55 protein-coding genes (1 of these 55 cut by a window edge) are annotated in these 55,433 nt (G+C 71.2%); 17 read left to right on the top strand and 38 right to left on the bottom strand.

Going from position 1 to position 55,433, the window contains the following annotated elements; translation table 11 throughout:
- The 5 genes from AB0C21_RS27335 to AB0C21_RS27315 form a co-directional block, all read left to right on the top strand.
- Window positions 1-1,001, top strand: partial view of a sodium:solute symporter family protein gene (locus AB0C21_RS27335; RefSeq protein WP_500207959.1) — the 3' portion only. 544 nt of this gene lie to the left of the window's left edge; 1,001 of the gene's 1,545 nt are visible here — the last part of the coding sequence; its start codon lies beyond the left edge, outside the window; the stop codon is at window positions 999-1,001.
- A complete protein-coding gene (locus tag AB0C21_RS27330; protein ID WP_500207957.1) occupies window positions 998-1,642 on the top strand; it encodes an RNA polymerase sigma factor in 645 nt (214 codons plus the stop codon). The genes AB0C21_RS27335 and AB0C21_RS27330 overlap by 4 nt, the downstream gene beginning before the upstream one ends.
- Window positions 1,639-1,923, top strand: coding sequence for a hypothetical protein (locus tag AB0C21_RS27325; RefSeq protein WP_500207956.1), 285 nt, complete (start codon window positions 1,639-1,641; stop codon window positions 1,921-1,923). Before AB0C21_RS27330 ends, AB0C21_RS27325 begins: the two co-directional genes overlap by 4 nt.
- 67 nt (window positions 1,924-1,990) lie before the next feature.
- Window positions 1,991-3,643, top strand: a complete 1,653-nt coding sequence (locus tag AB0C21_RS27320; RefSeq protein ID WP_500207955.1) for a LuxR C-terminal-related transcriptional regulator — start codon at window positions 1,991-1,993, stop codon at window positions 3,641-3,643.
- A gap of 81 nt (window positions 3,644-3,724) precedes the next feature.
- Window positions 3,725-4,963 (top strand): flavin-containing monooxygenase, encoded by a 1,239-nt coding sequence (locus AB0C21_RS27315; RefSeq protein ID WP_500207954.1) that lies wholly within the window; start codon window positions 3,725-3,727, stop codon window positions 4,961-4,963.
- Window positions 4,964-4,998: 35 nt separating this feature from the next.
- Here the strand turns inward: AB0C21_RS27315 and AB0C21_RS27310 are convergent, their stop codons facing one another.
- A complete protein-coding gene (locus AB0C21_RS27310) occupies window positions 4,999-5,208 on the bottom strand; it encodes a hypothetical protein (protein WP_500207953.1) in 210 nt (69 codons plus the stop codon).
- A 175-nt stretch (window positions 5,209-5,383) separates the two neighbouring features.
- On the bottom strand, window positions 5,384-5,818 hold the full coding sequence (locus tag AB0C21_RS27305; protein WP_500207951.1) for a DUF6196 family protein: 435 nt from the start codon (window positions 5,816-5,818) through the stop codon (window positions 5,384-5,386).
- A 19-nt stretch (window positions 5,819-5,837) separates the two neighbouring features.
- On the opposite strand from AB0C21_RS27305, the gene AB0C21_RS27300 reads away from it, so the two are divergent.
- Window positions 5,838-6,533, top strand: coding sequence for a hypothetical protein (locus AB0C21_RS27300; protein WP_500207950.1), 696 nt, complete (start codon window positions 5,838-5,840; stop codon window positions 6,531-6,533).
- Window positions 6,503-6,871 carry a hypothetical protein gene (locus AB0C21_RS27295; RefSeq protein WP_500207948.1) on the top strand — a complete coding sequence of 123 codons (369 nt, stop codon included), beginning with the start codon at window positions 6,503-6,505 and terminating at the stop codon, window positions 6,869-6,871. The genes AB0C21_RS27300 and AB0C21_RS27295 overlap by 31 nt, the downstream gene beginning before the upstream one ends.
- A gap of 204 nt (window positions 6,872-7,075) precedes the next feature.
- Here AB0C21_RS27295 and AB0C21_RS27290 read toward each other — a convergent pair whose 3' ends face one another.
- Window positions 7,076-8,095, bottom strand: coding sequence for an aminotransferase class V-fold PLP-dependent enzyme (locus tag AB0C21_RS27290; protein WP_500207946.1), 1,020 nt, complete (start codon window positions 8,093-8,095; stop codon window positions 7,076-7,078).
- A gap of 228 nt (window positions 8,096-8,323) precedes the next feature.
- Here AB0C21_RS27290 and AB0C21_RS27285 point away from each other — a divergent pair, with 228 nt between their 5' ends.
- Together AB0C21_RS27285 and AB0C21_RS27280 are read left to right on the top strand one after the other, a co-directional pair.
- Window positions 8,324-10,789 carry a hypothetical protein gene (locus AB0C21_RS27285; protein WP_500207945.1) on the top strand — a complete coding sequence of 822 codons (2,466 nt, stop codon included), beginning with the start codon at window positions 8,324-8,326 and terminating at the stop codon, window positions 10,787-10,789.
- Entirely contained in the window at window positions 10,786-11,769 is a 984-nt protein-coding gene (locus AB0C21_RS27280; protein WP_500207944.1) for a phosphotransferase family protein, read from the top strand. The genes AB0C21_RS27285 and AB0C21_RS27280 overlap by 4 nt, the downstream gene beginning before the upstream one ends.
- Window positions 11,770-11,907: 138 nt before the next feature.
- Here the strand turns inward: AB0C21_RS27280 and AB0C21_RS27275 are convergent, their stop codons facing one another.
- Window positions 11,908-12,351, bottom strand: coding sequence for a group II truncated hemoglobin (locus tag AB0C21_RS27275; RefSeq protein WP_500207942.1), 444 nt, complete (start codon window positions 12,349-12,351; stop codon window positions 11,908-11,910).
- Between the two features lie 44 nt (window positions 12,352-12,395).
- The gene (locus tag AB0C21_RS27270; RefSeq protein WP_500207940.1) at window positions 12,396-12,875 is read right to left on the bottom strand and encodes a hypothetical protein; all 480 of its coding nucleotides are present in this window, start codon (window positions 12,873-12,875) and stop codon (window positions 12,396-12,398) included.
- 715 nt (window positions 12,876-13,590) lie between these two features.
- Between AB0C21_RS27270 and AB0C21_RS27265 the strand changes: the two genes are divergently transcribed.
- Both AB0C21_RS27265 and AB0C21_RS27260 read left to right on the top strand, forming a co-directional pair.
- Complete coding sequence (locus AB0C21_RS27265) at window positions 13,591-14,190, top strand: hypothetical protein (protein ID WP_500207939.1); 600 nt, start codon at window positions 13,591-13,593, stop codon at window positions 14,188-14,190.
- A gap of 13 nt (window positions 14,191-14,203) precedes the next feature.
- Window positions 14,204-15,259, top strand: coding sequence for a hypothetical protein (locus AB0C21_RS27260; RefSeq protein WP_500207937.1), 1,056 nt, complete (start codon window positions 14,204-14,206; stop codon window positions 15,257-15,259).
- A 112-nt stretch (window positions 15,260-15,371) separates the two neighbouring features.
- Here the strand turns inward: AB0C21_RS27260 and AB0C21_RS27255 are convergent, their stop codons facing one another.
- Window positions 15,372-16,013 carry a TetR/AcrR family transcriptional regulator gene (locus AB0C21_RS27255; RefSeq protein ID WP_500207936.1) on the bottom strand — a complete coding sequence of 214 codons (642 nt, stop codon included), beginning with the start codon at window positions 16,011-16,013 and terminating at the stop codon, window positions 15,372-15,374.
- A 164-nt stretch (window positions 16,014-16,177) separates the two neighbouring features.
- Between AB0C21_RS27255 and AB0C21_RS27250 the strand changes: the two genes are divergently transcribed.
- A complete protein-coding gene (locus AB0C21_RS27250; RefSeq protein ID WP_500207934.1) occupies window positions 16,178-17,143 on the top strand; it encodes a zinc-binding dehydrogenase in 966 nt (321 codons plus the stop codon).
- 53 nt (window positions 17,144-17,196) lie between these two features.
- Here AB0C21_RS27250 and AB0C21_RS27245 read toward each other — a convergent pair whose 3' ends face one another.
- On the bottom strand, window positions 17,197-17,622 hold the full coding sequence (locus AB0C21_RS27245) for an ATP-binding protein (RefSeq protein ID WP_500207933.1): 426 nt from the start codon (window positions 17,620-17,622) through the stop codon (window positions 17,197-17,199).
- A gap of 101 nt (window positions 17,623-17,723) precedes the next feature.
- Here AB0C21_RS27245 and AB0C21_RS27240 point away from each other — a divergent pair, with 101 nt between their 5' ends.
- Window positions 17,724-18,539: a DUF5753 domain-containing protein gene (locus AB0C21_RS27240; protein WP_500207932.1), complete on the top strand. Its 816-nt coding sequence runs from the start codon at window positions 17,724-17,726 to the stop codon at window positions 18,537-18,539.
- Entirely contained in the window at window positions 18,536-18,730 is a 195-nt protein-coding gene (locus tag AB0C21_RS27235) for a DUF397 domain-containing protein (RefSeq protein ID WP_500207930.1), read from the top strand. Before AB0C21_RS27240 ends, AB0C21_RS27235 begins: the two co-directional genes overlap by 4 nt.
- Before the next feature lie 108 nt (window positions 18,731-18,838).
- On the opposite strand, the gene AB0C21_RS27230 is transcribed toward AB0C21_RS27235, so the two are convergent.
- On the bottom strand, window positions 18,839-19,045 hold the full coding sequence (locus AB0C21_RS27230; protein ID WP_500207969.1) for a suppressor of fused domain protein: 207 nt from the start codon (window positions 19,043-19,045) through the stop codon (window positions 18,839-18,841).
- 150 nt (window positions 19,046-19,195) lie between these two features.
- Here AB0C21_RS27230 and AB0C21_RS27225 point away from each other — a divergent pair, with 150 nt between their 5' ends.
- Window positions 19,196-19,513 carry a YciI family protein gene (locus AB0C21_RS27225; RefSeq protein WP_500207928.1) on the top strand — a complete coding sequence of 106 codons (318 nt, stop codon included), beginning with the start codon at window positions 19,196-19,198 and terminating at the stop codon, window positions 19,511-19,513.
- A gap of 111 nt (window positions 19,514-19,624) precedes the next feature.
- Here AB0C21_RS27225 and AB0C21_RS27220 read toward each other — a convergent pair whose 3' ends face one another.
- The 5 genes from AB0C21_RS27220 to AB0C21_RS27200 all read right to left on the bottom strand — a co-directional run bounded on the left by AB0C21_RS27220 (window position 19,625) and on the right by AB0C21_RS27200 (window position 23,896).
- A complete protein-coding gene (locus tag AB0C21_RS27220; RefSeq protein WP_500207927.1) occupies window positions 19,625-19,990 on the bottom strand; it encodes an Mth938-like domain-containing protein in 366 nt (121 codons plus the stop codon).
- A gap of 154 nt (window positions 19,991-20,144) precedes the next feature.
- Window positions 20,145-21,155, bottom strand: coding sequence for a DUF1259 domain-containing protein (locus tag AB0C21_RS27215; RefSeq protein WP_500207926.1), 1,011 nt, complete (start codon window positions 21,153-21,155; stop codon window positions 20,145-20,147).
- A gap of 264 nt (window positions 21,156-21,419) precedes the next feature.
- Window positions 21,420-22,040, bottom strand: a complete 621-nt coding sequence (locus AB0C21_RS27210; protein ID WP_500207924.1) for a GNAT family N-acetyltransferase — start codon at window positions 22,038-22,040, stop codon at window positions 21,420-21,422.
- Window positions 22,041-22,061: 21 nt separating this feature from the next.
- On the bottom strand, window positions 22,062-22,718 hold the full coding sequence (locus AB0C21_RS27205; RefSeq protein ID WP_500207923.1) for a response regulator: 657 nt from the start codon (window positions 22,716-22,718) through the stop codon (window positions 22,062-22,064).
- Complete coding sequence (locus tag AB0C21_RS27200) at window positions 22,715-23,896, bottom strand: sensor histidine kinase (RefSeq protein ID WP_500207921.1); 1,182 nt, start codon at window positions 23,894-23,896, stop codon at window positions 22,715-22,717. The genes AB0C21_RS27205 and AB0C21_RS27200 overlap by 4 nt, the downstream gene beginning before the upstream one ends.
- Before the next feature lie 138 nt (window positions 23,897-24,034).
- On the opposite strand from AB0C21_RS27200, the gene AB0C21_RS27195 reads away from it, so the two are divergent.
- Entirely contained in the window at window positions 24,035-25,258 is a 1,224-nt protein-coding gene (locus AB0C21_RS27195) for an alpha/beta hydrolase fold domain-containing protein (RefSeq protein ID WP_500207920.1), read from the top strand.
- Between the two features lie 40 nt (window positions 25,259-25,298).
- Here AB0C21_RS27195 and AB0C21_RS27190 read toward each other — a convergent pair whose 3' ends face one another.
- The 16 genes from AB0C21_RS27190 to AB0C21_RS27115 form a co-directional block, all read right to left on the bottom strand.
- Entirely contained in the window at window positions 25,299-26,645 is a 1,347-nt protein-coding gene (locus AB0C21_RS27190; RefSeq protein ID WP_500207919.1) for a class I adenylate-forming enzyme family protein, read from the bottom strand.
- Window positions 26,642-28,321, bottom strand: a complete 1,680-nt coding sequence (locus AB0C21_RS27185) for a thiamine pyrophosphate-binding protein (RefSeq protein WP_500207917.1) — start codon at window positions 28,319-28,321, stop codon at window positions 26,642-26,644. Before AB0C21_RS27185 ends, AB0C21_RS27190 begins: the two co-directional genes overlap by 4 nt.
- Before the next feature lie 116 nt (window positions 28,322-28,437).
- A complete protein-coding gene (locus tag AB0C21_RS27180) occupies window positions 28,438-29,334 on the bottom strand; it encodes an ACP S-malonyltransferase (protein ID WP_500207916.1) in 897 nt (298 codons plus the stop codon).
- Window positions 29,335-29,360: 26 nt separating this feature from the next.
- Window positions 29,361-30,329: an ACP S-malonyltransferase gene (locus AB0C21_RS27175; RefSeq protein WP_500207915.1), complete on the bottom strand. Its 969-nt coding sequence runs from the start codon at window positions 30,327-30,329 to the stop codon at window positions 29,361-29,363.
- Between the two features lie 48 nt (window positions 30,330-30,377).
- The gene (locus AB0C21_RS27170) at window positions 30,378-31,148 is read right to left on the bottom strand and encodes an SDR family NAD(P)-dependent oxidoreductase (protein ID WP_500207913.1); all 771 of its coding nucleotides are present in this window, start codon (window positions 31,146-31,148) and stop codon (window positions 30,378-30,380) included.
- Between the two features lie 5 nt (window positions 31,149-31,153).
- The gene (locus tag AB0C21_RS27165; RefSeq protein WP_500207912.1) at window positions 31,154-31,789 is read right to left on the bottom strand and encodes a GNAT family N-acetyltransferase; all 636 of its coding nucleotides are present in this window, start codon (window positions 31,787-31,789) and stop codon (window positions 31,154-31,156) included.
- Window positions 31,789-32,034: a phosphopantetheine-binding protein gene (locus tag AB0C21_RS27160; RefSeq protein ID WP_500207910.1), complete on the bottom strand. Its 246-nt coding sequence runs from the start codon at window positions 32,032-32,034 to the stop codon at window positions 31,789-31,791. The genes AB0C21_RS27165 and AB0C21_RS27160 overlap by 1 nt, the downstream gene beginning before the upstream one ends.
- 50 nt (window positions 32,035-32,084) lie before the next feature.
- Window positions 32,085-33,098, bottom strand: a complete 1,014-nt coding sequence (locus tag AB0C21_RS27155) for a 3-oxoacyl-ACP synthase III family protein (RefSeq protein ID WP_500207908.1) — start codon at window positions 33,096-33,098, stop codon at window positions 32,085-32,087.
- The gene (locus AB0C21_RS27150) at window positions 33,095-34,429 is read right to left on the bottom strand and encodes an MFS transporter (RefSeq protein ID WP_500207906.1); all 1,335 of its coding nucleotides are present in this window, start codon (window positions 34,427-34,429) and stop codon (window positions 33,095-33,097) included. The genes AB0C21_RS27155 and AB0C21_RS27150 overlap by 4 nt, the downstream gene beginning before the upstream one ends.
- A 10-nt stretch (window positions 34,430-34,439) precedes the next feature.
- Window positions 34,440-35,702 (bottom strand): aldehyde dehydrogenase family protein, encoded by a 1,263-nt coding sequence (locus AB0C21_RS27145; RefSeq protein WP_500207905.1) that lies wholly within the window; start codon window positions 35,700-35,702, stop codon window positions 34,440-34,442.
- Window positions 35,702-36,958 (bottom strand): hypothetical protein, encoded by a 1,257-nt coding sequence (locus tag AB0C21_RS27140; protein ID WP_500207904.1) that lies wholly within the window; start codon window positions 36,956-36,958, stop codon window positions 35,702-35,704. The genes AB0C21_RS27145 and AB0C21_RS27140 overlap by 1 nt, the downstream gene beginning before the upstream one ends.
- Complete coding sequence (locus AB0C21_RS27135; RefSeq protein WP_500207902.1) at window positions 36,955-37,920, bottom strand: JmjC domain-containing protein; 966 nt, start codon at window positions 37,918-37,920, stop codon at window positions 36,955-36,957. The genes AB0C21_RS27140 and AB0C21_RS27135 overlap by 4 nt, the downstream gene beginning before the upstream one ends.
- 5 nt (window positions 37,921-37,925) lie before the next feature.
- Complete coding sequence (locus AB0C21_RS27130) at window positions 37,926-39,119, bottom strand: hypothetical protein (RefSeq protein ID WP_500207900.1); 1,194 nt, start codon at window positions 39,117-39,119, stop codon at window positions 37,926-37,928.
- Window positions 39,116-40,123, bottom strand: coding sequence for a hypothetical protein (locus tag AB0C21_RS27125; RefSeq protein ID WP_500207899.1), 1,008 nt, complete (start codon window positions 40,121-40,123; stop codon window positions 39,116-39,118). The genes AB0C21_RS27130 and AB0C21_RS27125 overlap by 4 nt, the downstream gene beginning before the upstream one ends.
- Window positions 40,116-41,477, bottom strand: coding sequence for a radical SAM protein (locus tag AB0C21_RS27120; RefSeq protein ID WP_500207897.1), 1,362 nt, complete (start codon window positions 41,475-41,477; stop codon window positions 40,116-40,118). Before AB0C21_RS27120 ends, AB0C21_RS27125 begins: the two co-directional genes overlap by 8 nt.
- A gap of 757 nt (window positions 41,478-42,234) precedes the next feature.
- The gene (locus AB0C21_RS27115; protein WP_500207895.1) at window positions 42,235-43,014 is read right to left on the bottom strand and encodes a DUF6193 family natural product biosynthesis protein; all 780 of its coding nucleotides are present in this window, start codon (window positions 43,012-43,014) and stop codon (window positions 42,235-42,237) included.
- A gap of 146 nt (window positions 43,015-43,160) precedes the next feature.
- Here AB0C21_RS27115 and AB0C21_RS27110 point away from each other — a divergent pair, with 146 nt between their 5' ends.
- Window positions 43,161-43,934: an arginase family protein gene (locus AB0C21_RS27110; protein WP_500207893.1), complete on the top strand. Its 774-nt coding sequence runs from the start codon at window positions 43,161-43,163 to the stop codon at window positions 43,932-43,934.
- A 44-nt stretch (window positions 43,935-43,978) separates the two neighbouring features.
- Here AB0C21_RS27110 and AB0C21_RS27105 read toward each other — a convergent pair whose 3' ends face one another.
- From AB0C21_RS27105 to AB0C21_RS27065, 9 genes are all read right to left on the bottom strand, one after another.
- Window positions 43,979-45,223: a glycosyltransferase gene (locus AB0C21_RS27105; protein ID WP_500207891.1), complete on the bottom strand. Its 1,245-nt coding sequence runs from the start codon at window positions 45,221-45,223 to the stop codon at window positions 43,979-43,981.
- A 353-nt stretch (window positions 45,224-45,576) separates the two neighbouring features.
- The gene (locus tag AB0C21_RS27100; RefSeq protein WP_500207889.1) at window positions 45,577-45,771 is read right to left on the bottom strand and encodes a DUF397 domain-containing protein; all 195 of its coding nucleotides are present in this window, start codon (window positions 45,769-45,771) and stop codon (window positions 45,577-45,579) included.
- 2 nt (window positions 45,772-45,773) lie between these two features.
- Window positions 45,774-46,649 (bottom strand): helix-turn-helix domain-containing protein, encoded by an 876-nt coding sequence (locus AB0C21_RS27095; protein WP_500207888.1) that lies wholly within the window; start codon window positions 46,647-46,649, stop codon window positions 45,774-45,776.
- A gap of 399 nt (window positions 46,650-47,048) precedes the next feature.
- The gene (locus AB0C21_RS27090) at window positions 47,049-47,552 is read right to left on the bottom strand and encodes a hypothetical protein (protein WP_500207886.1); all 504 of its coding nucleotides are present in this window, start codon (window positions 47,550-47,552) and stop codon (window positions 47,049-47,051) included.
- Between the two features lie 5 nt (window positions 47,553-47,557).
- On the bottom strand, window positions 47,558-47,998 hold the full coding sequence (locus tag AB0C21_RS27085; RefSeq protein WP_500207885.1) for a hypothetical protein: 441 nt from the start codon (window positions 47,996-47,998) through the stop codon (window positions 47,558-47,560).
- The gene (locus tag AB0C21_RS27080; RefSeq protein ID WP_500207884.1) at window positions 47,985-49,904 is read right to left on the bottom strand and encodes a hypothetical protein; all 1,920 of its coding nucleotides are present in this window, start codon (window positions 49,902-49,904) and stop codon (window positions 47,985-47,987) included. Before AB0C21_RS27080 ends, AB0C21_RS27085 begins: the two co-directional genes overlap by 14 nt.
- Window positions 49,905-50,246: 342 nt before the next feature.
- A complete protein-coding gene (locus AB0C21_RS27075) occupies window positions 50,247-52,022 on the bottom strand; it encodes a DUF3987 domain-containing protein (RefSeq protein ID WP_500207882.1) in 1,776 nt (591 codons plus the stop codon).
- 4 nt (window positions 52,023-52,026) lie between these two features.
- Entirely contained in the window at window positions 52,027-54,468 is a 2,442-nt protein-coding gene (locus AB0C21_RS27070) for a P-loop NTPase family protein (RefSeq protein WP_500207880.1), read from the bottom strand.
- A 156-nt stretch (window positions 54,469-54,624) separates the two neighbouring features.
- The gene (locus AB0C21_RS27065) at window positions 54,625-55,293 is read right to left on the bottom strand and encodes a DUF4352 domain-containing protein (RefSeq protein WP_500207879.1); all 669 of its coding nucleotides are present in this window, start codon (window positions 55,291-55,293) and stop codon (window positions 54,625-54,627) included.
- Between the last annotated feature and the right edge of the window lie 140 nt (window positions 55,294-55,433).

Genomic DNA, 55,433 nt, shown 5'->3' with positions numbered 1-55,433 from the left:
ACGGGCTGCGCGCCCCCGCGGTCATCTCACTGGTCAAGGGAACGGCGATCATCGGCTCGGTGGTGGCCGTGGTCGTGCTGGTCATGGGCCGCCTCGGCGGGCCCGGGCCGATGTTCACCGGTGCCGAGCACCGGCTGTCGGCCGGCGGGAACGCCGAGGCCTCGCTGGTCCTGGACCCGCAGATGTACTCCAGCTACGCCACCCTCGCGCTCGGGTCGGCGATGGCGCTGCTGATGTACCCGCACGTGCTGACCGCGGCGTTCGCGGCCACCGGACCGGACGTACTGCGCCGCACGTCGATCGCGCTTCCCGCCTGGACGGCGGTGCTCGGCCTGTTCGCGGTGCTGGGTGTCGCGGCCCTGGCCACCGGCATCGCCGCACCGCCCGGCAACGCCGAGATCGCGGTGCCGCTGCTGGTCGAGGAGGTGACGCCAGCGGTGCTGACCGGGCTGGTCTTCGGCGCCCTGGCCGTCGGCGTGCTCGTTCCGGCGGCGGTGATGTCGATCGCGGTGGCGACCCTGTTCGTCCGCAACATCTACGTCGAGTTCTTCCATCCGACGGCCACGCCCAAGCACCAGCGGCGGATCGCGCAGACGGTCTCGGTCGCGGCCAAGGCCGGAGCCGTGGTGTTCGTCCTCGGGCTGCGCGACCAGGACGCCATCAACCTCCAACTGCTGGGCGGTGTGTGGATCCTGCAGACGTTGCCGGCGGTGGCCGTCGGCCTGTACACCCGGCGGCTGCACCATGTGGCGCTGCTCGGCGGGTGGGCGGTCGGCATGGCCGCGGGGACCCACATGGTGGTCAGCGCCGGATTCACCTCGGTCATCCACGTGGGGCTGGGCGGGTGGCAGGCGCAGGCGTACGCCGCGGTCGTCGGCCTCGGGCTCAACCTGCTGACCGCCGCGGTGCTGACACCGCTGCTCGACTGGATGGGCGTGCCGCGCGGCCCGGACCTGACATCGTCGGCCGACTCCCGGCCCGAACTGGAGACGACTGCATGAGTGTTCTGCGATCTGGCGTCCCGGTGCCCGCACCGCAACTTTCTCCGGACGTCGCCGCGCTCGCCCCTTCCCGCGGCGCGGCGCCCCCGGTGTCGCCCCCGGTGCCACCCGCGCAGGCGCCCGCCACGGGGCAGGCCGAGACCGACGGGCGCGCCATGGACCGCGAGGCCGTGCTGACCAGCCTTTTCGACCTGCACTATCCCGGGCTCCTGCGGCTGGCGGTGCTGCTCGGTGCCGACGACGCGGAGGACATCGTCTCCGAGGCGTTCTGCCAGTTGCACCGCCGATGGAACAGGTTGCGCACCCCCGACGCCGCGCTGCCCTACCTCCGGTCGGTGGTCTGCAACCTGACCCGCATGCGGCTGCGTCACCTCCAGGTCGTCCGCAAGCACATCGACCGGGGCATGGACGCGGTGCAGTCGGCCGAGAGCGCCGCCCTGCTGCACGAAGACCAGCGGGCGCTCGTCACGGCGCTGCAGCGCCTGTCGGCGCGGCAGCGCGAGGCGCTGGTCCTGCGATACTGGCTGGGGCTGAGTGAAAGCGATATCGCCACCTCGATGGGCATCTCGCAGGGTGCCGTCAAAACGCACGCCGCCCGCGGCATGGCCACTCTGACCAAGCTCATGCAGGAGCGACGATGAGAAGCGGTCCCGCCCCTACAGGAGATCAGTTGCGCGCCGCCCTCGACGCGCTCACCGACGGCGTCCACCCGGCGCCGGACGCCTATCAGCGGGTCCGGCGCGAGTGGCGGCGCCGGGAACGCCGGCGCCGCCGGATCGTCGCCACTCTCATGGCCGTCCTGTTCGTCTGCGCCGACGCTGTGGGCCTGTGGGCGCTCAACCAGGCAGATGACCGGCCCCACGTCATCTTCAACGATTCAGTGCCGTCCCAACACCGGACTCCGGCGATCGACCCGCCGTGAGCGAACCCGCCTACGCCCCCGGAGGGAGGCGTAGGCGGCGGGCGGCCCATGTGGTGAGGTGGGAGGTGTGACCACCGGAGACGCCCTTGAGCTGGGCCGGAGTTCGTTCGCCGGCGGGCGGTGGGCGGAGGCGTGCGCCCACCTGTCCGCGGCGGACCAGGAGGCGGGCCTCGAACCCGCGGACCTCGAACGGTTCGCCACGGCCGCCTACCTGATCGGCAGGGACGCCGACAGCGCCGCGCTCTGGGAGCGGGCGCACCGGTCGCTCGCCGGGCGCGGGGAGACCGCACGGGCCGCGCGGTGCGCGTTCTGGCTGGCGTTCCAGCTGCTGAGCGGCGGTGACGCCGCCCTCGTCGGCGGCTGGCTCGCGCGGGCAGAGCGGCTGCTGGACGATGGCGGCCACGACGGCGCCGAACGCGGCTACCTGATGGTGGCCGCGGCCCAGCAGCGGGTCGTGGAGGGGGACGAGGAAGGCGGCGGGGCCCTGGCGGCGCGGGCCGCCGACACCGGTGAGCGGTGCGCCGAGCCCGACCTCGTGATCCTCGCCCGGCAGGTCCGGGGACGGGCCCTCATCCGCCAGGGGAGGGCCGCCGAGGGGGTGGCGCTGCTCGACGAGGTGATGGTCGCCGTCACGGCCGGGGAGGCGTCGCCGATCGTCGCGGGGAACGTCTACTGCAGCGTGATCGAGGCGTGCGAGGAGACCCTGGACGTCCGCCGCGCGACGGAGTGGACGAGGGCGCTGACCCGCTGGTGTGAGTCCCAGCCCGACCTTGAGCCGTTCCGCGGCCAGTGCCTGGTGCACCGGGCGGAGATCATGCAGCTGCACGGCGCCTGGCCGGACGCGGTCGAGGAGCTGCGGCGCGCGTGCGAGGTCTTCGGGCGCAGGACCGGCGACCCGGCGGTCGGCGCCGCCTACTACCGGCGGGCGGAGCTGGACCGGCTGCGCGGCAGGCACGCGGAGGCCGAGGAGCTCTACCGGACGGCGAGCAGATGGGGCCGTGAACCGCAGCCGGGCTTCGCGCTGCTCCGGCTCGCCCAGGGGCGGACGGACGCGGCGTCCGCGGCGATCCGCCGGGCCGCGGGCGAGCGGCCCGACCCCGGGTCGAGGGCCGGGGTCCTCGCCGCGTGCGTGGAGATCATGCTCGCCGTGGGCGACGTCCCGGCCGCCCGGTGCGCCGCCGACGAGCTGGCGGGCATCGCCGCCGAGCTCGGCGCGCCGCTGCTGCGCGCGACGGCGGGCCAGGCGCGGGGTGCGGTCGCGCTCGCGGAGGGCGACGCCCGGGCGGCCCTCGCGGAGCTGCGCCGGGCGTGGACCGGCTGGCGCGAGCTCGACGTGCCGTACGAGTCCGCGCGGGTCCGGGTGCTGATCGGCCTGGCCTGCCGGGCGCTCGGGGACGAGGACGGCGCCGGGATGGAACTGGACGCCGCCCGCTGGATCTTCCGGCAGCTCGGCGCCGCGCCGGACACGGCCCGGGTGGAGGCGCTGTCGGGCCGTCGCGCGGCGGGGGTGCTGACCGCCCGCGAGACCGAGGTCCTCGCGCTCGTGGCGACGGGGCGCACGAACCGCGCGATCGCCGCCGACCTGTTCCTCAGCGAGAAGACGGTGGCCCGCCACGTCAGCAACATCCTCGGCAAGCTCGGCCTGTCCTCCCGGGCGGCCGCCACGGCGTACGCGTACGAGCACGACCTACACAGATCTGCCCACGAGCGCCCAGGCTGATTTGCACCCTCCTCCCGAAGCGCCGGACGGCCGCCCGTGCCTAGCGTCGTCAGTAGAGGCCCGGTCTTGGGAGGAGCCGTCATGGAAGAGACAGACACACTCGTCATCGGCGCGGGTCAGGCGGGGCTGGCCACCAGCCACTGGCTGACGAAGGCCGGCGTCGAGCACCTGGTGGTCGACCGGCGCGACCGGCTCGGTGGCGGCTGGAACGACCGCTGGGACAGCCTGACCCTCGTCGCGCCGAACTTCACCGTCCTGCTGCCCGGCATGCCCTACAGCGGCCCCGATCCGGACGGGTTCATGCCGCGCGCCGAGGTCGTGGAGCATCTGACCGAGTACGCCGCCGTGATCGACGCGCCCGTCCGCCTGGGCGTCGAGGTCGTGCGGCTGGAGCCCGCGGACGGTGGTTTCACCGCGCATACGGGCTCAGGCGCGATCTTTGCGCGCAACGTCGTGCTCGCGACCGGCCCGTACCAGCGCCCGAAGACCCCGCCTGCCGCCAGGGGGCTCGCGCCCCGCGTCAGGCAACTGCACTCCGCCGACTACCGGCGTCCCGGACAGCTGCCGGACGGCGGGGTCCTCGTGGTCGGGACGGGCCAGTCCGGCACGCAGATCGCGGAGGAACTGCACGATGCCGGACGGGAGGTCCACCTGGCCGTCTCGGACTGCTTCGCCGTGCCCCGCCGCTACCGGGGCCGCGACTCCGTCTACTGGCTGCTCCAGGCGTTCCTGCACGGCGCGGAGGTCGGGGTGCCGTTCCCGACCGTGGCGGACCTGCCGTCCCCCGCGGCCCGGTTCGCCTGCGACCCGCACCTGTCGGGCAAGGACGGCGGCCACGACATCGACCTGCGGGAGTTCGCGCGCCGCGGGATGCGCCTGTACGGGCGGCTGGAGTCGGCCGACGGCGCCACCGTGCGGTTCAGCGACGACCTCGACAGGCGGCTGTCCCGCGCGGAGACGAGGTTCGAGGAGGAGTTCCGTCCCCTCTTCGACGCCTACATCGCCGCCGCCGGGATCGACGCGCCGCCCGACGACCGTCCGCCGGCCGACACGTTCGTCCCGGACACCGCGACGGAACTCGACCTCGACGCCGCCGGGATCGGCACCGTGCTGTGGGCGACCGGCTTCCGCCTCGACTTCTCCTGGGTGGACGTGCCCGTCTTCGACGAGTGGGGCTACCCCCGCCACACCAGGGGCGTCACCGAGCATCCCGGCCTGTACGCCGTCGGGCTGCCGTGGCTGCACTCCGAACCGTCCTCGGTGTTCGCCGGGGTCGGCGCCGACGCCGCCCACATCGTCGACCACATCGCCGCCCGCTGAGGGACCGCCCGGTTCCGGGCGGCCTCCGGACGGGCTCAGCGCAGGGCGCGGAAGAAGGCGCGCACGTCCCCGGTCAGCAGGTCGGGCCGCCAGCCCCCGTGCATGTCCTCGTAGTACATGTTCGCGGCCGAGCCGATGGTGTCGGTGAGCGCGTACGCGAGGGTCTGCGGACGGGGGGGCGGGCTGCCCATCGCGGCGTTATCCGTCGCCACCACCGCGTAGCCGTGCTGGAGCCACAGCGACACTCCCGATGTCTCCGAGTCGTTGCGATCTTGGTTGGGCGAACTCGCGCTTTCGTCCTGTCGGGCGCTGCTGTGCCCGGATGATCCGCCTTTCAGCGGGGCTTCTGCTTTCTCGACAGTGCGCCTACGAGGGGCCTCGGAGCGACGGTCGAGGCCCTCGCGGCCGTGTGCGCTCGGCTCAGCCGGTACGCAGCGCCTGGATGGCCGCGGTCGCGTCGTCCAGCAGGTCGATGGGGCAGCCCCAGTAGTCGTAGATGCCGCCGCGGTCGCGGTTGCTGCCGCAGATGACGAAGACCCCGGTGCCCAGCCCGGTCTTCAGGCGGGTGGCCAGCCAGCCCACGAAGCCGCTGTTGTCCAGGTCGGCCGGGAAGTGGAAGGAGAAGATCCCGAACCGTTCGACATCCCGGTGCTCTCGGGCGAGCGGGACCAGCCGGCTCCAGCTCTCGCTGTCCCGGACCACCGCCAGCGTGTCGCCGTCGAGCACCGGTGGCCGGTCGGCGGGGGACTCCTCGAAGCACCAGACACCGTCGTGCACCACGAGCTCGGCCATGGCGATCACATGGCGTAGACGTTCCTCGGTCTGCTGCGGCGTCTCGACGCTGACACTGACCACGACGAGGTTCTCCTGGTCCTTGCGGAAGAAACGGCCCCGGGGAGCCGGGGCGTCGTCCCATGCCGGGCATGGTGCCCCGGCACGTGACGATCACCCCAACACCGACGCGCCCCCGTTGATTTCTGCCGGAGACTCGCCGGAGGAGCAGGAAGCGCTCGTCACCCGCCGGCGGGCCGCCATGCCACCCGCCCACACCACGGCGGACCCGTCCGGTGCGGGCGCTCCGGTCGGTGAGCCGCTCGCCGACCCGGATCCGATCGGCGAGCGGCTCGCCGAGGCGCTCAAGGACTACCGGCTCGCTCTGGACGCCTACGACCGGGCGAAGACCGCCGCCTCCGAACCGGACGCGCTGTCCGCGCTCAAGGAGGGCCGGGCCGCGCTGATCCGCCTGGATGCGCGGCGGAACGGACGTCCGGTGCCTATCGACGCTCTGGAGCCGCGGGCCCTGGCACGGCGCCCGCACCGCGCCGAGGCCTCGACCGGGGAGCGCTTCGCGGCGACCGGCCGGGGCAACGGACCATCGAAGTCCTCGTCGACCGGCCGGAGCCCGGACGGCCGGCGATCGTCGACGTCGTCTTTTCCGGCGGCGGCAATTTCCAGGTCAGCGGTCACGTCCGCACCGAGGCCCGGATCGAGACGCTCAACGAACCTCGGGTGTTCTGGGTCGGCGACTACCGAGGACGGGTGTTCCTGCCCATCGATTGCACTCACCTGAAGGTGCGGGTCCGGAACAGCGATTCCGGCAGCACGTGGACCGCCCGGTTCCTCTCCATCGACCATGCCGCCGTCATGGAGCGGGAACTCCAAGGGGACTGTGATGAGGTCGTGACGTACAAGGGACCGCCTGGAAAGGTGACGGTTCAGGTGAGGACCGAGAGCAGTTGGGAGCTGAAAACCGTCGACGAAGGGAGCGGCGACCTGGCGTTCTGCGATCACGACCCGGGGGCGTCCGGTCTGGGCGACAGCATGATCACAACGGAACTGCGGCCCGGAGATCTGCTCGTCATGCGTATGGACGAGCCGGGCTTCTGGTCCCTTCACGCGGGCGACTAGGCGGAAGGCGCGGAACGGTCATCGCGACCGCCGAGATCCGCCGCGTCACCGGGCGGGGTACGGGCGGTCGTCCCGCTGGTCCGCGAGCACCTGGAGCACCTGCGGGAGACGGGCCACCTTGCCCCGGCGACCCGGAGCAGCCCGCGGCGGCGATGGACGGCCGGGAAACGGCGGGCCGGGTAGGACGCCTGCGGGACCCGAGGTTCAGGTCAACGCCGCGATGGCCGCGTCGACGTCGGCTTCCGTCGTGTAGAGGTGGAAGGCCAGGCGGGCCGCGCCCTTGCGGACGGACGCTCGGATGCCGGCCGCCGCGAGCCGCTCGGCCGCGCCCGGCCGGGCGACGCTGACGATCGCGCTGTCGCCGGGCGGCATGCCGAGCCCGCTCCGGAACCGGTTGGCCATCCGCACGTCATGCTCGTGGATCCGGCCGATGCCGATCTCAAGGAGCAGCTCCAGCGTGGGGGCGGCCGCGACGTACGAGAACCAGGGGGCGGCGATGTCGAACCGCCGGGCGTCCTTGGCCAGCCGCAGCGGCGGCCCGTACGAGGCGTCGCCCTCTCCGGCGTACCAGTTGGCGGCGAGCGGCCTGATGCGGTCGCGCACGGCGGGGCTGACGTAGCAGAAGGCGGTACCGCGCGGGCACATGAGCCACTTGTACGCCGAGACGGCCAGGACGTCGAAGGGCGTCGCGTCCACCGGGAGCCAGCCGACCGCCTGGGTGGCGTCGGCGACGACGAGCGCGCCGTGCGCCCGCGCCGCCGCGACGACCTCCTCGGCGGCGGCGACCTCGCCCGTCGCGGACTGGACCAGGCTGAAGGCGACCGCGTCCGTACGCTCGTCGATCGCGCCGGGCAGTTCGGCGGGCGGCACCGTATGCACGTCGAGATCCTGCACGAGCCAGGGGAAGAGGTTGGACGTCTGCTCGATGTCGGGGACGACGACGCGCGACCCGGGCGGCAGCGAGGCGGCGACCGGGGCCAGCACCTGCGACGCGGACGCGCCCACGGCCACGTCCTCGGCCGCGACGCCGACCAGCCGCGCGAACGCGCTGCGGGCGCGGCCAGTGGACCGGTCCCACTTGTCCCAGCCGTTGGCCCCGCGACGCCACTCGGCCAGCGCGCCCTGCAGTGCCTCGAAAGCCGGCTCCGGCGGTATGCCGTAACTCGCGGTGTTCAGCCATCCAGGCTCCGGATCCCACAACCGCACCGCTTCGCCCAAATCCACCCTCACGACCCTAGACGCCCACCCACCACGCTCATCGGTCCGGGCGGCGGGTCGGTCGCGACAGTGGCGCGTGCGGAAGGCTGATCACGTCCCGGCACTGTGGCGGGAAGGCAGGGGCGCAACTGGCTGGAGAGGGACCGGCGGGCCCCGTTAGGGTCAGAGCGGAACTTGTTGCCGTCCACGGCTCAGCCGCCGAGAACAACCATCAGGACTCCCCGGGAGACGTTCATGCCCCTCGAACCTCGGTTCCGGCGGGTGGCCGCTCTGCACCGGCCGTTCGTGGACAGGGAGTCGGTGATGGCCGCGTTCGCCGAGGCATTGGGAGCCCGACGCGACGCACCGTGCGTCTTCAACGTGGTCGGGGTGGGCGGCATCGGCAAGTCGCGCCTCCTCCAGGAACTCAAGCAGCGCAGCGCCGAGACGCACCGGACCGCCACGCTCGACCTCCAGGTCCCCGCGATGCGCCAGCAGGAGGACGCCCTCGCCGTCCTGCGCGTCGAGCTCGGCCGCCAGGGTGTGCGGTTCGACCGCTTCGACATCGCCTACGCCGTCCTCTGGCAGCGGCTCCACCCGCACCTGCGGCTCTCGCCCAAGGAACTTCCGTTCGTGGACGAGAGCGAAGCCCTCTCCCAGATCCTCGACGGCGCGGCCGGCGTCCCGGTGTTCGGCACCGGCGTGGGCCTGCTGCGCCTGCTCGGCAAGGCCACGAGCGGGATGCGGCAGCGGCACCGCGTCAAGACCGACGACACCCTCAGCCAGCTCGACGACCTCACCAACGCCGAACTCGCCGACGCCGTCACCTACCTGTTCGCCGAAGACCTGCGGGACGGCGCCGGCCGTCCTTACCTCATCTTCGTCGACGCCTACGAGGCGCTCGTCCCCGCCCCGGCGCGATCGGGGCACGCCATGGCCCAGGACGTCTGGCTCCGCGACCTGATCGCCCAGCTCGACAGGGGAGTGGTCGTCGTGGCCAGCCGCGAACCCCTCGCCTGGGCGGCGCACGACCCCGGCTGGACCGAGGTGATCCGCCACCAGCGCGTGGACGGCCTGCCGATGGAGGCCCGGCTGGAACTCCTCACGGACGGCGGCATCACCGACCACACCGCACGCCAGGCGATCGCGACCGCCAGCCAGGGCCTTCCCTTCTACCTCCACCTGGCCGTGGACACCCGCACGACGGCCCGGCAGGCGGCAGTGGTCTCTTCCGAGGAGATCCTGCAGCGCTTCCTGGCCCACGTCGCGCCAGACGAGATCCGCACCCTGGAACTGCTGAGCGTCGCCCGGATCTTCGACTACGGGATCTTCCAGGCCGTGGCGGACGCGTTCGACCTGCCCCGGCACCGGATGGCGTGGGAGTCGCTGACCGCCTACTCGTTCGTCTATCCGGCCGGCGCCCACGGCCGCCGCCTCCACCAGCTCATGCGCGCCGCGCTGCGCGACCGGCTGTCCCCGGGCACCGTCCGCGACGTCAACGCCCTGCTCCGCGAACTCTGGGACGCCCGCGCCGGCGGCGGCCACGCGGCCGAAGACGGCGTCGCCACCCGGGCCCGCGCCATCCGCGAGGCCGCGTACTGCGGCCTGCGCGCGGGCGTCCTCGACGGCGCGGACATCCTTGCCTACGCCGACAAGGCCATGACGCACGGCGGAAAACAAGGCCTCGACGGTGTGGCCCAAGACCTCCGCGCCTACCTCGACGCATCTCCCGCCGACCCGGACCTCGCCCAGACGGCCCAATGCCTGGAAGCCGAGTCGGCCGTCCTCCTCGGAGACGCGGCGACCGCCACACGGCTCACCCCGGCCATCGACTGGTCGCTGGAAGGCACACCCGGCGCTCGCCTCGCTCTCGCGGGCGCCCACGGCCGCCGCATCGCCGGAGCGACCGGCGAGGCGCAGCTCCTCTTCCGCCGGGTGTGGGACGACCACTCCGGACCCGTCCGGCTGCGGGCGGGTTTCTGCATGGCCGACCTGGACATGTGCCAGGGGCGGTTCGGGGACGCGCTGTCCATCACGCAGCAGATCCTCACCGACGCCCCCGATGACGACCTGGTGCTGCGCGGCGATGCTGTCCGACTCCAGCACCTCGGCTACCGGTTCGGGTTCGACCTCGAGGCGTCCGCCAGATCCTTGGAGACGGCCGCCGCCCTCTACGAGCGGGCGGGCGCCATCGTCGGCCAGGCCGACATCAAGACCAACCGTGCGGAACTGCTCGCCTGGACTGACCCGGCCGACGCCGTCCCGGCCGCCGCCGATGCCATCGAGACGCAGAAGGAACTCGGCGCGCACCACGAGATCGGCAAGGCGTTCACCGCCCTGGCCATCGCGCAGTGCCGGCTCGGGCAGTACGCTCCGGCGGCGGCGTCGTTCCAGGCCGCCACCGAGGCCCTGGAGCGCGCCCGCTACCGCTCCGGCCGTGCCCGCGCGGAACTGTTTCGCGCCTTCCTGCACGCTCGGACTGGCGACACCGCCGCCGCCGAGGCGTCCGCCCGCTGGGCCATCGCCGAACTGGTCGCCGCGGAGGTCTATCCCACCCTCCTCATGGTCGCCGGCCACCTCCTGGACGCCATCGGCGCGTCCGACGAGCACACCGCGGCAGTGGCGGACCGGGCCCGCGCCCAGATCAGCCCGCCGAACCTGCTGCCATTCCTGGACGACCGGGCGCACGCGCTGGTGACGGCGATGCTGGAGGACGCGTGAACTGGCACGAGTTGTACGAGCGGGCACGGGCGCACGGCGACGCGGCGGCCGGGTACTACAACGACAACATCCGCGTCGACACCCCGGACGGCCCGGTCATCGTGCGGATCCCGATTCACGGCGCCGACATGATGGACCTGCGTCCCTGGCGCGAGGACCGCGTCCTCGCCGCCATCGCCCCGCACGTCCGCGACGTCCCGCGGCTCCTGCACACCTCCGCCGATCCGCCGTTCCAGGTGCACGAGTTCATCGCAGGCGACGTCCTCAACGACGTGGCACCGCGCGGAGTCCCCGTCCCGCCGCACGTCCTGGACGACGTCGTGCGACTGTTCATGCAGCTCACCGCCGTTCCCAAGCTCCCCGACGTCCCCGCCTCCTGGCCGAACGACTCGGACACGGTCGCCTTCGCGTGCCTGCTGTCCGACCTCACGCAGCGCGTGTACGACACGTTCAGCGCCGAGTACGCCGACCTCTTCACCGCGTTGGCGATCCCCGCCGACCCCCTGGCGCCGGTGGGCGACCTGTGGCGCGGGCTCACCCCGCGCCCCTTCACCTGCGTCCACGCCGACGTCCACCGCCGCAACATGATCGTCACCGGCGGCACGACCATGTTCCTGGACTGGGAGCTCGCGCTGTGGGGCGACCCCGTCTACGACCTGGCCGTCCACATCCACAAGATGGGCTACCTGCCAAAGGAGCAGGAGGCGCTCGTCACCCGCTGGCAGGCGGCCATGCCGTCCGCCCACACCACTGGCTGGCGGCAGGACCTCGACGCGTACCTAGCCCACGAACGCATCAAGTCGGCGATCGTCGACTCCGTCCGCTACTCCCAGCTCTTCGCGAAGGGCGGCCCCTACCCCTACCCGGAGCCCGAGCTCGTGGCCTCCCTGACGGCCAAACTCAACGCGGCCCGCCCCTACTGGCACCTCCCCGACCTCCTTGACACCGGGACCGTGGAAACCGCCCTCCGCCCCCACTGAGCTTCCTCCCTCTGGCGCCCGGTTCACAGCGGTGTCCGCCACTGCGCGGACGCGTCGTGCGCGGCGGCGCCGCGGACGGGCAGCACTCATCCGACCTTTCGTTCCGATGCCGGGCGTCCCGTGCACGGGGCCGGGAGGTCAAGGGGTGGGCCAGTCCCAGTGGGGGACCTCGCGGAGCGGGTGCAGTTCGTCGTCGGTCTTGGCGTTGGAGTTCTGCTTGGCGACTTCGGAGCCGAACTCCACGTGCTCGCGCAGCGCCTGGCGGAACGGGGGGTCGGAGGGCAGGCCGGCGGCATCGGCCGCCGCCATGTACAACTCGACGAACCTGAGGCGCTGCTCCTCGGTGATCTTCAGGTTGCGGTGGACGTCGATGAGGTGCGCGAAGCCGCCCATGTCGCGGGTGAAGGTGTCGGGACCGCCGAAGGTCTCGGCGGTGAAGGCGGTCAGATGGTCGACGTGGGTCGGGCGGCCCTCGCCGAACAGCGGCTGGAGCAGGTCGTCGGCCAGCACACTGGCATAGAAGAGGTCGATGAAGCGGCGGAGGCCCTCGTGGCCGCCCGCGTGCTCGTACAGACTCTCCATGATTACACCATTACCTGGTTGACAGTGGTCGAGTCTCGTTTATTTCAGGCCGCCGCCGGGGCTGTCGAGGGCCCATGCCGGTTGTGGTCACCCGCGCGGCTATCGCCGCGGAGGTCTACCCCGCCCTCCTCAAGATCCGGGACGCGGCCGGGTGGTACTTCGCGTCGTTCGTGGTCGAGACCGCGGCCGGCCTTGGTGGCCCGCCAGTCCGTGTCCGCGAAGGTGACGTAGCCGCCGCTGTCGGTGGCGAAGACCGATTTGCCGTCTTTCTTGGCGGGGGGCGGCGGTGCTTCCTTTTGTGGCGCCGGCCGGTAATGGCAGGGGATGGCTCGTCCGCTGACCAGGTAGGTGCCGACGGAGGTCCCGGATCCGACGCGTCGGCCGTTCTGGTCGAACGTGCCGGAGGTGGACAGCGTCCAGATCATGAACTGGCCGCGCTTGAAGTGGCCCGGGTTGATCGTCATCTTCCATCCGCCGCCCGGCTGCGGGAGGTCGCTCGGCACGGTGTAGAGGCCGTCCGGCATGGTGTACACGTTGGCCGGGAGGTCGACCTGCCTGGCGTAGTGCTGCGGGCACACCTTGCCCTCCGGGATGGAGTACACGGCCGCCGGCACCCCCCAGCGAACGCAGATCGTGGGAGAGCGCGTCGGCGTCGCGTGTGTCCAGGGTCTTCTCGGTCACCTTGATCGTGACCAGGCCGGACGGAGCCCGGGTGATCGCGTAGGCGGGCTGTGCGTTCCCCGTCCAGGCCGGCAGCCCGCCGGCGGCCGCGCACGCCGTGCACGCGGCCCCCGCGAGGCCCCACACCGACCGCCGCCGCACCAGCCCCGGTCGGCGCGTCGGCCGGACCGTCGACGCGCGGGCACCCTGCTCCCTCTTGGCGACGACCGCCGCGGTCAGCTCGATCAGACGTCGCTCCTGATAGCCCGCAAGGGGCGTGTCGTCAGTGGAGATGCCGCTTCGCGATTTGCCCCTCTTCGGTGTGGAGGCAGGGAAATCGGGTGAATCATTATGGCCGACTATAGTCCGTGATTAGCGCGCAAAGTGCTTTTAAAAACTTGCAGGTGAGTTTGGCTAATCTATCCGAGTATGTCACGGAAAGAGAACGGTGATCTAGGTAAACGCCCGGCGATAGAAAATCTCCTCAAGATTGCGTACTCGCCATAACGTCGGGGTAGGGGATCGCATGGTAAATGCGGCAGGCGCCGCGACATGCCGCCCGACGACAGGAGGTACGTCGTGATCTTCGGGACCGAGATCACCAAGGACATGGTCGAGGCCGATCCCGTCTGGCCCAAGGGCAAGAAGGCGACGGACGCGGATCTCAGCGACTTCACCATGAAGCTGCACAGCAAGTACGAAGCGGACGCCGTCAAGTCCGTCAACGGCATGAAAGAGGAGTACGGCAACGGCATCTCGACGCTCGTCACCATCTACAACGCCACAGGGCGGACCGTGAAGTACCAGAAGGCCCATGACTGGAGCGGTCACATGTGGAAGTACAGTGCCGACGACGAGATCCTCAACGGGCAGTGGTCGGTGTTCCTTCATGTTCACACCAGTGGCGCGGCGAGGGGATCGGTTGCCGCGGTCGTCTACCGCGTTGAAGACCAGGATTGTGACATGTTCCTGGGTTGGGACAGCCCCTTCACAGGAGACCCGAGCGTCTATGTAGAGGCGCGGGAGAAGGACCACTGGCCCGGCGAGGGGAGTTGGAGCCACATGGAATGGCTGCTCGAAAAGGCCGGCTCCACAGACAGTAGTAACGGAGCAGGGCACCACATCACCGCATCCACCGGCGACAACAGTTCGCCCGTCGCACGGTTCCTGCTCGCGTAGCGAAGGCCACGTCATGCTGACAAGGGATGTGCCGACATCGGCCGATGTGGACAAACTCGTCCACGACGTGTACACGCGCGAGTACCACGCCATCATCAATACCCACTGGCCGTCGGGGGTAGATGAGAGAGCCGTGCTCAAAGCCGCGCAGGACTGCCGTGACCTGGCCCAGCAGCTGCTGGCGCAGGAGCAGCAGGACCACTCCCGCATGGCCGTCATGTCCGCCGAGAAGCGGAGGGTGGCCCAGGAATACTGGGGGTACGTGAGAACGTCGCTGTGGAGTTCCAGCACCGCGATCCGCAACATGCGGGTGCGCCGAGAATACATCGGCAGCCTCCAGCAGCAGGCGGCGAAGTTCCGCAAACTGCTGGACGCGGCCCAGAAGGCGGACGAGCAGGAGGAGCTCGCGCGCTTGGCCAGAACCGTGCAGAAAATGGAGCTCGAAGTCTATTACGCACGGCTCAATACGTCCACGGAGTCGTTCTCGCGACTTCTCCATGCGAAAGACATGACGTTCGACAGACTGCTCGAGAAGTTCGCCCGAAAGAGTTTTGGTGCGAACTTCGCCGGCCTGGCGGACGAGCAGAAGGCCGCGGTGTACGCCTCGATCATCGACGCCTCCGGCAGAAGCGGAAAGGTGGGCGACCTCCTGACGAAGGCCCGGGGCGTCGCCGGAATGGCCACCATCCTGTTCATGCTCGCGACAGCGGCCTGGGACATCGCCGAAGCCGACCATCCCGTCGAGGAAGCGATCAAGGACATGTGGGTCGGCGGGTCGGCGCTGGCCGCGGGATTCACCGCGGAAACCCTCGCAGGAGCGGTTACCACCGCGCTGGCCGCCGACCTCACGGAAACCGCGGCCGCGCTGATCGGGTTCATCGGCGGCTTCCTCGGCGGTGCCCTCGCCGGCATGGCCGCCGCGGCCGCCGCGGGGACCCTCTTCGACCTCATCCTCGACGCATTCAGGCTCAAGATTCCGGACGTTCTGAAAACCAGGATGTCAGTCCCGCTCATAGTCCCGATGAGGTCACCTCTATCCGCCTACATGGCCGCCAAGCTCACTCCATAGAGCCGCCGTAGGCCGACCGGGCCCACTCCTCACCCTCGTGACCACGTTCTTAAGGGCAGGGCGCTTGAGAATCGATGAGGCTGTCAGGGTGACGAGCCTCCTGGCGATGGGGTCAGGGGGTGGGCTCGTGCGCGAGTTGGAGGCGTGGGGCCGGGGGTAGTGGCGTGGGTGCTTCCGGTGTCGGGACGGCCTGGAAGGCCTCTATCACGTAGGCGGCGAAACGGCGGGACGCCTGGAGCCGGGCTTCGTGCGGTGTGTCTTGGAGGCCCCGGTGGGCCATGAGCATGAGGATCAGGTCGTCGACGACGAAGCCGGACCGCAGGCGGCCGGTCTCCTGGGCACGGCGGGCCAGTTCGGCGACCGCCCGCAGGACGCGCTGCCGGTCGGCGGTGAAGTCCCTGGCCTCGGGGAATGCCGCCATGAAGACATCGGCGAAACCCCGGCTGAGGGCGTGGAGTTCGCAGATCTGCTCGATCAGGCTCTGGAATCCGTGCCATGGGTCCGGGTCCGCCAAGGCGTCGCCGACGATGGCGTGGCAGGCTCGCCGCTGCTCGGCGAAGGCCTCCACGATCAGGGCCCGCTTGGTGGGGAAGTGGCGGTACAGCGTGGCCGGGCCGACATCCGCCTGCCGGGCGACCTCGCGCATGGGGGCACCGAGGCCTTCCTCGCCGAACACCGCGCGGGCGGCGGCCAGGATGCGGGCTCGGTTGTCGCGGGCGTCGGAGCGCGCGGTGTGAGGCAAACGGCCGGTCATCGCCTCTCACTTTAGCCAAACGGACGGGGGCGTCCGTTACGTTCCGATGGCGGTGGCGCCGGCCCGTCCCAGCAGGTGGCGGGTGAGGCTTCGGCATGGTGGCCGGTTCGCCATCCACGGCCGTCGCGGCCGTGCCCGTCCACGTACCGCCCCGAGGAGCCAGGATGAAAGCCGTCGTGATCAAGAAGTTCGGCGACCCCGAGGGGCTGGCGGTCGTCGACCTGCCCGCGCCCGATCCTGCCCCGGGGCAGGTGCGGATCGCCACGGAGGCCATCGGGGTGGGCGGCGTGGACGCCGTGATCCGCCGGGGGACGCTCGCCGCCCACGGATTCCGGGAAGGCCACCTCCTCGGCAGCGAGGTCGCGGGACGCGTCACCGCGGTAGGGGAGGGCGTGGACGCTTCGTGGACGGGGCGGCGCGTGTGGGCGTTCACCGGCCTGGCGGGTGGATACGCCGAGCAGGCCGTCGCCGCCGTCGAGGACGTCCTGCCGCTGCCCGACGGCCTGGCCGGCGCCGACGCGGTGACCCTCGGCGGCTCCGGTGTAGTGGCCCATTTCGCCCTGGACCGGGCCCGCTTCGCGCCTGGCGAGGCGCTGCTCGTGCGCGGCGCGGCGGGAAGCATCGGGATCACGGCGGTCCAGCTCGCGGCCAGGATCGGTGCGGGCGCGGTGGCGGTCACCACCTCATCGGCGGAGCGCGGCACGCGCCTGCGGGACCTCGGCGCCACCCATGCCCTCGACCGTTCCGGTGAGGGTGGCGGCCCCGGCGCCCCGTCGGGCTTCGACGTGGTGATCGATGTCGTGGGCGGCCCCCGGCTTCCCGACTTCCTGGACAGGTTGCACCCCAACGGGCGGTTCGTGGCCGTCGGAGTGGTCGGCGGACAGCCGCCGGAGGATTTCGGCATGCGGCTGATCGACGCCTTTCGCAGGTCGCTGTCGTTCGCCACGTTCAGCTCCGATACCGTGCCCGGTCCCGAAAGGCAGGCAGTGCGGTCGTCCCAGTTCGCCGAGGCAGCGCACGGGGACCTGCGCACGGTCATCCATGAGGTGCTGCCCCTGGACCAGGCGGCGCAGGCCCACCAGAAGATGGACGCGGGCGAGGTGTTCGGCAGAATCGTGCTGGTCCCCTGAGAGGCCAGCCCGCACTTCGGCCAGAACGGCTCAGGCCGCGCAGTCCATCACGCTCATGGTTTGAGGCGGGCCCAGACCCATTTGCCGCCTGTGGGGTCGGGGGAGTAGCCGCACTCGGCGGCCAGGGCCGCGACGATCGGAAGGCCTCGGCCGCCGTTGTCGTCCCAGTGCTCTTCGGAGACGTCCAGCGTTTCGAGCGCCACCTCCGCCAGTGGACGGACTTGCGGCCGGGCCGGGCTGGCGTCCCACACGGCGATGAGGACGCCGGCGACATCGCGGCTGCACTGGTACCGGATCTCCTCGCCGGGCGTGGCCGCCACGGCGTTGGTGATCAATTCCGACGCGATCAAAAGCGCATCGTCCGAAATATGTGCGCAGCCCCATTTGCGAAGTCGCGCCATCGTCAACGTGCGCGCCAGCCCCGGCGCGGCCTTCGAAGCCAGCATGGAGAGCAGCAGGCAGTCCGGCGTTGTCGGCATCGCCCTGCCCTTTCTATGTGTTTCCGGTTTTCCGTGCCCAGGATCGGGCGTGCGAGCTAACCTCGCGTGTATCTGGGAAAACCGGAAACACTGGAGGGAGTATGGCCAACCATCGGGATCCACTCGACCCAAAGATCTCTCTCTGGCACTTTCTGGCGTACGCACTGCGCTTCGAGCGAGAAAAGCATGATCACTCGTTGGCCCAGTGCGGGCAGATCATCGGGGCCGCGAGATCGACTGTTTCCAACATGGAGGCGGGACGCCTCAAACTGCACGACGATCAGGCGAGGGTGCTGGACAAAAAGTACAACACCCCTAGGCTCTTCGAAATGCTGATTTGGTTCGCTCGTACGGCGCATGAGCCGGATTGGTTCCGGCAGTACGCCCAGTATGAGTCGCAAGCCAACTTGATCAGGATCTACCAGGGGCAGGTCATCCCCGTCCCGTTCCAGACCGAGGACTACGCTCGGGCGTTCGTGCTAGCCGGTGGTGCTTCCGATGTCGAGACCGTCGTGGCCGCGCGCATGGCCCGCCAGAAGGCGTTGCTGAGTGGCACGGCAGGGCCTCTGCTGCTCGTGTTGCTGGACGAAGGCGTCCTCTACCGCCCAGTCGGCGGAGCCGAGGTGATGAGGGCCCAACTCCACCGCCTGCTGGAGTTCGGCGAGCGCCCCAACGTGATCATGCGCGTCATCCCGAGGTCCGCCGGAGCCTATATAGGGCTTGACGGGCCGTTCCAGATCATGAGTCTGGAAGCTCGGGACATCGCCTACATCGGGGCTTTTCGTGGAGGCCGGTTGGTGGAGGTGCCCTCCGAAGTTAGGCAGTTGAGCATGGACTTCGAGCGGATCGGAGCGAAAGCCCTCCATGAGGATGCCTCCCGGGCTCTGATCCGCAAGGTGATGGAGGAGCGCACGTGACCAGCGCGTGGCGGAAGAGCTCGTTCAGCGGGGGAGCAACAGACGAAGCGTGCGTTGAGGTGGCCGAGTTGCTCGATGGCGTCGGGATCCGGGATTCCAAGGATCCCGATGGGGGACGGCTGATCGTGAGCGGTGATGCGTTCGGGAGTCTGCTTCAGCGGATCAAGGAAGGGGCCCTCGACCGGGCCTGACGGGCATGCGGGCCGGTCCTGGCGGGGGCTCCGGGACCGGCCGGCTCGGCGGGAACCGCGCGGTGTCCCGTATGGAAGATGCAGGACGGCCGCTGCGCGGCGGGGGCGTTAGCGCGTCGGGTCGGTGACCAGCATGGGGGAGTGTGCGGCCAGTTCGCTGAGCACTGCGGCCGTCGTGCTGGCCTTCATGCGTTCCATCTCCTCGACGGTGATCCCGACGACGGCCAGGAACTGCGCCGAGCCGAAGGGGGAGTCGATGGGCGGCAGTTCAGGGTCGGCGGTGAAGGCGACCGCGCGGAAACGTGGCGCGGCCAGCGTAGATCAACTGCCTGCACACGCGCGGGGAGATTCGTCAAGCATGTGGTGGTGCGCGGCAAGTGCGAGGGCGCATCCGGCCCTGCCCCGGAAGTCGGGCGGCGGGTGCCATGATGTACCGGTTCGCCCAGGGGAGCCGAGGGGATTGGCATGGTGCACCTGCTGTTCCTGCAGTACACGGGGTCGGAGCAGGCGGCGGAGCCGTTCGTCGCCGACCACGTCCTCTTCTTGGAGCGCCATCACCGGGAAGGGACGTTCCTGTTGTCCGGGCAGACGGTGCCCTCGACGGAGGGCGGCGCCATCGTGGCCCGCGGCGTCGATCGTGCGGCGGTCGAGCGGATTGTGGCAGAGGACCCCTTCGTCGTGGCGGGGGTCGCGAAGTACACGGTCGTGACGATCGACCCGGGACGGGTCCACCCGGCGCTGGCGGACGTACTGGGAGTCGATGCCTCCCGGGTTCGTGGCTGACGCTGCGACTTCTGAACACCCCCGAAGTGATCAACCCGTCGGCCGGGGGCTCTCACCTGCGGCACCACGAGTGTGTTCGACTTGTCCCTGAGGGTCTCCGCCATGCGCCGATCAGCATGTCGAGTGGAAGAGGCCGCCGACGGCCGTCGTCCTGGCGAGTTCGTTGTAGAGGTCCACGGCTGCCGTCGTCTCTTCCATATGCACCTTGACGCCTGCTTCCTCCAGCAACCTCAGGGTTTCCGGCATGGTCAGCAGCCGTCGTTCCATTCCACGGCTGAGCACGACCACCGTGCATCCGTGGTCGAGGAGTTCTTGGACGTCGGCGGGCTGGATCCCCGGATCGTGGCGCGTCCCGTGCTCGGACCAGTCCCAGGCACGGCCGCCGCCGGGATAGAGCTTGAAGTCCTTGCCCGGTTCGAGGCCCTCGACCTCCATGCGGCCCCATGAGACATGTGTGATCTGGGGTGATGTCGCCATCGCAGCTTCCTCTCCGGCGCGGGCTGTTCTCCGGCTTCGGAACCACTATGGCGGGAGCATCGGGCGTTCTGCCCGAACCCGGCACGCGCCCAGCGGTGAGGCGGCCGGCGGGTTCTGCCGCCGGCCGCCTCGGAGCGGATCCCTCACCCTGTCGTCAGGCGCGCTTGGCGGCCGTGTGGTCGAGCCCTTCGCGGATCTGCTTCGCGAGGACGACGGGGTCGCCGACGCGGAACATGTGCGAGAAGTACAGCTGCGGGATCTCGGCGGTCTCCTGGTTGTAGAGGCAGCCCACCTGCCAGTGCTTGCGACGCATGACCGAGATGACCGGCTGCGTCTCCGACGACGTCATCGAGAAGTCCGGGATCACCGCCGCCTTGCCCTTCCGGAGCGGCTGGAACTGGACGCTGGTGGACACCCCGAGGTCCGGGTCGACGAGCACGCCGCCGAGCCTGATCCGGTCGGTGCGCGGCACGGTCACCGTGACGATCCCGTTCTCCCCGACCGTGACGTCCCCGCCGAGGACCTTCGCCAGCTTCCGGACGGGAAGCGGGGTCTTGGGGTGCGGCGGCGAGTGCTGCGGCAGCGGCGTGGACGTCTTGGCGATGACGGCGCGCGCGGCGCCGGCCAGCCGGATCGGGTTCCCGACCGCGCGGAAGTGCAGGAACCACACCATCGGCCGCAGGTCGTACAGGTGCTGGTGCTGCGCCTGGAACGTGATCCCGTGGGCGATGAAGGCGTCGATGACCGGTTGGATCTCCCGGGGCCGCAGGGCCAGGTCGCCGTTGAGGATCGCCTTTCCATGCCCGAGTGACTGGAAGAACAGCTCGTGCTGGATCTGGAAGCCGTCCTTGAACTTCACCCGGGGCTGGCCCCCGCTGACGTGGAGGTCCTTGCGGTCGATGTCGACCTCGAGGACCCCGCTCTTGCTGACGTGGCCATCGGCCTGCAATATCTTCTCGATCGCCTTGACCGGCAGCCGGTCCTTCTTGGGCCTGGCCTGCGGCGCCTCGGCCCGTGGGCCCGCCGTGTCCGCGCCCGGCGCCGGGGCGGCGCCCGCGGTCCCCGTCATTCCGGACGCGACCAGGCCCGCGGCAAGTGCGACGCTTCCGCAGAACCGGCCGAGCGTCCCCCGCCGCGTCGTTTCCGGTGAACTATTGATGATCATGAGTTTTCCCCCCGTTCGTTCCAAGCTCTGCCCTTGCCGGGGCAAGCGCGAACGCGAGGAATGATCATGGAAAGTGCGGATCCGTGGAATGGCGGCGGGCGAGACCTGTGGAGGAGGGCGTCCCGTGGTCAACTCCCGCACCTGAAGGGACGTAGCACCCATACAAGAACATGTCGCCTTATTGCGCGCCCCGTTCGAGACCACTCCGCCTCAGCGCTGCACGACGTGGGCGCTTTCGCGAAGGCGGCGCGATGGCCCGGGTCTTCAGGCCTGCTCGGGCGGGTTCGGTTCGAGGTCCAGGATCATGTCCATGGACGCCTGGCCGTCGGGACCGGTGAACGTGCCGACTCGGTGGAAGCCGTTCTTCTCGTAGTAGCGGATCGCGCGGGGGTTGTCGGTCAGGACGCCGCCCCACAGGATGATCCTGCGCTTGCCGAGCCGCCGCGCCACCTCGCGGACCAGCGGGAAGACCCGCGTCGCCAGCCCCTTGCCCTGATGGTCGTCGGCCAGGGTGGGGCCGAACCGGCAGTCGGTCGTCTCGTCCAGGCGGATCCCGGCCCGGCGGTAGCGCTCGACGTCGCCCGGCGGCAGCGCGAGGCTGAATTCCAGCAGCCCGACGATCCTGGCGGACGGCCCTTCCTCCAGCACCAGGCGGAGCTTGTCGTAACGCGCGATGGCCGCGCACAGCTCCTGGGCGGCCGCCAGGTCGTAGCCGTCGAACGTGCTGAACCTGCGGGACTCGGGGGACAGCCCGGCGAGGAAGTCGGCCAGCCCTTGGGCATCGCCGGGGGCCAGAGGACGGAAGACGAGACGCGCACCGTCGCGCGACTCCAGACGATGCGTCAGCGTGCCGGGGTCCTCGGCGATCCGCGCCAGTGTGAGCACAGGGCCATGGTCCCAAAGTCGTCAGGAGGGTTCCTCGGCGAGGCGGGCGGTGAGGCCGACCTCCTGGGCGACGACGGCCGCCTGGACGCGGCTGCGGAGGCCGAGCTTGGTGAAGATGCGGCTGACGTGGGTCTTGGCGGTGGTGTCGGCGATGTCGAGGCGGCTCGCGATCTCCGCGTTGGTGAAGCCGTGGCCGAGGTAGCCGAGGACCTCCTGCTCGCGCGGCGTCAGCGCGTCCACCTCGATCTTGTCGGGCACCGACCGGTGGGCGAACGCGCTGATCAGCTTGCGGGTCACCTCGGGCGCGACGACGCCGTCCCCGCGCTCGACGAGCTGGACCGACTCGACGAGCCGTTCGGCGGCGACGTCCTTCAGCAGGAAGCCGACCGCGCCCGCGCGGAACGCTCCGAAGACGTACTCGTCGATGTCGAAGGTCGTCAGCACCAGCACGTTGGTGAGCGCGGCGATCTGGCGGGTGGCGCTGATGCCGTCCAGGCCCGGCATGCGCACGTCCATCAGCACGACGTCCGGCTTGAGCTCCTTGGTCATCTCGACGGCCTGGTGGCCGTCGGACGCCTGGCCGACGACCTTGATGTCGGCCTTGGCGTTGTCCAGGATGAGCGCGAGCCCGGTGCGCACGGCGGCCTGATCGTCGGCGACCACCACTCGGATCGTCATGCGAGGTTCTCCTTCTCCAGGGCTCCGCCCAGGTCCATGCAGCTGACCGGCAGCGCGGCCCGCACCCGCCAGCGCTGGCGGACGGGGCCGATCTCGATGTGCCCGCCGAGCAGGGAGACCCGTTCCCGCATGCACGTGAGCCCGGTTCCGGTGCCGAGCGCCGACGAGGAGGGCGAACCGCCGCGCAGGGGGCTCTCCACGGCGATGCGCAGCTCGCGCCTCCCGTACTCGACGACGACCTCGGTGCGGCCGCGGCCGCCGTGCTTGAGGGCGTTGGCCAGGCTCTCCTGGACGATCCGGTACGCGGCGTGTTCGACCGGGCGGGCGAGCTCGCGCCGGGCGCCGCGGGTGCGCAGGATGACCGCGAACCCGGCCTTCTGCATGTTCTCGACGAGCTCGGCGACCTCGGCGAGCCCGGGGTCGGCGACGGGGGAGGCGGTGTTGTCGCGCAGCACGACGATGAGCCGCCGCATCTCGGTGAGCCCGCGCTGGCTGCTGGCGCGGATCTCGTTCAGCGACTCGCGCACCGCGCCGTTGTTGACGTCAAGCAGCGACAGCCCGGCCGAGGAGTGGATGGCCACCGCGCTGAGGTGGTTGGAGATCGTGTCGTGCAGCTCGCGGGCGACTCTGGCACGTTCCCATGAGAGAGCGCGTTCGCGCTCCAGGTGCGCGACCTGGGCGATCCGCTCGGCCCGCAGGCGCTGCAGCTCGGCCTGGTCGCGGTGCTCGCGCACCGTCATCCCGGTGACCACCGGCACCCCCAGCAGCAGCCCGGCGTACACGACGGCGACGACGCCGCTGCTCGGCGAGCCCGTGGCCAGCGGCGTGACCAGGGCCGCCAGGACGCAGACCGTCGCCGCGCCGCGCAGCATCCAGCCGGACATGCGCTTGGAGCCGTGCACGCCGACCGCGTACAGGACGTCGGTGACGATGACGATGGTGGCGAGGGAGGGGCCGAGCGCCGCATCGATCGCCAGTGCGCTCACGCCCAGCGCCAGCCCCCGGCCCGGCGCGCGCCGGCAGAGGACCTCGGCCGCGCCCACCAGCACCAGCGGGACCAGCCTCAGCTCGACCGGCGGCGACCACGCCGGCCAGGGGGTGTAGGCCCCGGCCGCGAGCAGTGCCAGCCCGAGGGACACGGCGATCACGCCGGCCCCCATGTCTCGGCTGAATGTCACACGCTTCATCCATCCGCCCGGATGAAAATCTGTGGATCGGAACGGCCAGCCAGGGATTGGCCCTCGGACAAGGGGTCAATTCCCCAATGATCAGTGGACTAACGCATCATAGCGAAGGGGGCGGGTATGCACAGAGTTGTGAAACAGCGACGAACAGTCACTAGATGGCCGCTCTCCCTGATCGCCATCGTCGCGGCATTGGTCGCCGTGGCGGCGCTATTCCTGCTGTTGGTTCCGCCCGTTTCCATGACAATGTGGCAGCTCGGCTTGATGGTCGCCGAATTCAGCCTGCTGCTCGCGGTCGTCGCCGCCGCGGGCCTCGCCGCCTCCGTCGCGCTCGCTCGGACCGGGGCCCGGTGGACCGCGCGGTTCACCGGGGGGCTGTGCCTGGCGGCGCTCGCGGCGTCGCTCGTCCCGGTGGTCTCGGCGTGGCGCGCCGCCCAGCACAACGGGGCGTCGCTGTCCCTGACCGGCTATTTCGCCGGGCTGTCCACGGACGCGGAGGAACGGCCGCGCACGGAGGTGTACGCGGAGGTGGGCGGTCGGCGGCTGCGCCTGGACGTGTGGCGCCCGCGCGGCGAGGAGCCGTCCGGGAGCGCGGGGGCCGGCGCGCAGGCGGGCGCGCCCCGTCCGGCCGTCGTGATGGTCCACGGCGGGGACGGCCCGGACGTGCCGCGCAGTTCCACACCGCGCTGGGACGTGTGGTTGGCCGAACGTGGCCACGTGGTTTTCGATATCGATTACCGTGCGTTTCCAGCGGGTCGCTGGAAGGAACCGCCGGGTGACGTGAAATGCGCGGTCGGCTGGGTCAGGCGGAACGCGGCGAGGTTCGGCGCCGACCCGTCCCGGATAACACTGATGGGCCAATCCGCGGGCGGTTACCTTTCGCTGTTGGCCGCCTACTCTTCGGGTGACGGCCGGATACCGCCGAGCTGCCCGGCGGACGACACGTCCGTGCGCGCCGTCGTGGCGTTCTACGCGCCTGCCGACTGGACCCATATCTATGCGCAAGGCCCTAACCTCCGGACCTCACCGCGGTTCGTCGCGGACGGCCGCGAGAAGCTGAGGGACATGATCGGCGGCGCCCCGGCCCGGAGGGCGGCCGACTACCGGCTCGCGTCGCCGATCACGCACGTGCGCCCGGGAGTGCCGCCCACCCTCCTGGTCCAGGGCGGCCGCGACCCGCTGCAGCCGCCGGACGACACCGAGCGGCTGGCGGACCGGCTGGCCGGTGCCCGCGTGCCGCACCGGCTGGTGGAGATCTCGTACGCCGACCACTTCTTCGACATCAGCTGGGGCGGCTGGGCCACCCAGATCAGCCGCGCCGCGCTGGCTGACTTCCTGGCCGAGCACGGACGCTGACCCCGTCGTCGCACGCCGTCCCGTCATACGCGTTCCGTCCTCATCTTCGGAGGGTCTCGGCCAGTCGCCGCACCCGCCGCCGGTCGAGCTTCCCGTTGGCCAGCCGGGGGAGGGCGCGCACCAGGTGGACGACGCGGGGGCGCAGCGCCGGCGGGAGGGCCCGGCGGCACGCGGTGCGCAGGTCGTCGGGGGTGGCCGCCGCGCCGTCGGCGGGCTCGACGATGGCGACCACCGTGTCGCCGCGGGCGTCCGCGCCGGGCAGCCCCACCACGGCGGCGTCCACGACCCCGTCGTGGCGGCACAGCACGTCCTCGACGTCGGCGGGGGCGAACGTCTCGCCGTGCACGATGATGATCTCCTTGGCCCGCCCCCGGACGTAGAGGTAGCCGTCGTCGAGCGCGCCGAGGTCGCCGGTGCGCAGCCAGCCGTCGCCGGTGAACGCCGCCGCGTCGGCCTCGGGGTCGCGGTGGTAGCCCGTCATCACGCCGGGGCCGCGCACCTGGATCTCGCCGTCCGCGGCGATCCGCACGTCCGTGCCCGCCAGCGGCGGGCCCACCGAGCCGGGACGGACCGCGCCGGGCGCACTGATCGCGACGTTGGGCCCCGCCTCGGTCAGCCCGTAGCCGTCGTAGAGGTCGGCCCCGACGAAGGAGCGGAACTCCTCGGCGAGGGCCGCCGGGAGGACCGCGCCGCCGCAGTTGCGGAACCGCAGCTCCCGCAGCCTGCGGCGCACCTTCTCGTCCTGGCGCGCGCGGCGCAGCATCATCGCGTAGAACGACGGCACCCCGTCGAGGGACGTGGTCCGCGGGTCGTGCAGCGCCGCGAGCGTGCGGCCGAGGTGCGGCGTGGTGAGCAGGTGCATCCCCGGCCCGTAGCGCTGCCACATGCCGAGCACGCTGAACCCGTACGCGTGGCTCAGCGGCAGCGGGAGGACGAGCGTGTCGCCCGCGTCGAGGCCCAGCCGGTCGCGGGTCGCCGCGCTCTGGTACTCCAGGGCCGTCCGCGGCAGCACCACCGCCTTGGCGCGCCCGGAGCTGCCGGACGTCCAGAACACCGCCGCCGCGTCGTCCGGCAGCATGTGCTCCGGGTCCGGCTCGCAGGGGCGGACGAGGACGTCGACCGGGTTGGTGGCCGACAGCAGCGCGACCGCGCCCGCGCCGGGGCCCCGGCCGCGCCGCGGGCACAGCACCAGCGGCGCGCCGACCCGCGCCGCGGCGAGCGCGGCCACGACGATGACGGTGCCGCCCGCCGGGTCGACCGCCACCGCCCGGCCCGGTCCGGCCGAGCAGGCGGCGAGCCCCCGCGCGGCCTCGTCCACGACCGCGCGCAGCAGCCGCGCCGGGATCTCGGCGCCGTCGACGGCCAGGTGGCCGGGGCCGGCGCTCACGACGCGCCTCCGAACAGCCGCCGCACGCCCACGGGCACGTCGTCCTCCAGGGGCCGGACGCTGACCACCGCGGGCCGGCCGGCGGCGGCGGTCGCGCGCGCGTCCCTGAGCGCGGCGCGCAGCGCGTCGTCGCCGGCCGGGGCGGCGAACGTGCCGCCGAGCCGTTGGGCGACCGCGTCGACGGGCAGTTCCGCGCCGAAGCGGGTGACGTCGCCGGGCGCGCCCTCCTGTCCGCGCAGCCATCGGGGCCAGCCGAATCCGGCGTTGTCGAAGACCACCACGACCATCCCGAGGCGGTGCGAAGCGGCGGTGGCGAGCGCGGACAGGCTCATGTTGAGCGCGCCGTCCCCGCACAGCACCACCGTGGGACGCGACGGGTCGGCGGCGGCGGCGCCGAGCCCGGCGGCCACGCCGAAGCCCATCATCGTCTGCTCGCCGGGCACCACCACCGAGGTCCGGGGGCCCACGGTGAGCACCGGCCAGTGGTAGGACCAGATGTCGTTGAGGCCGTTCTCGTGGACGAGCACGGCGCCGTCGCCGAAGACCTCCCCGACGGCGGCGAGCGCCGCCCGGGCGGGGCTCCGCTCGAACGGGGGAGCGGCGGCGTACTCGTCCAGGGCCGCCTGCCGGTGCTCCGCCACCCGCTTCAGCCACGTCTCGCGCTCGGCGGCGCCGGCCTCGGCGCGGGAGGCGAACGGCTCGGCGAGGGCCGCGAGCGTCAGCGCGGCGTCGCCGAGCAGCGCGTGCTCGGGTTCGAGCGCGGTGCCGAACATGTCGGGGTCGGCGTCGACGTGGACGAGCCTGGCCCGGTCGAGTTCGGGCCACCCCATCCGGGCCGTCTCCTCCAGCCGGGTGCCGACGGCGAGGACCACGTCGGCGTCGGCGGTGATCCGGTCGATCGGGGGCGTGGTGTAGAGGCCGGCGAGCCCGACCGCCAGCGGGTGGTGCTCGTCGATCGAGCCGCGGCCCGCCGCGGTCGTCATGAGGGGCGCGCGCCAGCGTTCGGCGAGGGCGGTCGCCGCCGGGCCCGCGGCGGCGGCCCGCGCGCCGCCGCCGAGCAGGACAAGCGGCCGCCGCGCCTCGGCCATCACCTCGGCGGCCCGGTCGAGATCGGCCTCGGGCGGACGGGTGCGCAGCCGCCGCACCGGCCCGTGCGCGGACGCCGGGCCGGGCAGGTCGGTCTCGGCCAGTACCTCGTGAGCGACCTCGACCACGGTGATCCCCGGGCGGCCGTTGACCGCGAGGTGGGCCGCGCGGCGCAGCGCCCAGACCAGCCGGTCGCCGCGGTCGACCAGGAGGTGGGCCTTGGCGAAGGGGCGCGCCAGCGCCGCCTGGTCCACCTCCTGGAAGCCGCCGCGGCCCAGGCCGGGGGCGGGGACGCGGGTGGTGACGACGACCACGGGAGCGCACACCGACGCCCCTTCCATCAGCCCGGTCAGGGCGTTGGGGAAGGGCGGCCCGGAGGCGAGGGCCAGCACGGCGGGGCGCCCCGACACCAGGGCGTGGCCCACCGCCGCGCAGGCGCCGGCGCGCTGGTCGCGGACGGCGAGCGCGGGCATGCCGGCGCGCCGCCGGACGGCGTCCAGCAGGCCCGGCTCGTCGGCGGGGAGGCCCACCGTCAGGCCGCACCCCGCCGCTTGCAGGGTGGCGGCCGCCACGTCCCATGCCTGGGGCATCGCTCACCTCGCGTAGTAGAGGACCAGCCCGATGATGAAGGCCACCAGGACGATGCCTCCGATGACTCCGATGTTGATGTCCCATGGGCCCACGCCCACGGTGACGCCGGCGACGGTCATGTCCGTCCGCTCCTTTCGGTTCGCAGGGCCGACTCCGGCCCGATGGCGGTGACTTCCTCGAAACGGCCGCGCGAGAGCCGGTCGAAGAGGTTGCTCGGCCCGGGGACGCAGACGCGCCGCACGCCCAGCTCCCGCAGCGTGCGCACCGACTCGGGCCACTTCACGGGCCGTACGTACCCGTCGAGTAGTAATGCGCGCATCTGGTCCCCGGTTTCGGCGATTCGGCCGTCCTGATCGGAGACCACCGGCAGGACCGGATCGGCGAACCGGAAGCGGGCGTAGACCTCGTCGGAGAGGATCCGCCGCAGGTCGGCCAGCGCGCCGCAGTGCGTCGCCGGCCACATCGTGTAGAGCGGGATCCCGCCCGCCCGCCGGACGCGCTTCTTGAACCGCTCGACGGCCTCCTCGTGGAGGCACACCGCGTAGAAGTCGGAGTCGAGATGGGACGACAGCTCCGCCCAGTCGCCCTCGTCGGCGGTCTCCTCCATCAGCCGCTCGAACCGGTCGGGCGGCGTCCGGAAGAAGAAGTGCGTGACGATGCGGCGCGGGTCGGCGGTGAAGTAGGCCAGCTCGCGGCGCGCCGAGAGCGCGGTGAGCCGGATCAGGTCGGGGTAGTCGAGCGACCGGCTGTAGGCCGTGGCGGCCATGCCGCCGAAGCTCGGGCCCACGCAGACCGAGGGCCGCAGCCCGGCGTGGTCGGCGGCCCAGTCGGCGAGGGCGAGCGAGTTGGCCACGAACGCGAGCTGGGCGGCCTCGGAGTAGTCGGCGGTGCCGGCGCGGAAGGCCTCCAGGAGGTCGTAGCCGAGGGCCTCGGACGCCTCGGCCGCCCGGCGCCGCGCGTACGGGCTGCCGGTCATGAACGCCCCGACCGCGTCGAAGTTCGACGGGGCCATGCCGGGGAAGACAACGGCCGTCCCGGTCATGACGCGCGCACCGCCGATCGCGCCGCCGGGCCGGTGGCGGACTCGATGTGGGCCTGGAGGTCGGCGGCGGTCAGGTACGCGTCGATCTTGAACGTGGCCGAGGTGAAGTCCAGCGACTTGCGGACGAAGTGGCCGGGCCCGATGACGGTCACCCGGTCCACGCCGAGCTCGGCCATCCGGTGCAGCCCGCGGTCCCAGTTCACGGTGTGCGTGTACTGCTCGACCAGTGCGCGGTGGACCTCTCCCTGAGTGCGGAGCTCGGCGGCGTCCATGTTGCAGATGAGCGGGGCGCGCGGGTTCTGCGGCTCGTCCAGGTAGTGGAACTCGGCCGCGAAGCGCTCCTGCACCTCGGCCATCATCGGGTGGTGCGCGGGCGGGCCGTAGGGGATGAGCACCCCGAGCCCGCCGTGCGCGAGCGCCCGCCGGTTCAGCTCCTGGAGCGCGGTCACCGCCCCGGTCGCGATCATCTGGTCGTCGGCGGTGTAGGCGCAGGGCCCGATCAGGTGCCCGCCGTCCGCCAGCTCGTCCATCGAGCCCCGCAGGCCGGGGAGGTCGACGTTGTAGTAGAAGGCCACGCCGTACTCGCCGCCGCCGTACACGTCCTCCTCGATGCTCGCCATCGTGTGCACCATCCGCGCGGCGTCGCGGAACGAGACGCCGCCGGAGCAGTGCGCGGCGGTGATCTGGCCCAGGCTCAGCCCGGCCATGAGGAACGGCGGCGGACGGTCGCCCCACACCAGCTCGAAGATCGCCGCGCTGAGCGCCAGCGAGGCCGGGCGCACGACGGGTCCGTGGTTGATCTCGTCGGGGTCGGGGCCGAGGAAGCGGGCGGCCAGGTCGAGCCCGACCGCCTCGGACGCCTCGTCGAGCCGGGCGCGGGCGAGCGGGACCGACGCGACGAGATCGTGGTAGTCCCCGGGTTTCACATGGACTTGCGGATTGAAGAGTACGGCGGTCCTGGACATGGCGGTCGTCTCCTTGGGGGTCCTGCGCGTCCTCGCGGTCCTGCGGCGCTATGCGGTCAGGCCTCCGTCGGCGACCAGCGTCTGCCCGGTCACGTAGCTCGACCTGTCGGTGGCGAGGAAGGCCGCGGCGTCGGCGATCTCGTCCGGACGGCCCAGCCGGCCCATCGCGATCCGCGACGAGAACTCGGCCAGCCGCTCGTCGTCGATGCGGTCGACCATGCCGGTGTCGGCCGTGTAGCCGGGGGCGACGGCGTTCACCCGCACCCCGTGCGGGGCGTACTCGCGGGCCAGCGCCCTGGTCATGCCGATCAGCCCGGCCTTGCTTGCGCAGTAGGCGCTGAGGCCGTCGATGCCGGTCAGCCCCGCGATCGAGGCGATGTTGACGATCGAGCCGGTCCGCGCGACGAGCATGTACAGCGACACGGCCTTGATGCAGTGGAAGGCGCCGATCAGGTTGGTCTCGATGACGTCGGTCCAGTCCTCGACCGGATTGGTGGGCAGCACCGCCCCGGCGATCCCGAGCGCGGCGTTGTTGACCAGGACGTCGATGCCGCCGTGCGCGGACGCGACGTCGCGCATCACGCCGGTGACGGCGGCGTAGTCGGTGATGTCCATCCGGCGGGCCTCCGCCGCCGGGCACGCCGTGTCCCGCAGCTCCTCGACCACGCTCCGCGCCGACTCCTCGTCACTGCGGTAGCCGACCACCACGGTGGCGCCGAGCTCGCCGCCGAGCCGCCGGCAGATCGCCGCGCCGATCCGGCTGGAGCCGCCGGTCACCAGCGCGACCCTGCCCTTCAGCTCGGTGCCCTGCGCGCCCATGCCCGTCAGCTCCTCTCCACCAGGCGCTTGAACAGCTCGCCGGACCAGCGCTCGCGCATGACCCGCTGGAACTCCTCGACCGCGGCCTTCTTCTCGGCCGCCGGGATGGTGTCCGCGACGTCGCCCCACCCGTCGAGCGCGTAGTACTCCTCGCGCAGGACGGACGCCACGAGCGCGTCGTGGTACTCGCCGTCGAGGAAGAAGTAGTCGCGCAGCACGCCCTCGACGACGATCCCCGTGTTGAGCAGCATCGTGACGGTGCGCCGGTTGTAGAGGCCGACGACGAACTGGACGCGGTGGGCGTTGCACGAGTGGAACAGGTACTGCAGCACCAGGGCGCTGGCCTCCGCGCCGCAGCCGGAGTCCCAGTACTCGGGGTCGGCGATGAGCCCGCCGATGTCGTAGCTGCCGTGGTACATCTTCGCGCCCCAGCGGACGAAGCCGATGGTCTCGCCGCTCTTGGTGACCACCATGAGGAGGGCGTCGGCCCCGGACTCGGCCCGGCGGCGCAGCTCCTCCGCCGAGTGGAACTCCGAGCGGCCCGAGGCCAGCGAGGCCATGTTCCCCGGCCGCATCCAGGTGCTCACCAGCTCGAAGTCCGCCTCCTCCGGGGGGCGGAGGTCGACCAGGCGGCCGCGCATCAGGCGTCCTCCCCGTTCAGGAACGCGGTGATGGAGCGCAGCGTGCGGAAGGTGTCGGTCTTGACGGCGGCCAGCTCGATGTCGTACTCCTCCGCCAGCGCCGCGATGAACTTCAGCACGTCCATCGAGTCGAGGCCGTAGATCGACTGGGGGCCGAACAGCGGCTCGTCGGCGTCCAGGTCCTCGGGGCGGACCGCCAGCTCGTAGGTCTTGACGTACTTGTCGGCGATGGTCTGCTCGTTCACGGCGGTCTCCTTCTCTCGGGGGTGTTCAGGGGTCTCCGGGGGTGCGGGGGTCAGTTCAGGTGGCGCAGGCAGAGCGAGCCCCACAGGAAGCCGGCGCCGATGGCGGACACGACGACCAGGTCGCCCGAGCGCGCGCGGCCGCCGGCCATCAGCTCGTGCAGGCCGAGGAAGACGGTCGCCGCGCCGGTGTTGCCCAGCCGGTCGACCGAGATGGTGGCCTTGCCGAGCGGCTGCCCGAGCTCGCGCATAGCCTCCTTGATGATGTTGAGGTTGGCCTGGTGGAAGACGAAGTGGTCGACCTCGTCCACGGCGTGGCCGGCCGTGTCCAGGACGGCCCGCACGCTGGCCGGCAGGTGCTCGGTGGCCTCCTTCCAGACCGCGCGGCCGTCCATCTTGAGGAAGTGCTCGCCGGCCGCCGCGGTCTCCGGACCGGTGGGGAGCCGCGAGCCGCCGGCCGGGATCTCCACGCTGTGCGACAGCTTGGAGCCGGCGTGCCAGGCCAGCAGGCCGTGGCCGGGCCGGGTGCGGCCGACCACGGCGGCTCCGGCGGCGTCCCCGAAGAAGACCCGGGTGCCGCGGTCGCGGGGGTCGGTCACGCGCGACAGGCACTCGGCGCCGATCACCAGGACGTTCTCCAGCGCCTCGTTGTGCAGCAGGTGCGCGGCGAGCCACAGCCCGTAGACGCCGCCCGCGCAGGCGGCCTGGTTGAGGTCGAGCGGCAGCGCGCGGTGGGCGCCGAGCCGCTCCTTGACCATGAGGGCGGTCGACGGCAGCGGCTGGTCGTGGGTGAACGTGGAGACGATGATCGCGTCCAGCCGGGCGGCGGCGGTGCCGGCCTCGCGGAGGGCCTCCTCGGCCGCCGCCACGCACATGTCGGAGGTCGTCCGCCCGGACGGCAGGTACCGCCGCTCGCGGATGCCGGTGCGCTCCACGATCCAGGCGTCGCTGGTGTCCAGGCCCGTCCTGACGAGATCGTCGTTGGTCACCACCCGCTCGGGGACGTGGACGCCCGTTCCGGTGATGCCGACCGGGACGCCCGGCCGGCCGGTGGTGTGCTCGGTCATGTCTCCTCCTCGGGCGGCCGGGCCGCGGAGTCGGGGCCGCCGTCTCGCGGCGGGATGGTGGGGAGCCGCCGTGCGGCGGGCAGCGCCGTCAGCGCCGCCGCGGACAGGGCCAGCAGGCCCGCCAGCAGGGCGAACGTGGCGGCCGGTCCGGCCGCGTCGTAGAGCGGGCCGCCGAGCAGGGGGCCGAACGGCTGGGCGGCGCCGGTCACGAACGTCGCCGCGCCGGCCACCCGGCCCTGCAACGCGTCCGGGGTCAGCTGGATCTGGTAGGCGCCGAACAGCGTGTTGAACACGGGGACCGTGAAGACCGCGCCGCACAGCAGCGCCGCCATCGCCCACGTCCGGCCGCTCAGCAGGGCCAGGCCGCCGATCGCCGCCGGCAGCAGCCAGGCGCTGCCGAGCAGCACGGCGGGCGGCCGGAGGCGGCGCAGCAGGGCGGGGGCGGCGACGGCGCCCAGCAGCCCGCCGAGGCCGGCCGCCGACAGCGCGGTGCCGATCGCGCCGCCGCTCGCGCCGCCGTCCCGCGCCGCGGCCACGATCACCAGGACGGCGCCGCCGAAGACCAGGTTCGGGCCGACGGCCGCCAGCAGCAGCACCCGCAGCTCCGGCGTCCGGCGGATCCATCCGAAGCCGTCGCGGAGGACCGCCCGCAGCAGCGGCCGCGCGCCGGAGCCGCCGGGGTCGTCTCCGGCCGGCTCGCGCAGGGGGCGGCGGACGGTCCCGACGGCGAGCGCGGCCAGCAGGTGGGTGACCGCGTTGACGCCGAACGGAAGGGCGTGCGCGGCGGCGAACAGCCAGCCCCCGGCGGCCGGGCCGGCGAGCGCCGCCGCCTGCGCGCGCGCCTCGTTGCGGGCGAGCGCCGACGGCACCTGCGACGGGTGCACGATGTGCCGCAGCGCCCCGCGTTCGGCGAACCGGAACAGTTCGAGGCCGACGCTGTCCACGACGGCCACCGCGATGACGAGCCACACCGGGGCGGCCCCGGCGACCACCGCGACCGCCAGCGCGGCCATCGCCAGGGCCCGTCCGGCCTCGCTGCCCGCCATGGTCCACCGCCGGTCCGCCCGGTCGCAGAACGCCCCGGCGGGCAGCCGCGCCGCCAGGCCCGCCGCGTACGCGACGAAGCCGAGGACTCCGGCGAGCGCGGCCGTGCCGTGCGCGGCCAGGATCAGCAGGGGATAGGCGAGCAGCGCGATCTGGTTGCCCAGGTGGGCGACGCTCTGGCCGAGCCAGAGCACCTGGAAGTCGCGGTTGCGGCGCAGCGGGACCGGGGCCGGGTCCCCTCCCGATCGGGGGGACCGGCCCTCCGGCACGGTCGCCAGGCCGCTCATGGGTCGCCCCTCAGCCCCGCGCGTCCGGGGCGGTGCCGGGAGGCGCGGCGCCGGCCTCCGCGGACAGCAGCAGCGGACGCGCGGCGAGCGTCCCGTCCCGGCGGACGCTGGAGGCCTGCGGCCCGTACCCGCCGAACGGCTGGTTGCCGTCCTCGACGTCGAAGGTGGTGCGCTCCCGGCAGACGACCGCGCTGCCGAGCAGCTCCCCGGTGAGGCGGGGCTCGCCGAACACCGTGGCGTACATGCCGCGGTCGAGTTCGGCGGGAGTCTGCGCCCACGCCCGGATCTCCTCGACGTCGTCGTAGGCGCAGAGGCAGAAGACGGGGGAGAACAGCTCGGGCGGGCTGAAGCCCTCGGCGCTCGGGAGGACGACGATGCTGGGCGCGACGTAGCCGTCCTCCGCCCGGACCTCGCCGCCGTGCACCAGGTGGTAGCGGTGCGCGTCCAGGAACTCGGCCGCGCCCTCCACGGCGTCGTCGTAGACGAGCGGGGCGATCAGCGTGCCGGGCTTCCTGCGGTCGCCGACCGGCAACGCGGACAGGTGCCCGCGCAGCCGGTCGAGCAGCGGCCGGATCCGCGACCGGTGCACGAAGACCAGGTCGGTGCACAGGCAGTCCTGGCCGCTGTTGTAGAGCCGCGAGATCAGCAGGGACCGGCATACCGCGGCGGGGTCGGCGTCGGGGCCGACCACCATCGGGTTGGGGCCGGAGCCCATGAGCAGGAACAGCGGGTCGGGCCCGACGCGCTCCATCACGTTGAGGCCGTTCTCGTACCGGCCGGTGAAGACGGTCGCGTCGGACGCCGCGCAGACCTTGACGAAGTCGCGCTGCGACGCCTCGGCGAGCCGCACGCGTCCGCGCAGCCAGGGCAGCCGTTCGAGCATCACGTCGTGCAGCGCCAGCGCCGTCTCGCGGGTGCGCGCCGACGGCCTGATGGCGACCTCGCCGCTGTACAGGGCGGGAACGAGCCCGAACAGCACGTACGAGTAGAAGACGTTGTTGGACGGCAGGAACACCGCCACCCGGTCGAGCCGCCGCGGGTCGTTGCGGGCGATCTCCCACGTCGCGCCGGACAGTGTGCGGATCGCGCGGTGCAGCTCGTCGCGCGCCGCGTCGTACGGCGTGATGTCGGTCAGGACGCCGATCAGCCGGTCCTGGGCCTCCAGCGTGGCGGCGACCAGTTCCATGGACCGGGCGTGCACCTGCTGGAGGTCGCGGCGCGGCGGCCTGCGGTCGGTGGCGGGGCCCTGCTGGGCGGTCGCGAAGGCGTACATCATTCCTCTCCCAGGAGGTCGAGCGCGCGCAGCCGGACCAGGGCGGTCGCCAGCCGTACGGCGAGGTCGGACCGGCCGCCCGGCTCGACGGGCTCGCCGGTGTCGAGTTCGTGGACCAGGTCGGCCGCGCTCCGGGGCACCCGCATCCGCACGCCCCGCGCGTACAGCTCGGCGTGCTCGGGCCGGCCCGGACGCGCCGGGACGTCGCGCAGCACCAGCGGGAAGGGGCGGGCCAGCCGGACCGTGCCCGCCCGGACCGCGTCCTCGCCGACCGCCGGCAGCGGCGCGGGGGCGGCGGTGAAGCCGAGGTTGCTGCGCATCCGCGCGGTGCGCGCCTCGACGGCGCCGGCCAGCCAGGGCGCAAGCCCGATATCGGGCAGGTCGGCCCAGCCGAGGTCGGCGTAGTCGACGGGCTCGGGGACGAACGCCGGGTCGCCCACCGGATCGGGCCTGCCGTCCAGCAGGTCCTTCACGGCGTCGGCCGCGGCCTCCCGCAGGACGGTCCCGGCGTCGAGCTTCGACATCTCCAGGCCCACCGTGGCCGCAGGCTCGTCCGACTGCCCGACGTGGTACCAGGCGACGTTGAGCAGCATGAGGTCGCCGGGCTCCAGGACGTGGGTGCTGGCGTGCGGGACGAGCGGTTCCGGGTCGAACGACGGCCGGCGCCGGCCGGTCAGGCGGCGGAAGTCCTCGACGGGCCAGGAGTGGAACAGCTTGCGGCCGGGCCCGGCGTTGAAGTGGAAGACCCGCTCGACGCGCCCCACGTCCTGGTGGACGCCGGACGGGGTGAAGCCGTAGTCGCCGATGAACAGCGAGATGCGGTAGCCGTGCTGCGGAATGCCGAACTGCTCGCGCGCCGGGGTGAAGAACTCGGCGGCCGCCCTGGCCAGGGGTTCGTGCCAGCGCTCGGCGCCGTTCAGCATCACCGAGAACGGCAGGCCGTGGAAGAGCCGCCGGGCCCAGGGCACCAGTTCCTCACCGGGCTCCGGCGGCCGGTCCATGACGCGCGCCTTCAGCTCGGCGCGCCGGTTGCCCTCGGTGGTGACGTCCAGAGCCCTGGCCGCCACGGCGAAGTCGTCCGCCGCGACGTTGCGCAGGGTCTGGGCCAGGTCGCCGAGGTCGCAGATCGGGACGTTCAGGGGGTCGCGCAGGACGTGGGGCCGCTCGAAGTCGCCGGACAGCTCGGCGAAGCGCTTCCAGAGCCCGGCGTAGTCGTTGCCGGTGGTTCTCATGTCGCTCATGACGCGGTCGCTCATGACGCGCGGCCTCCTTCCTCCAGGGCGTCTCGAAGGTCGGCGGCCAGTTCGTCCGGCGGGGTGCGCCGGGGCGGGGCGTGCTCGTCGCGGACGGTCTTCCAGACCCGTTCGTCCGGAAGGCCGCCGAGGTGCTCCCGGACCAGCTCGGCGCGGGACGCCATGAGCGAGGCCATCGCGCCGTCGGGCGCGCGGTGGAACCCGAACGGCAGCGCCTGGCGCAGCGCGGGCTCGCGCGCGGCCAGCTCGCCGATCCGCCGGATGAGCACCTGCTCCCAGGTGACGGGCTTGAGCGCGATCGACAGGTGCAGGGACGCGGTGCCGGTGGCCTCGCCGACGTGCACGTAGCCGCGGGGGAGGTAGAGGCAGTCGCCCTCCTCCAGGAGGTACTCGGTCCTGCCGTCGAGCGGCACCTTCCGGTTGTTCCAGGGCTCCTTGGGCCACGGTTCGACGGGCCGGCCGACCTGCCAGCGCTTGGAGCCGTGCAGCTGCCGTATGAACACGCTCGCCAGGTCGTAGTGCGGGGCCGCGCCCCGGGCTCCGGGAGGGGTGAGGAAGGCCGCGCAGTAGGTGGCGTATCCGGTGGCGGCCTCGACGCCGCGGGTGAAGGCGGCGACCTCCGGGCAGCAGGTCTGCACCTCTTCCAGCAGGATCGTGGTGCCCCGGCGCAGCTCGGCGGCCAGCTTGGCCGGGTCGACGAGCTGCTCGGCGCGGGGGCCGCCCCGCTCGCGCGGCCGGGCCACCCGGTCCGGAGCGGGCTGGTCGCCGTCGCGCATGAGCCGGACGAACGACGACACCAGCGGCGCGGACGCGAGCACCGACTCCATGCGGGCCAGCGAGAAGACGTCGTCGAAGGGGCCCAGCCCGCGGCTGAGCATCGGTCTGTCCTCCCAGCGTCCGCGGAGTTCGGCCTCGTCGTGCGCCAGGCGTGCCAGTGGTTCGGACGTGGCGGGCGTTCCGGTCATGTCGATCAGTCCCGGGCGGTCGGGAGCGTTCCGGCGGCGACGGCGCGGACGAGGCGCTGCTCCTGGGCGACCAGGTCGCGCAGCTCGGGCACGTCGGCCGCCTGGAGCGGACGGGCCTGCCCGCCGGTGCGCAGCTTGCGCAGCGGCAGGTAGAGCGAGCGGGAGAGGATCTGCTCGGCGCGGGCGGTCAGCTCGGGGGCGCGCGCCGGATCCTCGACCGGCACCAGCGCCCGCAGGGCCGTCACGGTGAGCGCCTCGTCGGCCATCTCGCGGGCGAGGTCGAGCGCCCGCGCGTAGGCGTCGCGCGCGTCGCCGGTCCGGCCCTGCGCCCGCAGGAGGTCGCCGAGTCTCAGCAGGTAGGGGGCGGCGGCCGCGGCCTGGCCGAGCAGGCCGACCAGGTCCGGCGCGTGCGCCCGGAGCGCCTCGGCGAGCTCGCGGGACCGCTGCCGGTCGCCCGCGCCGTCCGCCAGGTGCAGGCGGTACGCCTCGTGCAGGCCGAGCACCAGCCCGGCGTACGTGGGCCCGTCGTCGGCGGCGGGGCTCGGCGGCGGGACGAGGGGCCCGGCGCCGTGCCCGTGCGCCTGGGCGATCTTCGCCGCCTCGGCGGTGTGCGGGACGCCGCGGAGCCGCTCGTCGCCGCCCCATCCGGCGGCCGCGCCGCCGAGCTCGGCGAACGCCCCGCCGCGGCAGTACGCCTTGGCCGACTCGACGACCTCGATCGTGTCGAGGAACAGCCGCACGGCGGAGCCGATCTCGCTGTCGCGGAGCCGGTCCAGGTCGGCGGGTTCGAGGACGAGCGGCCCCAGCGCGATCCTGGATTCGCTCCGGTAGGGGAGGGCCAGCTGGAAATGCCGCATGGCCTCCTGCCGGCGGCCCTGGATGACGCGCAGCCGGCCGATGTTGATCCACGGCTGGAACGACTGGGCCAGCGCCGACGTCGCGGTCTCCGGGTCGTGCCGCAGGACGGCGAGCACCTGGAGCTGGCGCAGGCACGAGCGCTCGGCCTCGGCCAGGTCGCCGACCATGGCGATCATCAGCGCGCCCCGGTTGCAGGCGCGGGCGAGGGCCGGCACGTCGAAGCGTCCGGCGCCGAGCTGGCGGGCGATCTCGTCGTGGCTGAGCCGGGCCCGGGTCCGTACGTTGATTCGGGGCAGCCGCTCCTCCGGGGACAGGAACTCACGCAGCGGTGCGCTGATCATCGCGGGCCTCCCGCGGCGGCGGGGGACGGGCGCCTGCGGGGCTTGCTGGCCTTGTGCATCTGGCCCTCCCAGAAGGTCTCGATGTCCAGGTCGCCGCCGTGCTCGAAGAACTCGTTGTCCGCGCCTTCCGCGCCGGCGGGCGCCGTCCGGACGTCCACGCGCGCGGGGAGCCGGGCGAACGAGACGCGGTCGTCCTCGGTGACGGTGACGAGCCGGTTGTCGTAGGTGAAGACGACGCCGGCGGACGCGCTGCCGGCGGTCGCGCTGCCGGCGGTCGCCGGCGGGCGGAACAGGCGGCGGCCCGAGACGTTGTAGAGCTCCGCCGGCCGGTCGCCCCCGTACCGCACGGCGAGCCACTCGCCGTTCTGCGCGACGGTCAGGCCGCGGACGCCGGGGCCGAGGTCGGCGCGGTAGACGACGCGCGGCGGCCACGGCTCGACCCGCACCATCAGCGTGCGCGGGTCGCCGCCGGGGTGCGCGAGCCAGACGGCGCCGAGGACCTCGTCGTAGACGGCGGCGGCCGGGCCGGCCCATTCGTCGTCGCGTGCGGTCTGCGCATCCCTCGCGTACCTGGTGAACGAGCCGTCGCGGGTCAGCACCAGCAGGGACCGGCGCCGGTTCTGCCACGCCGCGCACACGGGCTCGGCGGGCAGCGCGGCCTGCTTGCGCCACGTCCCGTCCCAGGTCAGGAGGGAGCCGCCGGTACACGCGGCGACCCGCCCGCCCGCCGCGCCAACCTGCCGGGTGTCGTCCGGGAGCGGGATCGCGTCACCGGACTCGGCACCCTGCGCGGTCCATCGGATCGGGACGACGGCGTCGCCTCCGGTTGCGAGGAACTCACCGGGCGCGTTGCCGGGGACCACCGACCGTGCGCCCTCCGGACCGTCCGCCTCGTGCACCCGGGGCGGCGTCTCGTCCAGGTCGGCGGCCTTCACGGCGCCTCCGGGCCCGATCCAGGCCGCCACCCGGGCGTCGATGTCGAGGGTCAGTCGCCGGTCATCCATGGCTCGCCCCCGCCGGGGTGCGCTGGAGGTCGGTGTAGGTCTGGAGGTTCGGCCCGATCCACACCTTCTGCGGCGGGCACGGCCGCACGCCGTCCTGGATGCGGATCAGCGGGCAGTGCGCGCCCTGGCAGGACGGCCGGAAGAAGCACGACCGGCACCCCTCGTCGTGGGTTTCGTCGTTGTCCGTCCAAAGCCGCATCAGGTCGTCGTTGAGCTTCAGCTCGCCCTCGGGCGTGAGCCTGCCGACCATGTTCTTGGCGTCGCGCAGCGCGACCGTGCACTTGCCGATCACACCGTTCGGGCGGATGAGGAACGACCACGGGTTGGCGGCGTAGCAGACGCTGCCGCCCGGCCGGAGCGTGCGCAGGTCGCCGCCGGCCAGCGCGTGGCCGTGCGCCCGCAGGTTCAGGTCGAGCTTGGCCAGCTCCGCGTCGCGTCCGGAGCACGCCTCGATGTCCTCGTCCTGCGGCCCGCCCCACCGGCCGACCGGCCGGAAGATCACCGCGAACCGGGGGTCCCCGGCGGCGATGTCGCCGAGCTCGGCCACCAGTTCCGGGACGCTGCCGACGTTGGCGGGGGAGAAGTTGGTGCGCAGCAGCGCCTCGAAGTCCAGGCCGCCCGCGGCCATCGCGCGGATGTTGGCCATGATGTCGTCGAACGTGGAGCCGCCGCCCATCAGCGGACGGCTGCCGTCGTGGGCGTGCTTCGGGCCGTCCAGGGTGATCTGGAACCGCCGGATGCCCAGCTCGACGCAGCGCGCCGCGACGTCCTCGGTGAGCAGGTAGCCGTTGGTGGTCATCCCGGCCTGGTAGTCGACGCCGGTCTCGGCGGCGAACGAGGTGAAGTACTCGCTCAGCTCCTCGATCACGTCGAAGGCGACCAGCGGCTCGCCGCCGAACCAGGAGACCGACAGCGACCGCAGGCCGTGCCGCTCCTGCCGGTGCCGGACCAGCCGGCGCACGCCCTCGCGCACGCCCGACAGCATGCGTCCGAGCGAGAAGTCCTCGTAGCAGTAGGTGCAGCGGAAGTTGCAGGCCTCGGTCGGCATCAGGATGAGCTCCAGCCGGTCGGTCCGGGTGGTCCGGCCGTCCCTGAGCTCCCTGGCCTCCGCGTCCTCGTCGTGGTCCTCCTCGACCAGGAAGCCGCGCCGGGCGAGGCCCGGGACGAGGTCGGAGTCCGCGTCCGCGGTGATCCGGGCGTTGCGGTTGTGCAGCAGGTCGTGCACCCGTCCGGCGACGGGCTCGCGCACGTAGAAGACGCTGCCGCGCATCGAGTTGTACAGAACCGAACCGCCCGCCGAGTGCGGCGTCATCACCGTGAAGCGCGAGGGCCGGTAGACCTTCGGGTCGCCCATCCCATTCCTTTCGCCATGCGAACTCGGCGTCCGCGGTGGTTCACTGGAGACAGGCGGGTGCGGCAGCTGGAATGCCGCACCCGCCCTTCTGTCACGCACTTCGCGCTGTCGCCGGACCGGTGCGCGGTCCCCGTGAACGGACCGTTTCGAGCTCGGGGCCCCGTGGACGGATCACGTCCGCACGGCCGCGGTCCCTGGTGCTCGTGGTGCGGGTCCGCGCGGCGCCGGCGACCGACCCTGAGGTCAGCAGCCGAAGTCGATGCTCGAAACCTCGTCGGTCTCCGGCGTCTCCACCACGATCTCCTCGAAAGCCTCCATGAGTCACACCTCCTTCAGCCGTCTCGGGGGCCTGAGTGCGAACCCGACGACCGGGACCGTTCCGGTGTCTTTCCGTCCGGGCGATCCGGCTTCCGAATAACGCACGAGAAGGACGCTATTGGCTCGATTGGACGGAAAAGTCAGCCTCTATGCGGAAATAGCGGTACTCCGCCCCGCGTCGCCCGCGTACTCCGAAAGAAGTACGCCGCCCCGTCCCCGTGCGGCCCGCACCCCTCCCGACCAGCCCGTCCACCGTCCCCGGGTTCCACGCGCCTCCCCGGCGGCGGCGCAGCACGAAGCGGACGGAGGTCAAGCGCGCAGCAGCGCGACGAAGTGTCGGTGCCGGAGGGCTCGGCCCCGCCGGCGGGTCTCGCGGAGACTCAGTTCAGCGCCGCAACCGAGGTGCCGTAGCCCGTCGGTGCTGGGCCCTCGTGCGTACTCAGCCCTCTGGGGCGACGTGAGCCGACTGCTGCATGAGAGCGCTCGGCACGAGCTCCACGGCGGCGCCGACGGCTTCCCCAGGCGTCCTCGCCTGCGCCAGGACCGGGCCGTCCCACCATTCCCTGACGGTGTACTCACCCTCCCCGACGGGCGAGTCCACCGAGACGAAACCCGGTGTGTCGAAGGGAAGGTCGGGAGCGGTGGCGAAACCCAGTGCCCAGTGGCTGGTGTAGGGGAAGAACCGCCGCAGCGCTGGTTCGGCATAAACCGCCTCGACGAGAGCCCGGAATTCGGGCCACTCGGCCTTACGGGCCTCCTCGAGCATCCATCGCCACTCCGACTCGATGACGTCGGCGGCGTTGCCGTCGGGTACCTCGAAGCGCCCGGTCAGGACGTCGAAGGGTGCGGCCCGGCCGATCTGGTCGAGTCCGGTGCCCTCGGCCCAGCCCAGCGCGGCCTCGGCCACCTCGTTCAGATCCGACGTGAATCCGAGGAGCAGGACGCCGTTGTTCGCCGAGCCTGAGACCGACCATCCGCGCTTGGAAGGCCAGGCCGCCAGGTGCATGGCCTCGCGGTGGGGGAGGACGCTGGCGACTGTGGCATGAAGGAGCGGATCGGCGGGGGCGGCTTCCGCGGCGAGGGACGAACCTTGCTCGGCGGCGGCTGCGTTGAGCGCCGCGGCCATGCTGCCGTGCGTGGCGACGTCCGGATACAGGACGGCTGGATCCGGATTCTGGTCCACGGGGCTCCGATCGGATTGCCGCGCGGGGACCTTCATGGTCCTGGAGGCCATTCAGGCGCGCGGGCGGATTCTGGCACATTACCGCCGCCACCAGGATCGGTCGAGCGGGCCTGATGTGCGGAAGTGCGATGGGATGCGGGAAGTAGACCCGTATCGTGGATTCCGTGACGACAGTGGTTTGTGTGCCTCAATGGCAAGGGTCGGGGCTGGGGGATTCGCCGCGGCTGTCGGCGGGTGCCCGGCGGACCGCCGAGGTGGTCGCGGCCGACTCCCGGGTCACCGTGCCGGTGCTCGACACGGGCGGCAAGCCCGACGCCGGAGTCCGCTCACTCGACGTCCTCGTGGAGAACCTCCGCAGGACGCGGGAGGCTCTGGCGGGCATCGACGACGTCGTGCTCACCGCCGGCGGCGACTGCGGGGTGGACCTGGCGCCGATCGCCGCCGCCCGCGCCCGGCACGGCGACCGGCTCACGGTCCTGTGGATCGACGCGCACCCCGACCTGTACACGCCGCGGACGCTGCGGTCGGGGTCCTTCCACGGGATGGTGCTGCGCACCCTGCTCGGCGACGGCCCGGCGCCCCTCCTGCCGGACGAGCCCCTGACCCCCGAGCAGGTGGTCATCGCGGGGGAGCGGGCGGGAGACACGACGGAGCACGAGTACCTCCGGAGCGCCGGGATCCGGCGCCACGGTGTTGACGACTTCGAGGCGGCGTTCGAGGATCTCGCCGGTCCCGTCTACGTCCACATCGATCTCGACGTCCTCGAACCCACGCAGTTCGGCTCGCTCGGCTACCGCGAACCGGACGGGGTGGCGCCGGACCGCCTGATCGGCCTCGTCTCCGGCCTGCGCGACGTCGTCGGAGCGGCCATCACGGAGCACATGCCGACCGGTGAGCCCGGCGATGACGACGATGCCGAAGTGATCCGCCGACTGGCCGCCGCGCTTCCCCTCTGAGAGAGCGCAGCCTGTGTGATCTGACCGGCCGGGCCTCGCTTCCGCTATGACGCCCGGGACTCGATGGCGCGCAGGACGTGCGCCGCGCCGTCCTCCGCCGCGATCTCTTTGGCGACCGCCTGGGCGCGTTCGCGGTAGGAGTCGCGCGACACCGCGTCCTTGATCGCGGACGCGAGCCGTTCGGCGTCCAGCCGGCGGAACGGCACCGGCTCCGGCCCCGCCCCGAGCGCCGCCACGCGCTTCGCCCAGAAGGGCTGGTCGGCCGACAGCGGAACCCCGACCGACGGAACGCCTGCCCGCAGCCCCGCCGCCGTCGTCCCCGCGCCGCAGGCGTGCACGACCGCGGCCATACGGGGGAACAGCCAGTCGTGCGGTACCTCGCCGACCGCCAGGACGTCCTTCGACCCCTCGTCCGCAGCCAGCCCCGACCAGCCCGCCTGCACGACGCCCCGGACCTCCGCATTCCGCAGCGCCTCCGTCACCACCGCCCCGTACCGCTCCTGGTCGCCGGCCGTCAGGCTGCCGAAGCCGACGAACACGGGCGGCGGACCGTCGTCCAGGAACTGCGACAGCGCCTCGGGCGGACGCCAGTCCGGCGAGGGCTCGGGCCACCAGTACCCGGCGACCTCCCGCCCGCGCGGCCAGTCGGCGGGACGCGGCACGACCGTTGGGCTGAACCCGTACTCGACGGGCCAGCCCTGCTCGTCCAGCCGCCGGAAGAACCGCGCGGGCGTGACCGGCGGCAGATCCAGGCGCTCGCGCAGCCCTTTGACCACCGACCGGAACGGCGCCTGCCCGAGGACCCGCATCGACCGCGCCGCCGCCCGATTGCCCCACCCCCCGAGCGACCGGGTGGTCATGACGGCGGGCGGGAACTCGCGGGTCGGATCCATCGGCTGCAGGTAGACGCCCATGCTCGGGATCCGCAGACCCTCCGCGACATGGATGCCGAGCCACCCCATCGTCGACACCAGCATGAACTCCGCCCCCTGGGCCGCGGCGACGATCGCGTCAGCCATAACGGCCCAGTGCCGGGCGTAGATCCGCGTCTGCCGCACCACCATCGCGGGCGACGAGGCCAGCGACCTGCGCCCTTCCTCGGTGCTCAGTTCCGCCTTCATATCCATAGGCAGCGCCGCGAACCCGAGCCCCCGCACCCGCACGAACTCCTCACAGGGCCCATGCGCGGCAATGGTGACCTCATGCCCCGCCTCCCGCAGCCGAGCCCCAAGCCCAGTGAACGGAGCGACATCCCCACTAGTCCCAACCGCGACAACCAATATCCGCACCGCACCCACCCGCCTGCGACCACACCGACGTATGGCGCGGATCGTCTCATCACACCGCCGAACCCGTATCCCTCCCACGGGGGAAGTTCAGCCCCCGACCGCTCCGCCCATCACCGCGCCACCTAACGGCCATGCCGAACATGAGCACTCAAGGCCAACAGGGCGGCCTGCGCCTCGCGAGAGATGCCGCTGGCTCGCGGGGGCCTCCGCCTCGCAAGGTTCCGAGCCCAGTGCGAGCTGCGCATCCTCCGAACGACGGTCCGGAGTTCCTCCTTTGCCGCGCCTGCCCTCAGAAGGAAGATCGGCCTCGAGAAGGAAAGACTTGTCTCAAGGCCGATCTCGCGCGGATGAGCTCAATGGTCGGCTGCGCGGATCTCGCGGAGGAAGTGATGCCATACGTCTCTGCTGAACTTCAGGGTCGGGCCGTCCCCGTGATGCATGGTGTCGCGGACTCCGATCGTGCCGTCGGCAGCCCGTCCGACCTCGACACAATGGCCGTCCGGGTTGCTGTGGCTGGATTTGCGCCAGCCGGAGTACTGCTCGGTCATGTTCACGATCCTGTCTGATCGGCCAGCTGTTCAGCTACCCCTTCGAGGAAGGCGATGCTGCCTTCTGAGGGCAGGGCAGCCTCGCGTAGGCGGTCGTACATCCCGGTATACCTCTCGACCTCGCGACGCTGGTTGAGAACGAGGTCGGTGGTCACGGTGTCGACTACTGCGAGAGGCGGGTCGCCAGGTTCGGCAAAGTTGTAGAGGTAGAAGGAGGATTGGGGGAGGAAGCCTCCAGGGATGCGGGCGTTGTGCATCAGCACGCGAACCGTGATCCGCTCTTGCTCAGAAGCCAGGCCGACCATGTGTCGGAGCTGGGCGGCCATAGTCGCAGGGGGGACTGCAAGCCTGTGAATTACGGACTCGTCGAGCACGGTCTCGTAGAAGGGACCATCTGGCCGTAGAAGTTCGCGCTGTCGGTTCACGCGTGCTTCGGTCATGCGTTCAGGCTGGTAGTCGGGCGTTCCCTGACTCTCGTCGAGTTTGATGAGAGCCTCAATGAACGGGCGGCACTGCAGGGCACCGGGGATCGCGGTCTGGTCGTAGCTGCGGACGGTGCTGGCGTTGTATTCGAGGTCGGCCGCGAGCTTCTGGCGAGGGCCCATGGACATGCCGTACCGGTCCCACCACCCCTTCTGGGCGGCCTCGCGAGCGAGCTGGAGGAGCCGGTCGTACTGGCTGCCGGTGATTTCGAGAGCGTCGAGCATGTTCATGATCTCGGCCAGGTCTGGGCGGATCTGGGCGTTCTCCAGGCGGGTGATCTTCGTCCGCGAGTGAAAGACGAGGCGGGCAAGGTCATCTGTCGTGAGGCCGCGGCTTTCCCGGAGTTTGCGGATCTCACCCGCCAGCCGGCGGCGGCGGACGTAGGGGCTCGGCATGGCCGTCCTCCCGATATCGCGTAGGACACGGTCCGTACTGATCGCTAACTCACTGCAATCGAACGATGCCCGGCAATATTAAAGTCACGCCCCGACAAAATCCGGCCACGTCGACGCGAGGCCAAAATCCGCACGTGCAGAACTTGAGCGGTGCGACCATCGCCAATTCGGTTCAGGGCGGTTACGTCCCGATGTGAACCACCCGTACCAAGTTCGTCGGAATTACGGGGAGTTAGTCCACGAGTCGAGCCACCTCCCATGATCCTTCCGACGGCCGTCCGGACGGAACGCGCGGTGAGGCCAGCGCGGCATCGGCTGTCCCCACGCTCACAACGATTAACCCCCGCCATGAATGGGACGAGGGCATACGAGTGGCTAGCCAGCCAGACTTCTCAGGGTTTACGAGGAGGCAGAAGTGGGGGCGTCGGCACGCCGCGCCGCGAGCCACTGCTCGGTATAGGCGGTGACTTCTTCGATGAACTGCTCCAGCCCGGCCCGGTCGAGGTCCATTTCGGCGATGAGGTAGAGCAGGATGAATACCTCGGCGTAGAGCGCAGCTCTCAAATCGTCTGCTCCGCCGATGTGAAGTGTTGGTGCGCCGACGGCGGCACGAACCATGTCCTCGGCTACGGCAACGTTAATCAACCCTGCGTCCTCTTGGGCCTTGACCCGCACTTCGGCCACGAGTTGGACTATCTCGTTGACCGTGTAAGCTGGCGAAAATTTTCGACGTACCGCAACACAGAATGCCCCGTAGAGCAGCGACATGTGGCCGGCCGCCGTCTTGTTGTTCGCCTGGATCTTGTCCTTCAGGGGAACCCACGCCTCCGGCCCTTCCAGTAGGAAGGACCGCAGCGCCAGTATGTTCTCCTCCGTAATCTGTATCTCTAGGGAATTTGTCAACTGCGTTATTCCTCGTCGGCCATTGCTCTGGCTTTCGTTATGAATGAGGCTAGCTCCGCATCGTTCAGATCTGCATCAGCAATCAAGCCTGCGAGCAGGAACAGCTCGGTTGTATAGACGGCCCTGTCGTCGATGTCGGCGATAGACCCTTCGCCAAGAACAGCCAGCAGCAGTCGCTCTGCGATGTGTGCGTCAACTTTCTCTGTGGCCTCTGGTGTCCTTCCCCGGAGAGAAGCCACGAACTCAATTATCTGAGACTCGACAGTCTTCGGGTCACACTTGCCGAAGCGGCGATTTGTTGCGAGAAAGAAGGCTGCGGCAACCAGCACCGGATAATCTGCCTGAACGCTCTCCTTGTTGAGCTCTCGCAATAGCCTCAAGTGATCATCTGTTCGGCCCGCAAGTTGTGCATGCAAGGTGGCGGCCATATTATCAGTTATTGGCACGCTCTGCTCCTGTCATTTGGACTCGGATCTTACGTATTCCGACGCGACCGAGGCGTGCGACCTCGTAGACTATTATTCCCGTCCCGAGTATTCCTATAGCCGCATTGGCGGCCTGGATGCTTTCGTGATGTGGCTTAACTTCGATGGCGGGCTTGCTCACTGCAGTGCCGGTCGGTCGATCCCATTTGAGTAGTTTGCCTATGTCTTTGGCGAGTTTCTCTGTAGTGTCGGCTACATCATCCGATGTTCGGATGAAATCGCGTCCCTTCTGCTTCCAGCGAGCAAGGGCCTCCGTATCTTCGTCATTTGCTTCTCGATTTTCTGGATCGTCCTCGGGGCCGCGGAGTTCGCCGCGGCCCGGTTCGCCGCCTCTGGCGCCGACCGGGTCGAGGTCTTCTCTGGTCGGGAGTCCTGTCGGTTCTGTGGTCTCCGGTTCGTTTGGTGCTAGTTCGCTGCCGGATTCGTCGGTCTGCTGGCGACCGTATCGGGGTTCGACGTGTACTTGGCCTTGGCTGTCGGTGTATATCTCGGAAATGATGGGATTGGGACGGACCTCCGGATTTTTCTCATTGGCTTCTTTCGGGTCCGACTCGTTGCCGTCGCCCTCGGCATTTGTACCATGGCCGTCGCCCTGGTCACCCTGGGGTTCTGGAGTCTCGGCGTTCTCGCCGGTTCTTTCGGGTGGGGGCACTGACTGGTCGTCGGGTTTCTGGCCGCCTAGGTTGCCGTCGTCGGGCGGCTCGGTGATCCCATCTCCGGTCTTTGGTGCGTCTGAGGTGCCTTCTTTTGGCCCGAGAGGCTCCTTGCCGTTGTCCTCGACCTGCTCTACGTGAGGCTCGGGAGGTTGACCGGTCTCTGAGCCCGGTTGTGGCCCGTTCTGCTGGTCCGGAGGTTGGCCCTCGGCGGGTGGTGTGCGGTCTGCCAGTGGTTCGGGTGGCTGGCTGCTGCCGTCTTCGGACTTGTGGGAGTCCTGCAGGGGGAGGGGCTCGTGCTCTGGGGCCTGCGCGTGTCCGGTTTCTGGTGCCCGGGGGTCCCCGTCGTCCTCGGGGGTGGAGGGTGGAGATTGGTCGCTGGGTGGGTCGCCGCCACCGTTGTCGCCGAGTAGTGCCTCGGGGGCCGGGGGTTGTGCTTCTGGCCCGGATTCCGGCCCTCCTGCGTTCTCGTTTTGCAGTGGGACGGCGTTGTCGCCGCGTTCGCTGTCGGGCGGCTGTGCGGTGTTGTCGGGGGGCTGGGCGTCTTGGAACTTGGCTCGTAGTTCTTCTGCGTGTTGCTGTTGTGCTTCGCGGGTGCGGGCGATGTGTTCCAGGCGGGAAGGCGGCTGCGGGGGTGATTGGGGCGCGTCGGTCTTGTCGCCGGCAGAACTGGCGTTGTCCTGGGGGCGGTCCTTGTTGTCGAGGTCGCCCTGGCTCGCCGTCTCACCGGTCTCGGATCGGTCGGTCTTGGCCTCGCGGTCGTCGTTGCCGCGCTCACCCTCGTCTTGGCGGGGGTCCTCGGGCTTGGCTTGGCCGGACTTCTCCGCGTGGGGGCTGCCGTTGCCGGTCTGTGCCGGGTCGGCGTTGTCGTCGTCAGGCTTTTCGGTCGGCTTGGAGCCGGTGTCGGTCTCGGGGTCTTTCTTGTCCTCCGGCTTGGCTTCGGTCGGAGGGGCGCCGGGGGGCTGTTGCTTGTCGCGGGGTGGGCCGCTGGTGGAGTCGTTGGTCTGCGGGGCGCGGTCGGCGGGTTGCCCGTTGCCGGCTTCGGGGCGGTCGGGAAACTTCCAGCCTGCTGCTCTGAGGCTGTCCATGCGGGGCGTCTTGCCGTCGGCTCCGGGGTGGTCGTGCGGTGACGTGCTCCCGGTGTCGGGCGGGGTGGGCTTGTCGGTGGTCTCGGGGCCTTTGCCCGGCCCACCGGGGGGATTGTCCACGCCCACGCTCGCAGCCCTTTCACTGGGGGGAGGCGGGCCGGTTCCAGGGCATTGGTCGGGCAGCCCGCCAGGCGGAGCCCTTGACGCGCGGGGCTGACATCAGGGCAAAGCCGTGCCCTATGTAATCGCGCACGTGCGAACTTTGCACGTTCCTGATGGCGGGGCCGTGGTGTCTGCGCTCGTTTCAACTTCCATCACTGCTACATGGCCGTGGGCTCGTTCCCATTCGCATGCGGAACAATACGAACGACGGCGTAGACGCCCTATTTCGATAGATGCGGCCATGCATCGACCGCAGGAGCGTGCGGTGCGGGGGAGTGGGAGCTGCTGGGCCTGCCCACGCACGAATCATTCGTCCCGACTCTTGATCCTTGCGACGGCTTCATTGGTGAGTCGGTAGAGGCGGCCGGGGCGTCCGCCGCTGATGGAGGTCTCTGTCGGCAGAAGGTCCTCGCCGAGGGAAGCCAGTGCGTCGTCGAGGTCGGCCGTCGAGCCGATGTTCTTGATCTTCGCCAGCAGGTCCGAACGGGAGACCGGTGCCGGATGCGCTGCGAGGAGGGCGCCGAGCACCCTGTGTCTGATCTGGGGGTCGGCGTTCTCCGGACGGGGCGTCCGTCCGCCTCGTCCGACGGGCGGGCGTGCGGCGGTCGACATGATGTGCTCGACGGAGGCGATCACATAGGTCGTGAAGGCCTCCGCGCTCCGCAGGTGCCGCGGAGCGATCGTCCCGCATCGGTCGGCCAACGCGTACACGGCGGCGATGCGCTTCGTGTAAGGGACGGCGCGTCCCGCGAAGGACTCGATGAGCTCCGATCCCGTGGAGAGCCCGGTCAGGCGGTCGTAGAGTTCGTCCTTCCAGTAGGCGCGCGCGGCGTCGTCGAAGTCGAGCAGGTCGGTAGCCCTCGCGTACTCGATCGCGGCGCGCAACTCGGCGGCCAACCCCTCCATGGACGCCTCCGGCATCTGGTCCGCGAGGGGGAGCGACTGGCAACGCTGAACGTACAGGGGCAGGAACCGGTTGAACGTTCCGCCCGCCACGTCGGACGCCGAGAGGTTCGCGCGGAACTCGTCCGGGGTCACATGGCCGACGATCGCGACATGCGCCTTCGGGACGGTCGCGCAGTCCGCCTTCTTCTTCACGATGACGGAGAGGGTGTTGCCCTGCCACGCCGTGCGGAGGTTCTGGCCGAGCGCGTCGTCGATGCGCGAGCGCCGCATCACCTTCGCCCACTCCTCCTCGACCATGAGGGCGGGGAAGCCGGGGAGGAGGCCGGGGTCCTCGTCGCCGCCCTCGACCCATCCGGCCTCGCGGGCCATGGCTTCCAGCTTGCCGACGAATCCCGCGCCGGAGGAGGGGGAGCCGTAGAGGATGTGGCGATCGGTGAAGTCGCCGGAGACACGTTCGAAGATCTCCATCGCGGCACCCGTGGCGGTGCCCTTGCGGCCGAGCGCGGTCCGGCCGATCAGCATCGTCCATATGACCAGCGGGTGCCTGGACGAGCCGATCCGGATGTGCGGGCGGTGACCGATCGCCGCGGAGAACGCCGATAGAAGTGTGGCCAGGACCCCCACGGGGTCGCCCTCGGTGTAGGGGTGCAGTGCGGCGACGACCTGGCCGGGCAGGCCGGTGAACATGTCCTGGGTCGGCAACGGTCCTGGCCGTTCGAGCCGGTACCAGTGGTCGGCAGTGCCCCGTCGGCCGTCATCGGCGCGTGGTTCTCTGACTCCGGACACCCTTCGGCTCTCCGGGGTCCGGTCGGAGGGCTCGCTCTGGGCAGGCGGCTCTGCCGGGCCGACCTTGTCTCGGACGGGCCTCAACGGTTCCCCACCCACCGCGGGGCGGCCCAGGGAGCGCCGGTATCGCGCGTCGACGAACCTCTCGTGCGACGGGCTCGCGTTCAGGAACATGACCTTGGCCCACCCGGGCGCCGGGCGGTCGGCGTGGACGCGGGCCAGCAGCGCGGCAGGTCCCCGGCCCGTCTCTACGGTCGCCGCGACCCAGCGCCGGAAGGCGGCCTCGCCGTCCGGCGTGCTGAGCACCGGGTCCGCGCCCCACGGGCCCTCGTCCTCGTCGTCGAGGAACGAGAAGCCCGCGGAGCTTACTTTCTTTCCGGTCTGTGTCATCCGCTCATTCCAGAATGAAGTCGAGTTCCGCCGCGACCTCCTCGAACGCGGCCAGCACCGCCCGCGAGAACCGGTTCTCGTAAGGCTCGCCGCGCAGGATGCGGGGAACCGCCTCCTCGAAGATGTCGGTCATGAGGATCTGCGCCCGCCGGAATGTCGAGCCCTTGCCGTGCTCCTCGTAGGCGCGCGTCCAATCCGGCCGGGGATCCTCCGTGATCCGCCGGTCGACCAGTTTCGCGAGCCGTCTCGTGAGGGCGCTGGAGATGTCTCCGATGATGACTTCTTGTTCATCGGTGTCCGGCTCGGCCCCGGTCCACCGGGCCGGTTTCTGGAGCATGCGGTAGACCGCGTACTCCAGTTGCGTCCGGAGGCTCGCCGCGGGACGCAGGTCCTTGTACTCGTCGGTGTGGCCTTCGGACAACCGCCGGGTCAGCGCCTTGATGGTGGACCAGTGCTTCTTCGGAACCTCGTCGGACTCGGGGGAGAGCCCGAGGGCGCCGCGCCAGCGGATGTGGAAGGCCCGGACCGCCTCGGTGACCGCGTCCGTCAGTTGCCCGCTTTTGTAGACGGGGCGCGCCGGCCCCGTTTCGAACTCGACCGCCTCCTCGGTGAGCGCTTCGAGGAGCCCGTTGAGCTGCCGTATCGTGCGCCGGGCCGCTTTCGGCCTGACCGGATCGATCCGCTCCGGGTCGAGGACCCCGTCGATCCCTCCGACGAAGAATCGCGCCTCGTCCAGGCGGCGGCGCAAAATCCGCTCGGCCAGTCCGAGTTCCTCACGGATATCGCTCAGCACGTTCTCGGCCGATCCGAGGACGTGCCGTTCGCGGTCGGAGAACGAGCCGAGGTTGTCGCCCTTGACGAGATCGAAGTGGGTGAACAGGAAGAACAGCTTCTCGCCGTTGCCCGTGGCGGCAGCCGTCCGCATCACCGCCACCGGCGCGGCCTGCATCGGCTGCTGGGCGTTGTCGACGAGCACGATGGCGTCGACCTCGTCCAGGCGCTTGCGGAGGGGAGTGGAGACCTCGGCGACGGAACCGGGCGTGTGCCCCAGCCCCTCCCCGTCGATCAGGACGAGCCGCGCCTCGCGCTCGGCCCAGAGCGGACGGAACGGTCCCGCCGTCCTGATGCCGTTCACCAGCGGCGTCAGGAGCCGGCCGAAGAACGCGGCCTGGTTGCTGGAGAACCTGGTGATGCCGCGGAGGAACTCGGCGCGGTCGGCGCACTCCCAGGACCAGGAGACCGGCCACCCGGCCGGGTCGCGCCGCAGGTCGCCCTCCGCCAGTACCGCGAACCTGTCCTCGACGGCGCGGAGGAACGCGTCGACGATCCGCGCGCAGACGTCGGAGTGTCGGACGCGCCGTTCGAGTTCGTCCTCGATGTACTCCTCAAGGGGCCGGTCGTCCTGCCCGGTCTCGGCGGCCGCGTGGATGTCGGCCAGCTCGGTCGTCACGATGTGCTTGATGGCGCGTACCGCTTCGTGGACGAGCGCCGTCGTCCCGGGGTCGGTCGTGCGTGCTGCCGGTCTGGCCGCCGGAGCGTCGTCGAACTCGTCGTCGAGGTCCTCGTCGTCCAGGTCATCGTCGAGGTCCGGTTCACTGGCGGGGAGGGCGGCGCGTCCGAGCAGGTAGCTGAAGCGGTAGCGCTGGCTCACGTGGTCGAGCAGCCTGTTCTGGATCACCTCCTGGGAGCGGCCCTCGAACGCCGCCCGCGCGGCCTCCCAGACGTTGTCGCGCAGGTGGTCGGCGATCTCGTCGCGTCCGGCGAAGGTGACGGCCGCGCGGAACGGCCCCTCGGCCGTGAGGACGATCTCGGTGTCGGCCACGGTCGTCTTCGCAGTCGAGGTGGACGGGAACCGCTCGGTCTCCGGGTCCGTGCCGAGCAGCTGCCGGACGACCGTCGTCTTCCCCGCGCCCGTGGTGCCCAGCAGGAGCACGTGCTGGTAGCCGCCCTCGGCATCCCCCGGGAGCGGCAGCAGTTCGTCCCGCAGCGCGAGGGCATCCCCGCGTTCGCCCGGTGTGAGCTCGGCGCCGGCCGTGGCACGTTCGGCGAGCTGCCATTGAGCCTCCACCGCGTCCGCCAGGTCGGAGGGCATCCGCCAGTGGCCGACGACGTGAGGGGCGGGCACGGGCTCGGCCAGGGGGACCGCGTCCGCCAGCCTCCAGTGGATGAGCCGCTTGTCAGCCCAGGGCCCGCAAGCGCACGACGACTCCTCGCACACGTCCGCCAGCCGTGCAACGGCGACGATCATGTTCCGCTCTCCGCACAGGGCATCGAGGCTTTCCGGCGAGCGTCCGGTCAGCCGGCTGGTCAACCGCCTCAGATCGTCGTCCATATAAGAGCCCGCGCAGATCGCGATCCAGCCGCGCTCTTCCGTGGCGCTCTGACGGCTGTAGACGGTCTGGTGGCCCTGGGCGATAGCCCACGCGGCCGGCTGAGGGACGGTCAAGGCCCAGGAGAGTTCCGACAATTCACATCCTTTGATCGGGGTCCCGGTACGGGACCAAAGAATGCCTGTGGCACGTGGGACGCCAGGGCCGTGTGACCGGTTGCCCAGCGGCCGGCGGATCCAGGGGAAACGCGGGGTATGAGCCTGGGCGCGGAGTCAGCGGTTGCCGAGGGGAACGGTGACGCCGTTGGACCACATCGAGTCGTGCAGTTCGATGGCCTTGAGTTTCGTGCCCGGGGGAACGTCGTAGATGAGCTTCCCCTTGACCGTGTTTCCGGGGTTGATCTGCTGGAGGAAGGACTTGGAGTCCTCTTCCGTCCACAGTGACGCCTCGGGGTCGGCATCGAACTCGCGGCCCTTGGCGTCGATGAGCGTCTGGTTGTGGTTGGTGAACGTCCGGGCCTTGTCCCCGATGTTCTCGACGGTCACGGAGATGACGACGAACTGGCCCTGGGCGGTGTCGCCGAAGTACTGGTCGCCGACCTTCTTCACACCCTTCTTCACCTTGGTGACGGTGAAGGCGAACTTCCCGTCGCGGTACTCACGGCCGACCCCGTCCGTGACCTTCTTCGCGCCGGGCGCCTTCTTCCCGGGCTGCTTCGACCTCGGCTGCTTCGTCCCCGACGGCTTCGTCGCGGCGGCCCTGGACGGGGACTCCGCCGAGGGTGACGTCTCGGACGAACTGGCCACGACCGCGACACAGGACCCCATCAGGAAGAGTCCCGCGACGGCGCCGAAGATCGCGTAGAGGCATCCCTTCCCGCGCTTCTTGGGCGCCAAGGCCGGCGGGACCTGCTGGGGGCCGTAGGGCTGGTGAGGGTTCATGTCCTTCTCCTGGAAGTTCGGGCGGCGAGGCCGCTGGGTCGTCCTGCCTCACGCCTCTGACCCCGGGCCGGGGAAGCGGGTTGGACAGACACAGCCAACCACATGTAGTGCTGTGAATCCAATCAACCTAAGTTTTCCCG

This window comes from Spirillospora sp. NPDC049024 (assembly GCF_040649235.1).
Lineage (GTDB): Bacteria > Actinomycetota > Actinomycetes > Streptosporangiales > Streptosporangiaceae > Spirillospora.
This window is presented reverse-complemented; position numbering and strand designations above follow the sequence as displayed.

Excerpts from the sequence above, each read along its gene's own strand:
- AB0C21_RS27140 (WP_500207904.1), bottom strand. The coding sequence starts at position 36,958 with ATGAGCGACCGCGTCATGAGCGACATGAGAACCACCGGCAACGACTAC.
- AB0C21_RS27285 (WP_500207945.1), top strand. The coding sequence starts at position 8,324 with ATGCCCCTCGAACCTCGGTTCCGGCGGGTGGCCGCTCTGCACCGGCCG.
- AB0C21_RS27225 (WP_500207928.1), top strand. The coding sequence starts at position 19,196 with ATGGTGCACCTGCTGTTCCTGCAGTACACGGGGTCGGAGCAGGCGGCG.
- AB0C21_RS27120 (WP_500207897.1), bottom strand. The coding sequence starts at position 41,477 with ATGGGCGACCCGAAGGTCTACCGGCCCTCGCGCTTCACGGTGATGACG.
- AB0C21_RS27315 (WP_500207954.1), top strand. The coding sequence starts at position 3,725 with ATGGAAGAGACAGACACACTCGTCATCGGCGCGGGTCAGGCGGGGCTG.
- AB0C21_RS27270 (WP_500207940.1), bottom strand. The coding sequence starts at position 12,875 with ATGCCGGACGGCCTCTACACCGTGCCGAGCGACCTCCCGCAGCCGGGC.
- AB0C21_RS27275 (WP_500207942.1), bottom strand. The coding sequence starts at position 12,351 with ATGGAGAGTCTGTACGAGCACGCGGGCGGCCACGAGGGCCTCCGCCGC.
- AB0C21_RS27135 (WP_500207902.1), bottom strand. The coding sequence starts at position 37,920 with ATGACCGGAACGCCCGCCACGTCCGAACCACTGGCACGCCTGGCGCAC.
- AB0C21_RS27215 (WP_500207926.1), bottom strand. The coding sequence starts at position 21,155 with ATGATCATCAATAGTTCACCGGAAACGACGCGGCGGGGGACGCTCGGC.
- AB0C21_RS27185 (WP_500207917.1), bottom strand. The coding sequence starts at position 28,321 with ATGCCCCAGGCATGGGACGTGGCGGCCGCCACCCTGCAAGCGGCGGGG.
- AB0C21_RS27240 (WP_500207932.1), top strand. The coding sequence starts at position 17,724 with ATGGCCAACCATCGGGATCCACTCGACCCAAAGATCTCTCTCTGGCAC.
- AB0C21_RS27100 (WP_500207889.1), bottom strand. The coding sequence starts at position 45,771 with ATGACCGAGCAGTACTCCGGCTGGCGCAAATCCAGCCACAGCAACCCG.
- AB0C21_RS27115 (WP_500207895.1), bottom strand. The coding sequence starts at position 43,014 with ATGAAGGTCCCCGCGCGGCAATCCGATCGGAGCCCCGTGGACCAGAAT.
- AB0C21_RS27175 (WP_500207915.1), bottom strand. The coding sequence starts at position 30,329 with ATGTCCAGGACCGCCGTACTCTTCAATCCGCAAGTCCATGTGAAACCC.
- AB0C21_RS27180 (WP_500207916.1), bottom strand. The coding sequence starts at position 29,334 with ATGGCCCCGTCGAACTTCGACGCGGTCGGGGCGTTCATGACCGGCAGC.
- AB0C21_RS27065 (WP_500207879.1), bottom strand. The coding sequence starts at position 55,293 with ATGAACCCTCACCAGCCCTACGGCCCCCAGCAGGTCCCGCCGGCCTTG.
- AB0C21_RS27125 (WP_500207899.1), bottom strand. The coding sequence starts at position 40,123 with ATGGATGACCGGCGACTGACCCTCGACATCGACGCCCGGGTGGCGGCC.
- AB0C21_RS27145 (WP_500207905.1), bottom strand. The coding sequence starts at position 35,702 with ATGTACGCCTTCGCGACCGCCCAGCAGGGCCCCGCCACCGACCGCAGG.
- AB0C21_RS27075 (WP_500207882.1), bottom strand. The coding sequence starts at position 52,022 with ATGACACAGACCGGAAAGAAAGTAAGCTCCGCGGGCTTCTCGTTCCTC.
- AB0C21_RS27250 (WP_500207934.1), top strand. The coding sequence starts at position 16,178 with ATGAAAGCCGTCGTGATCAAGAAGTTCGGCGACCCCGAGGGGCTGGCG.
- AB0C21_RS27245 (WP_500207933.1), bottom strand. The coding sequence starts at position 17,622 with ATGCCGACAACGCCGGACTGCCTGCTGCTCTCCATGCTGGCTTCGAAG.
- AB0C21_RS27255 (WP_500207936.1), bottom strand. The coding sequence starts at position 16,013 with ATGACCGGCCGTTTGCCTCACACCGCGCGCTCCGACGCCCGCGACAAC.
- AB0C21_RS27095 (WP_500207888.1), bottom strand. The coding sequence starts at position 46,649 with ATGCCGAGCCCCTACGTCCGCCGCCGCCGGCTGGCGGGTGAGATCCGC.
- AB0C21_RS27170 (WP_500207913.1), bottom strand. The coding sequence starts at position 31,148 with ATGGGCGCGCAGGGCACCGAGCTGAAGGGCAGGGTCGCGCTGGTGACC.
- AB0C21_RS27205 (WP_500207923.1), bottom strand. The coding sequence starts at position 22,718 with ATGACGATCCGAGTGGTGGTCGCCGACGATCAGGCCGCCGTGCGCACC.
- AB0C21_RS27220 (WP_500207927.1), bottom strand. The coding sequence starts at position 19,990 with ATGGCGACATCACCCCAGATCACACATGTCTCATGGGGCCGCATGGAG.
- AB0C21_RS27150 (WP_500207906.1), bottom strand. The coding sequence starts at position 34,429 with ATGAGCGGCCTGGCGACCGTGCCGGAGGGCCGGTCCCCCCGATCGGGA.
- AB0C21_RS27165 (WP_500207912.1), bottom strand. The coding sequence starts at position 31,789 with ATGCGCGGCCGCCTGGTCGACCTCCGCCCCCCGGAGGAGGCGGACTTC.
- AB0C21_RS27155 (WP_500207908.1), bottom strand. The coding sequence starts at position 33,098 with ATGACCGAGCACACCACCGGCCGGCCGGGCGTCCCGGTCGGCATCACC.
- AB0C21_RS27130 (WP_500207900.1), bottom strand. The coding sequence starts at position 39,119 with ATGATCAGCGCACCGCTGCGTGAGTTCCTGTCCCCGGAGGAGCGGCTG.
- AB0C21_RS27330 (WP_500207957.1), top strand. The coding sequence starts at position 998 with ATGAGTGTTCTGCGATCTGGCGTCCCGGTGCCCGCACCGCAACTTTCT.
- AB0C21_RS27260 (WP_500207937.1), top strand. The coding sequence starts at position 14,204 with ATGCTGACAAGGGATGTGCCGACATCGGCCGATGTGGACAAACTCGTC.
- AB0C21_RS27325 (WP_500207956.1), top strand. The coding sequence starts at position 1,639 with ATGAGAAGCGGTCCCGCCCCTACAGGAGATCAGTTGCGCGCCGCCCTC.